Source organism: Roseovarius sp. MBR-6 (genome assembly GCF_040547525.1).
Classification (GTDB): Bacteria; Pseudomonadota; Alphaproteobacteria; order Rhodobacterales; family Rhodobacteraceae; genus Roseovarius.
Genome location: NZ_JBEPPW010000013.1, coordinates 1 through 57671 on the forward strand (window position 1 = coordinate 1; position 57671 = coordinate 57671).

Here is a 57671-nt window from a genome sequence, read left to right on the forward strand (position 1 = left end):
CTTGCTCATCTTCGCTCCATGAAGGCTACGATGAGCCGGAAACCCTCCGTTCCGCAATATGCCTAAACTGTCCCATGGGTGCTGACGTCAGACAGGAAAAAACTACGATGAAAATCCACTGCATATATGCCGCAGCTAAGAACGCTGTCCTGAGGATCGACAGAAACGCCAATCGTGCGGAATCGCGAATTTTGTCTTTCATCGTTTCTCTTTCAGGCATCATTTATAGCCCGGTTACCGGTTTCAATTTAATTTCCAAGAACATTATCCTCACCCCACCACCACCAGAAACTCCGCCTCGGCCGTCCTCAAACTTGCCTTTGGGTTTTCCTCCAGCCAAGCGATGATCCTGCCGATATCCTGATCGCCCAGCCGGGGCGGTGTCAATCCGGGGTCGTCGTCGTCGCTCATGCCCGCAAGGCCGCGCTGGCCAAGGGCGTCGACCTCGCCACAGGCGAACAGGTTCACCAGTTCCTCCTCGGCCTCGATCAGCATCAGGCGGAACAGGCCCGGGTCGCCCTGAACGATCAGCGAGTCGGTGCGGTCGCGCGGCAGGACCAGACGGCCCTTGCCGTCAGTGCCGGCCTCGACCAGCGTGTCGGGGTGGATCGCGCTGGGGGCCAGCGTCTCGATCAGATCGGGGCTGCCATGGACAAGCTGGATCACGGCGACATGGCGGCCCGCCTGGGCGGTGATGGACAGGCCGATTTGTTCGCCCGGGTGCAGTTTCATCATCGGGGGGGTTTGCGGCGGGCCATAGCCGATGCCGCGCCGCCCGGCCCCCCGTTGCAGGGTTATGCCCAACCCCTCCGTCACAAGGGCGCGGTTCAGCATCTGCACCAGCCGTCTGGCGCCGGCCTGGGCATAGACGCCGGCCCCGTGCTTGCGCAATTCGGCGCGGAACAGGACCGGGTCGCGCAGATCGAACAGCGAGGCGTCCAGCTGGTTCAGGTGCAGCTTGTAGCCCTTGATGATGGCGCTGGCCTCGGACGGTTTCAACTGCGCCGACCCGTTGCGCCGCTGCGTGATGCCTGCGGCAGAGCGCAGTTCCAGCATCTTTGCCACCGCGACATTCGACAGATCCTTTTGCGGGATCGTGCCGCCCAGCACTTCCCAGATCATGTTCAGTTGCCAGTCGAAATCGGCCATGCCTGTCGGGTCGGGGTCATGTTGCGTCGGGGTGGTCATCTGCGCCTCCTGTCGGTTTGGGGCAATTATGGCATGGCGTGGGGGGCATCGGCTTTCGTTTCCTTGCGCTGGCTTGCGCGGGGCATGGGGGATCAGCCGCGATAGCATTGAAAGGCGGCCCAGTGATGCGGCGCGCCGTAACGCGGATCGGTGCGCATCTGGTCTTGCGCCAGCGCCAGCGCCTCTGGCGGGGGCAGGCCGCGCGCAAGGGCGGCATGGGTGGCCACGGAAAGCGCCTGCGTGGCCAGATCATCCACCGGCCAGAGCGCCGCGATCACATGGCGCGCGCCAAGGGCGATCAGGTGGCTGGCAAAGCTGTCCATGCCCGACAGCCCGACGCTGTCACAGCCCGCCAGAAACACAAGATCGGTCGCGCCAAGGTCAAGCGACCGGTTGAAGATCTGGCGCAGCGCAATGGCCTCGCCGCCCGCGCCGATCAGTTCGGACGCCCCAAGGTCGTGTTCGACCATGCGGAAATGTGCGCCGATATGAAGGATGCGGGGGCGGTCGGCCAGAAGAGCCATCAGGCTGGCCCGGTTGAATTCGGCCAGCGGCCCGGGGTCTTGCGCATGCAGGGCCGCAATTTCCTGCGCCTCGGTGGCCGGGGCGGACAGGGCCTGATCGCGCGCGCCAAGCGCGAAAGCCACCCGAAGTGCGGTGCCCGGGCTGCGGTCTGAGGCCTCGGCCGGGGCGGGGCGGGTGCCCGCCCGGATCGTGACCGCGCGCCCGGCCCCCAGCGGCAGACCGTTGACGGGAAGCGCCGCGAAGGGCAGGGCCGCAACTGGGCCGAATGGGGCGATCTCGATCCCCGGGGCAGCCGCGATCCGGGTGGCTACAGGATCAAGCAGCACCGCCCCAAGGGCCGCGCGGCTTTCGGGCGCATCGCGTTTCTGCCGCATGGCCCGGTGCAGCCTTTGCGCGTGATCAGCGAGAACCGACAGCGGCATGGCCACGGCCGTTGCGGTGCACGCCGCACCTGTAAAGACCAGCCGCATCAACCGCCCGCCGTCCAGAAGGAAGCCAAGCCGCAAATCCGCCCGCGCCTGTCCGGGCGACACCGTGGCGGTTGCGATTTGGCCAAGCTCCTGCGCGCTGACGAAGGCGGCGAAGGCGTCCGCTGCCGCCTGTCCGGCGCGCGCGGCCGCCTGCATGCTGCGGGCGGTATCGGCGGCGCTGGCCAGCTCGGCCGATGGGGCCCAGTTGGCAAAGGCCCCTTTCGGCACCGCGCACCCATGAAGAAGCGATTGATGCAGGGCCGACAGATCCTCGGCGGCCCGCAGGTAGTTGGCGCTGACCAGAGCCCGTTGCAGCGCATCGAACACGCCGAGGATCGACTGGCGCTTTTGGTTCCCCACGCCGCGCCGTTGCGGCAGGGTTTCCACCATCGTATCCAGCGCACGCAGGAACAAGGTGGCCATGAGCGTGGCGGCCCCGACCCTGCCCTGCACGAACAGCGCCTGTGCCAGCGCCCCGCACAGCGCCCAGTCGTGTTCAGTGCTTTCGGGATGGCCCAAAAGCTGCAACCCGAGGTTCGCAAGCTCCGGCGCGACCCGGCCCGCCGCAAACTGCACCTGCAGGCGCACCAGCGTGTCGGGCACCTGTTCCGCGCGCAGATCGGTTGGCGACGGTTGCGCGGGCAGGGCGCTCAGCGCCCGGTCAAGATCGCCCAGTTGCAGCCAGGACAGCGCCGCGAACCGGCGGATGGCGGGCAGCATCGCCGGGCGCGTGGCCTGTGCCAGCCGTTCCACCTCGGGCAAGCCGCTGGCGAAAGCCCCGGCATCCCCGGAAAAAAGCGCCGGATAGAGGCGCGCGGCAGCCATGTCAAAGGCGATGTCGTCCGAGGGCGCAAACCGGTCGGCGATACGCCCGGCCTCGGCCAGAAGGCGGGCACCACGGCGGTCATCGCCCAGCTCATAAGCCGACTGGACGGCATTGGTAAGCACGGCAAACCGATGCGGGTGAGGGTCTTGCTGGCGCACGTAATGCTCACCCGCTTCGGCAAAGGCATCGCGGGCAGCATCCAGCGCGCCGCTGGCATCCAGGAGCATGCCGCGCAGGTTCAGCCAGCGCACCCGCTCGTCATCGCTGGCGGGGGGCAGGTCTTGCCGTGGCGGGTCTTGCATATCGGGCGGCCGGGATTGGGCCAGCAGCGACCGGGCAAGGCCCAGCATCCGCATGTCAATCGCCATCGAGCACAGATAGCGCCGCAATTCGCGCAGATCGTGATCGAGGCGGTCGGGCGCATCAATGGCCCCCGCCGTGTGCCGGCGCAGTCTGTCGTGCCACTCATGCACGCGCGCGGGCGTGAGTTCGCCGCGATTCCGCGCGCCCGCCATCTGGACAAGCAGGTCGTGGTGCAGCTCTGCCGCGAAAAGGGGCACGGTTTCCGTCACGGCGAAAGGCTCCGAAAGGGGGCGCAAGGGGCGGGGTCTGATCATCGGCGACACTGGAGCAAAGGAGATCGTCATGCCCCCAAGCCCCTGGAGTCGCCCCGCCACGATGCCCGAGCACTGCCGCGAAATCGAGGAAAAATCGCTGTTCGGGCAACTGAGCGATCATATTGCCAGCCTGTCGCACGATATCGTGATCACGCCCCCGCAGGTTGAACGGCTGCGCGCCACCACCCTGCCGATGGTCGACGGGCTGATCCTGCTGGAAGCCCTGATTGAAACGCCGGACGGCCCGGCGCTGGCAAGCTATCTTTGGCAGGATGCCAGGCTTGTCATCCTTGATCGGCATATCGAATTTCTGAGCCACCCGATGCAGGCCAGAATCATCGGGCGGGGCATGCCCCCCCTTGATGACCGGATCGACTTTGCGCGGGTGTTCTGTGCGACGCTGGCGACCGAAAGCTGGATCTTCTGGCCCTGCAACTCTGCGGCCGACCTTGGCTGCCTTTACAAACTTGGCGACGACCAGCGTCAGGCAGTCGAGCAGATCGACTTTGCAGTGCGCCCCGTTGACGGTGCATCCGACGGGCCTTTTGAAATCACGCTGGCCTACGGGCCGCAGTTGTTCCGGTCGATCCTGCAATTGTTGCCAACCGGCCGTTTCGAGATGATCGAGGATACCCCGATCTGCGACCTGCCGATGCCGCACCTGTTGCGCGGGCCGAACGGCTGGCTTTACCGGGCGGAGGGGCTGGGCGATGGTTGAGGCACGGCAGACAACCGGGCTGGATCTGGGCTGGGCCAGGCCGCTGCAAGATGTCGCGCCGGTCGGATTCGGTATGGACCACCGCCCGCAGCCCGATCAAAGCGTCGTGATGGGCCCCGAGGATCATGCTCTGACCTTTGCGCCCACCGGTGCCGGCAAGGGCACGACATCGATCATCCCGTTGCTGCTGAGCCATGAAGGCCCCGCCATCGTCTTTGACCCCAAGGGCGAGGCCGCCCATGTCACGGCAGACTGGCGGCGCGACCGCGGGCACCGGGTTTTCGTGATTGACCCGATGTCGGTGACGGGCCTGCCAACGGCCCGGTTCAACCCGTTTGACCTGATCGACCTGCAACGCGCCGATGCCCTTGACGAGGCGCGCGCGCTGGCCGATTGCCTGCTGATGGATCGCGGCGATCCCCGCAACGCCTTCTGGCTCAATCAGGCGCGGCAAGTTCTGAGTGCGGCCATCCTGCAAGCCGCCGCCAACGCAGGTGATACCGGGCGGGCCAGCGTTGCGGAACTGGTGGCGCTTTGTGATCGGCTGGCACCGGGGCAAGACACCTGGCTGCGCACCTCTGCCCTGCCAGAGGCGGCACAGGTTGCCGGGTTGATCGACCTTGGCGCGCCCGAGACGCTGGGCGGTCTGCTGCATTTCGTGATGGAGGCGGTCGACATCCTGCGCAGCAGGCCGGTGCAGGCGGCCCTTGGCCCCTCAAGCTTTGCGCTGGCCGATCTGGTCGAGGGGCGGCCGATGACCATCTACTTCGTGCTGCCGCCGCATATGTTGCGTAGCCACGGGCGCCTTGTGCGCCTCTGGTTTGGTGCGGCAATCCAGGCCATGACGCGGCGGGCAAGGGCACCGTCGCGCCCCACCTTGTTCGTGATCGACGAGGCGGCACAGCTTGGCAGGCTTGAGGCGCTGGTGACGCTGATGACCTTGATGCGCGGCTACGGGGTCCAATGCGCCAGCTTCTGGCAGGACCCGGCGCAGATGATCGCAACCTATCCCGACGATTGGCAAAGCCTGCGCAACAACGCCCGGCTGATCACCGCCTTCGGCCAGACCGGGCCCGCTGCAATGCGCGATCTGGAACGGTTTCTGGGACTGCGCGACGGCGATCTTGATCCCCTGGCCGGGCAGCGCCTGTGCCAGGCCGCCGGCGTCCTGATGCGCGCCCAGACCCGGGATTACCGCAGCGACCCCATCTTCAGGGCCCGCGCCAGACCGAACCCGTTCCACGCCGCGGGCGCAGGCCCGATCGAACGACCCGCGCCGAAACCCGCACCCTTGCCGCCCGCCCGGCCCCGCCGCAAACCTCATGCGGACGTGACGCCAGACCCCGAGGCGCTGAAACTGGACGAAGCCCTGCGCCGCCTTTTCGGGCCGGTGATCGAAACAGGCCCCGGGCCGGACGAACAGGTGCCGCTCTGAGCGGAATTCGAATGCGCCAGAAAGGCAGCGCAAGCGAGCGAAAGTGCCGGGCACGCGTCTTGGGGCAAAACAGTCACACGGAGCTCCGGCCTCTACCGGCCAAAGCCATCCTGATCCGGCAACCCCCGTTGCGGCCAATCGCGAAAGGAACGTCGCCTTGGGGCGGTTGCGCAATTGGCCCGCGTCTGGCCGGGACTGACTTGGAACTGACGTCAACGCTCGCTCAACAAAGGAACCCTCAAATGACCAGCCCTTCCTTCACCCCTGCGGTAAACCTGATGCCCGCCAAGATCATCTACGGCCTGATGGGCGCGGGATTCTTCATTCCTGTTCTGCCAACCCTTGCCGGTGTGATCTATGCCTATGTGGCACGGGGCACCGACGCAATCGCGGACAGCCATTTCAACTTTCAGATTCGAACCTTCTGGGTGGGTCTGGTCCTGAGCGTGATCTGCATTGTGGCCTCTGCGACCGTCGTCGGGATCATGATCGCTATCCCCGTGGGCCTACTTGCCCTGGTTTGGGTGCTGGTGCGGCTCATCTCCGGAATTATCCTCGCGTTGCGCGATGAGCCGATCACCAGCGTCGGTGCCATGGGCTTTGTGGCGCGCTGAGCAAGGACCGGCGCGAACCTGCCGGGCGCGGGAGAGTGTCAGGCCGGGATTGACGGCCTGCAATCTCCCGCGCGTTGCACAATGCGGGCGTTTGAACGAAACCGGGAGTATGGTCGACGACCCGGACCCGCCGCAGCCCTGACCTCCGGTTGTAACAAAAAGGTGATCCCTTGCCCCGCGCCCTCATTCTTGCCGATCTTCACTGGGACCACTGGCGCGCGGCGGGGATGGACCCTTTCGCCGGGGTGCCTGGCGATTTCTGGGCGGCGCTCGATCTGGTGATCCTTGCCGGTGATATCACCAACAAGGCCTCTGTCCGCTGGCCCCGGGTCTTTGACTGGTTCGCCCAAAAGCTGGAGCCGACCCGGCTGCATGTCTTTCCCGGCAACCACGACCCTTACAACGAAAAGATCGACCGCGAGGACAAGCTGATCGCGCTTTGTGCTGCGGCCGGTGTCCACTATGCCCAACGCGAGACGGTGATCTGTGGCGGGCACCGCCTGCTGTGTTGCACGCTCTGGACCGATATGAGGCTGGGCGGGGATTATCATGTCAACACGGCGCGGGCCGAGAACGTGATGAACGACTACAGGCTTGTCCGCGTGGCGCGCGGCGGGTTCCGCAAGCTGACACCGGCGGATACGGTGGCCTTGCATCGCGCGGATCTGGCATGGCTTGAAGCGGCGCTGGCCACGCCCTTTGCCGGGGAAACCATCGTCGTTACCCATCACGCCCCGATCCCCCCGTCGCCCGCGCAGGACATGGATGCCGCCTATGGCTCGGACCTGACGGCGACCATGTCCCGCCACAAGCCCAAGGCCTGGCTCTTTGGCCACACCCACCGCGAACAAACCGCCCGGATCGGCAGGACCGATGTGCGCAACGTCTCGCTCGGATACCCCAGCGAATGGGCCGGAAGAACCGATCAGATCGCCGGGCATCTGGCCGCGCTTGTCCTCGACCTGTGATGAGGCGAGGCGCGCTCTGAGGGAACTCCACGCGCTTGGACTTTCGCGACAGGGCCACAGATCGGGCAAGCGCAGTGATCCTGTCTGCAAGGGGAGCGTGAGTCTGTTCTTGGCTGGGTTAGAATAGGTGCAGCGTCGTGACATGTCTTGGGCCGGCGTTGAACGTTACAGATTGCGCAACTGGCCCAGGGCCGCGACCAAAGGCATTGCGCGCAGACCGTCACCTGCCGGAACCTCCCGTTCACCGGCATAGACCAGGATCTTCCGGTCCGCTTTGATGTCATCAACCGCCAGGTGGAAACCACGCGACACCTTGGGCGCAGTGGTGCGCTTGATCTCGATTGCCCAGATCTCGTCTCCAGGGATCCGCAGGACAAGGTCAAGCTCGGCCCCCGCCGCTGTCCGGTAGAAGTAGGGCTCGGTCCCCGTGGGCGCGGCGGCGATCAAGGTTTCGATGCAGAACCCTTCCCAGCTCCCTCCGACCACCGGGTGCCCCAGCAGACTTTCCGTTGAGCCGAGGCCAAGCAAGGCATGGACGAGGCCGCTGTCCCTAACAAAAACCTTTGGCGACTTGACGAGGCGCTTGCCCGCATTCTCGTGCCAGGGCTGCAGGCGCCGCACCAACATGAGATCGACGAGCAGGTCGAGGTAACGTCCCACCGTCTGGCCCGAGACGCCCAGACCTTCAGCCAGGGCACTCGCATTCAGCAGGCCGCCCTGTGCGTGCGCCAGCATCGTCCAGAAGCGGCGCAGCGTGGCCGCCGGGATGCGCGGCCCGAGGGCCGGGATATCGCGTTCGAGGTAAGTGCGCAGAAAATCTTCTCGCCAGGCTAGGCTGTCGCGGTCGCTGTCCGCCTGAAAGCTGTCCGGAAAACCGCCTCTCAGCCACAGGTCGTTCAACCTGTCCTCGCCGACCTCATCCAGCAGGAGAGGCGGCATCTCGATATAGCGAACACGTCCGGCAAGGGACTCGGCCGATTGATGCAGCAGCACATTCGATGCCGACCCCAGCAACAGGAACTGCCCCGTGCGGGCACCCTTGCGCCGCCGCATGTCGATCTGCCCACGGAGGTTCTTGAACAGGTCCGGCATCTGCTGAACCTCATCCAGGATAACGAGCTTGCCGACTTGCTCATCCAGATAAAGATCGGGCTCTGTCAGGACTTGCCGATCGGCGTCGCGTTCCAGATCGAGGTACACAGATGGGCGTTGTTCGGCTATCTCAAGGGCAAGTGTGGTCTTGCCAACCTGCCGGGGCCCCAAGAGGACAACAGCCGCTTGAGCGTCGAGCGCGGATTGCACGGTCTGTGTGGTCTGGCGTTGGTACATACCTTGCAATTACTCCATACCATGGAGGATTTGCAAGGTTATTGTGCTCAATCGAGTAACCCCAGTCTCTCGGCCCGCTCCGGCAGCATCCTTGCCGACGAGGTCCATGCAAGCGAAACCGACCCCGTGAGAATGGCAGCCTGATGTAAAACCCTGATCCACCTTAACCGGGATGCATTCTGGTCGAAAAAGCAGGACCACCTCTTACCACAGGGCCGCAGGACCCCCAAGTCTTGCCCGCTCCCTGCGTCAAAGCCGCGCAAGCACGCGCGCCCAGGAGCGGATGCCCTTGTGAAAGCTCGTCAGGCTGTATTTCTCGTTGGGGCTGTGAATACGGTCGTCCGACAGGGCGAAACCGGCCATGACGACATCCATGCCCAGCTTTTCCTTGATCATCGTGGTGACCGGGATCGAGCCGCCGCCGCCGACAAAGGCCGCGTCCTTGCCCCATTCGTCGCTCATGGCCTGCTGCGTCTGCTGGAAGGCGGGCGCGCCGACGTCGAAGGAGGCCGCGCGACCCGAGCCGAAATCGGAGAACTCGACCCGGCAATCGGCGGGCACGCGGGCCTTGACGAAGTCGCGGAACGCGGCGCGGATCTTGTGCGGATCCTGCTCGAACACAAGGCGGAAGCTGATCTTGGCCGAGGCGACGGCGGGAATGACGGTCTTGAACCCGTCGCCGGTATAGCCGCCATGCATCCCGTTGACCTCGCAGGTCGGGCGCGACCAGGTCTGTTCCAGAACGCTGCGGCCCTTTTCCCCTGCCGGGATCGCAAGGCCGACCTCGCCCAGAAATTCCTTTTCGGAAAACCCGAGCTTGTCCCAGCTTTTGCGCAACGCGTCGGGCAGTTCGGGCACGCCCTCGTAGAAGCCGGGGATCGTGATGCGGCCCTCGTCATCGCGCAGGTCGGCGAGGATGCGGGCAAGGATGTGGTTGGGATTGGCCGCCGCCGAGCCGTAGAAGCCCGAATGCAGGTCGCGGTCGGCGGCGTGGATGAAGATCTCCTCGGCGCAGAGGCCGCGCAGGCTGGTGGTAATGGCGGGCGTTTGCTTGTCCCACATGTTGGTGTCGCAGATCATCGCCACATCGGCCTGAAGCTCGTCCTTCGCGGCCTCGAGGAAGCCGGGCAGGTTCACGCCACCGGATTCCTCCTCGCCCTCGAGCAGGATGGTGATCGGGATGGGCAGGCTGCCGGTCACGGCCTGCCAGGCGCGGCACGCCTCGACAAAGGTCATGAGCTGCCCCTTGTCGTCCGAGGCCCCGCGTCCGCGGATTTCCTTGCTGCCATCGGGCAGGGTGGCGATGACCGGCTCGAACGGGTCACCCTCCCACAACTCCAGTGGATCGGCCGGTTGGACGTCGTAATGCCCGTAGAACAGGACCTTGGTGCCCTCTGCCGCGTGGTTCTTGGCCAGAACAATCGGGTGGCCCGGCGTCTCGCGCACCTCCGAGACGAAGCCCATCGAGGCGAGATCGTCGGAATGCCATTCGGCGCAGGCGCGGGTTTCCCCGGCATAGGCGGGATCGGTCGAGATGGATTTGAGCCGCACCGTCTGGAACAGCCGGTCGAGCGCATTGTCGAAATCGGCGTCGATATGGGCAAGGACTTTATCAAGATCGGACATGGCAGCACCTGTTCAGTTGAATTTCGATCGACCGGATGGTCGAGGCAGAAAACCGGCGCACGGGGATGCGCGCGCCGGGCAATCAGAACGGCCAGATGACCGGCACGAGAAACACCGAGATGATGAAAAACCAGATCATCATCGGCAGGCCGAGTTTCCAGTAATCACCAAACTTGTAGGCGCCCGGCTCCATCACCATCAGGTTCGTGGGGGTGGCAACCGGCGTTATGAAGGCCGCCGCACAGGCGATGCCCACGCACATCAGCACGGGTTGCACCGATATGCCCATCTGTTGCGCCGTCACCACCGAAATCGGGATGACGATCAGCGATGTGGCGGTGTTCGAGATCACTTGGCTCATCACGGCGGAAAACACGAACAGACCGGCCAGAAGGGCGTAGGGCCCCGCGTCGCCGACCACGTTGACCAGTTTCTCGGCCAACATGTTGGCCGCGCCGGTCTGCTGCATGGCGATGGAGAGCGGCGTGAGCGCGCCCACGAGGATGACGGTTGTCCAGTTGATCGCCTTGTAAACCCCGTCGACGGTCAACACCCCGGAAATCAGCACGATACCGGCGGCGATGAGGCCCGCGACGGCAGGCGGCACAAGCCCCGTTGCCAGCAGAAAAACCATGATGGCAAGTGCGGCGAGAACGGTTTTCGCACCCGCACCCATCGGCACCGCCTGACGGCGCACCAGATCGGGAGAGTTGACAACCAACACCTCGGCAGGGTTCAAACGGCGGTCAAGCGCGCTCCAGGTGCCTTGCAGCAGCATGGTATCGCCAGCCCCCAGCGGTTCGTTCGGCGGCAGGTCGGCCCCGCCACGCTGGATCGCCAGCACGATCAGGTCGCCGCTCTCGGTGACCATGCCGGGGAAGAAGCGTTGCCCGATCAGCGGCGAACGGGGCGGCACAAGCACTTCGGCAAGACCCGAGTCGCGGTTGAAAAGCTGGTCGCGCACGCCGCCCTCGGGCACGTCCTCGCGCAGGGCGAGGTCGTTCTCGGTCGCAAAGGCCGCGATGGATTCAGCGGAGCCCTTGAACACAAGAATATTGCCCGCCTCTACCGTGTTCGTCCGGATCGGTTGGCCGCCCGCGTCCTTGAGTGTCACGAAGCTGAGGCTGCCGTTTGTCGCTTGCCCCACATCATTGCGCGCGGTGCCCACAAGCGGCGAGCTTTCCCGCACCCGAAGCTGGTGAACCTCGCTTTCAAGGCGGAACTGTTCGACCAGCGTCATGGCGTGGCGGCTGAGATCGGGGGGCAATGTCTCGCTGGTGCGGTGCGGCAGCAGCTTTTCGCCAAAGAACACGACAATCGCGATACCGCCAATCGCCAGCGGAATGCCCGCCAGCGCAAACTCGAAATAACTGAAGCCGCGCTCTCCGGCATCGGCCGCCGCCTCGACGATCAGCACGTTGACCGGGCTACCCGTGAGCATCATCTTGGAGCCGGCATGCGCCCCGAAGACCAGCGGCATGAGCAGTTGCGACGGCGATTGCCCCAGCCGGATCGCCATCACGATCACCACGGGCAGAAGCGCGGCCACGGCCCCGTTGACGCTGATCAGGCCGGACAGAAGGCCGACAAAGCCCATCATCAGCATGATCAGCCGTGGCCGGCTTGTGCCCGCCTGCTTGATGAGGATCTGCCCCGCCCAGGCGGTCACGCCGGACACTTCAAGCCCGGCAGAGACCACGAACAGCGAGGCGATGAAAATCACCGCCGGGTCGCCAAAACCCGAAAGCGATTGATTTATCGTGAGGATCCCCGTCGCCCACAAGGCAAGCGCCGCGCCCACGCAGACGGCGATTACGGGAAGGCGATCCCAGATGAACAGGACGACAAGCGCCCCGATGATCGCAAAAACGATCCAGATGTCACTCATCTTTGGTCCCCAAGCCGCTCAGTCGGGCGCGGTCAATGAAATATGCAATTTTTGAAATAGACCGAATAAACGGTCTGATTCGTGGCTTAGAATAGTTGCTTGGAGACGCCAGTAAAGCACGAAATGTTGCCCTAACGTAAGCTCAAAAAGAGCGTCACTTTGTTCTTGAAAGCAACGGTTTCTGGTGTAAACCGGAAATGTAATGTTTGCATGGTTTGCGTGCGGAGACTGCTTCGCGTTTAAATTTTTTTCACTTGAAGCAATCCGGCTTTGCGTGAAGCGCTGATGTGCTCTTCGTTGTATGGTCAAGGCTCTATTTCCGGTAAATGCAACTACCGGGCAAGGTAATCTAACACGCCGATATTTTTCTGGAACGTAACGAGGGAAGGAATTGATCATGGCGGAAGCTCAAGGCATGTCCGGGTTTCTCGGGACGATCGAACGGTTCGGTAACAAGGTTCCGCATCCCGCGATCATCTTTTTCTGGCTCATCGGGCTTGTGATTTTTTTCTCGGCGATCTTCGGCGCTTTGGGAACATCCGTCACATACGAAGGCTATGACTACGCAACCAGCGATATCGTCGAGCAGACAACGACGGTGCGCAGCCTGCTGTCGCCTGACGGCATCCGCTTCATGCTCACGACGCCGGTGGCGAATTTTCTCGGTTTCGCCGGGGTGGGTGTCATTCTCGTCGCCATGATCGGCGTTGGCCTGGCCGAGGAATCCGGCCTCATCGCCACCATGGTGCGCAAGATCGTCGCGGTAGCGCCTGCGCGGCTGTTCACATTCATCATCGTGATGGTCGGCGTGATGTCGTCGATTGCGGCAGACGCGGGCTATCTGGTGCTCGTGCCGCTGGGGGCCGCGGCCTTTCACAGCATGGGTCGGCACCCGCTGGCGGGGCTCGCGGCGGCCTTCGCCGGGGTGGCTGCGGTCTTTCTGGTCAACGTCTTCGTTACGCCCACCGATGCGCTTCTGGTGGCTGTCACCAATGACGCCATTCAAACGGTCAATCCCAACGCGCGGATCTCGGATGTGGGCAACCTCTTCTTCATGATTGGCTCGTCCATTTTCATGGGGATCGTGGTCACGGTTCTGACCGAGCGGTTTGTCGAGCCGCGCCTCGGGCCCTACACCGGGGGCGTGCCGGTCGAGGGCGGGGTCGAGCTTTCCGCGATAGAATCGCGCGGGCTGAAATTCGCCGGCCGCGCCGCGCTCGGCTTTATCGTGGTAATTGCGCTGCTGACCGCGCCGCCGCTGCCGTTCAGCATCCTGCGAAATCAGGAGACCGGCGGGATCATGGCCGGATCGCCCTTCATGAGCGGCCTGATCGTGCTGATCAGCCTCTTTTTCCTCGTGGTCGGCTATGCCTATGGTCGTGGGGCCGGGACCATCGCCAGCGTGACCGCAGGTATCGGTCTTGTGGTCAAGACCTGGGGCAATCTCGCAGGGATGATCTTTCTGCTGTTCGTCATCGCGAATTTCATCGCCTTCTTCAACTTCACCAACCTTGCCACCATCATCGCGGTCAATCTGGCCGATCTGCTGAGCACGGCACCGCTCGGGGCGCATGCCTATATCGTCCTCTTCGTCGTGGTCGTGGCGATCATCGACATAATCCTGACTGGCGCGCTGGCGAAATGGGCGATCCTCGCGCCGGTCTTCATCCCGCTCTTCATGCGTCTTGGTGGTGATCCGGATCTTGTGCTTGCCACCTATCGTGTGGGCGACAGCCCGATGAACGTGATCACCCCGCTCAACGTCTATCTGGCGGTCATGGTCGGATTTGCACAGAAATACCAGAAAGACGCGGGCATGGGCACGATCATCGCGTTGATGCTGCCCTATACGGTGGTGCTCCTGGTGATCTGGACGCTGTTCCTGCTGGCATGGTATTCGTTCGGCATTCCGCTCGGCCCCTCCTGAACAGGGCGCGGCCATACGTTTTCTGATAACGCTGACCGAGACCACCCCTGAGACTGATCGGAGTGATGTTCGCATGTTACCGCTGCAAGAGACGCGTCGAGGTCGATACCTTGCGCCGGTTCGGTTGATGCTCGCCACGGCGGTGCTGATGGCGGTTACCGCCTGCCTGCCCGAGGAAGAGCAGACAGAGGCCGAGGTTTCGCCCCGCCCGGTGCGCACCGTGACGATCACGGAGCGCAGCTTTGGCGATACGGTAACGCTCGCGGGGGTGATCGAAAGCCAGGTGCAGGCCGATCTGGGCTTTCGCATCGGCGGGCGGGTCGAGGAGCGGCTGGTCGGTGTTGGCGATCATGTGGAGGCCGGACAGCTTGTCGCAAAGCTGGACCCGTCCGACGAGGAAAACGGATTGCGTGCGGCAGAGGCCAGCATGATTGCCGCCGAAGGTCAGGAAAACGAGGCACGGATCAATTTCGACCGCCAGCGCCAGCTTTATGACCGGGGCTTTGCCGCGCGTGCGGCCTTCGACCGCGCTGAGACGACGCTGACCAACGCCACCGCCCAGCTTGATGCCGCGCGGGCGCAGTATCTCATCGCCAAACGTCGGTTGAACGATACCCACCTGCTGGCCGACGCGCCGGGCGTTGTCACCGCCATCGGTGCCGAGCCGGGCGAGGTGGTGCAGCCGGGCCGCATGATCGTGCAGGTGGCGCGGGATGGTGGCATCGACGCCGTGTTCGACGTGCCCGCCGCCGTGCTGGAATCCTCGCCCGCCGATCCCGAGGTAACGGTGGCGCTGTCGCAATCCCCGACGGTGCGCGCGCAAGGCCGCGTGCGCGAGGTGTCCCCGCGCGCCGATGCGATGACCGGCACCTTTCGGGTGCGTGTCGGGCTGATCGACCCGCCCGCCGAGTTGCGGCTCGGCTCGACGGTGACGGGCACGGCGATATTCGGTGACGTGACCATGATCGAGGTGCCCGCCTCGGCCCTGACGCGCAGCGAAACCGGGCCGGCGGTCTGGGTGGTTGACCCCGCAACCCAGACGGTCAGCCTGCGCGATATCGTGGTCGGTCGCTTCCTGCCTGCCTCTGTTTCGGTGCTCGACGGGCTTGCGCCCGGTGATCTGGTGGTGACCGCCGGGGTTCAGGCCCTGCTGCCCGGTCAGGCCGTGCGGTTGCCGCAATGATCGGCCCGAACCTGTCGGAATGGGCGCTGAAGAACCGGCAACTGACCGTCTACATGATGATCGTGGCGGTGATCGCGGGTGCTTTTGCCTTCTTCAATCTCGGGCGCGACGAAGACCCGCCCTTCACCATCAAGACGATGCTGGTCACGGCGGTCTGGCCGGGCGCCACGATCGAGGAAACCCAGTCCCAGCTTACCGACCGGCTGGAGCGGCGGCTGGAGGAGACGACGGGCCTCGACTCGCTGCGGTCGATCACGCGGCCCGGTCTGACCACGGTCTTTGTCGATCTGACCAATGATTTCCCGCCCGACCGCGTGCCCGAGGTCTGGCAGGAGGTGCGCAACGGCATCGGCGATATTCGCCACACCCTGCCCGAAGGGGCGTTGGGGCCGTTCTTCAACGATGAATTCGGCGATGTGTTCGGCATCATCTATGCCTTTACCGCGGACGGGTTCAGCGAGCGCGACTTGCGCGACCATGTCGATAGTGTCCGCACGGGCCTCTTGCGGCAGGTGGACGGCATCAAGAAGATCGAATGGATCGGGGTGCAGGACGAGCGGATCATGCTTGAATTCCTGCCCGACCGCGTGGCCGCCATGGGGCTGGACTATAGCCAGATCTTCGGCGCGATTGCGGCGCAGAACGTGGTGCGTCCAGCCGGTGTGGTGACAACCGGCGAGGAAAACGTCGCCATCCGCGTTTCCGGCTCTTTCGAGACCGAGGCCGATCTGCTTGAGGTGTCGCTGGTTGCGAACGGGCGGATGCTCCGGCTGGGCGATATCGCCACTGTGCGGCGCACATTGGTCGATCCGCCACAGCCGATGCTGAGGGTCAACGGCAAGCCTGCCATCGCGCTGGCCATTTCGATGGCCGAAGGCGGCGACATCCTCGAGCTTGGCGCGCAGGTCACGCGGGCGATGGAGCGGATCGTCGTTGATCTGCCGCTCGGGATCGACGCGATCATGGTCTCCAATCAGGCAGAGGTCGTCGATCAGGCAATCGGAGAGTTCACCACATCGCTGGTTCAGGCCGTTTTGATCATCCTTGCGGTCAGCTTCGTGTCGCTGGGGGCGCGTCCCGGTGCCGTGGTGGCCATTGCGATTCCGCTGACGCTGGCCATCGTGTTCGTCGTCATGCAGGCGTTTTCCATCGACCTGCACCGCATCTCGCTTGGGGCGCTGATCATCGCGCTCGGGCTTCTGGTGGATGACGCGATGACTACCATAGACGCCATGCTGCGCCGCCTTGCGGCCGGCGATACGATCGAGAAGGCCGCGACATTCGCTTATGGCACCCTTGCCGCGCCGATGATGATCGGCACGCTTATCACGATTGCAGGGTTCGTGCCGGTGGGCTTTGCCCAGAGTTCGGCGGGCGAATACACGATCTCTCTGTTCTACGTGGTGGGGATCGCGCTGATTGCGTCGTGGTTCGTGGCGGTGCTCTTCGCGCCGTTGATCGGGGCCATTCTGCTCAAACCCCCCGCCGGATCGCAGGAAGAGGCCAAGCCCGGTGCCATCATGCGCACCTACGTGACCGTGGTGGGCGTGGCGATCCGTGCGCGATGGGTCACGCTGGCGATCACGGCGGCGCTGCTTGCCACGGCCTTTGTCGGTCTCGGCCGGGTGGATCGGCAGTTCTTTCCGGCCTCCGACCGGGGTGAGTTGATCGTCGATTTGCAACTGCCGCGCTCCAGCTCCATTTTTGCCAGCGAGGCAGCGGCAAAGCAGATCGAGGCCTTTATCGAGGCGACGGGCGACGCCGAGAGCATCACCTCCTATGTCGGGCGCAACGTCATCCGCTTCTATCTGCCGCTCGACATCCAGCCGCCCAGTGACAACCAGGCCCAGATCGTTGTCATGAGCAAGGACCTGGAGGCGCGCGCGCGGCTTGAAGTGTCGCTGAAGGTCTGGCTGACCGAAACCTTCCCCGAGGCGATCAGCCGGATCAGCCCGCTTGAGCTTGGCCCCCCCGTGGGCTGGCCGATCCAGTATCGGGTCAGCGGCCCCGACCTTGAGGCGGTGCGCGTCCGCGCGATGGAACTGGCCGGTGTGATCGCGGCAGACCCGGACACGCGTGATGTGCATTTCGACTGGATCGAGCCGGCCCGCCAGATCCGCATCGAGGTCGATCAGGACCGGGTGCGGCGGCTTGGCATGACCAGCGCGCAGGTGGCCTCGGTGCTCAACACGGCGGTGACGGGAACGCCCGTGTCGCAGTTGCGCGACGATATCTATCTCATTCCGATCGTGGCGCGCGCCGACGAGAGGGACCGCGTGTCGATCGACCGGCTGGCCACGTTGCAGGTGCCAGCCCCCGGCGGGCGCACGGTCGCCCTGGGACAGTTCGCCATCTTCTCCTATGATCAGGAACAGCCGCTCTTGTGGCGACGTGACCGCCTGCCCACGCTGACCGTTCTGGCCGATACCGCACCCGGCGTGTCGCCCGAAGCGGTGGTCGAGCGGCTGGGGGGCGAGATAGCGGCCTTCGATGCGCAACTCGCGCCGGGCTACGAGGTGATTGTTGCAGGCACGGTTGCCGAAAGCGCCGAAAGCCAGGCCTCGGTCTTTGCCGTGATCCCGGTCATGATCTTCTTGATGGTCACGCTCTTGATGATCCAGTTGCGCGATTTCCGCGACATGGGGTTGGTGATGATCCTGTTGCCATTGGGCTTGATCGGCGTCGTGGCGGCGCTCTTGCTCTTTGGGCGTCCACTCGGGTTTGTTGCCATATTGGGAATTCTGGCGCTGAATGGCATGATCGCCAAGAACGCGGTCATCCTGCTGACCCAGATCTCGGAAGAGCGGGCGCAGGGCACCCCGGTGCGCGAAGCGGTGGTCCGGGCCGCGTCCAACCGGTTCCGGCCGCTGCTTCTGACCGCGCTGTCGACGGTGCTGGGCCTGATGCCGATTGCACCGACCCTGTTCTGGGGGCCGATGGCCTTTGCCACCATGGGCGGCCTGCTGGTGGCAACGCTTCTGACGCTCGTCTTCCTGCCGACGGTCTACACCATGCTGCACCGCGACGCCGTGGCCGGGCGCGCGCCCGACGATGCCTGAGCTTGGCCCCGGTCCGGTCTACGACACCGGGGAGGAGCCCGGCATCGCCTGGACCGGGGTCAGCGACAAGCGCAGCTATTACCGGCTTTTCGCGGGCTATGTGCTGGCGCTGGTGGCGACCGGCGCTGCCACGGTCGCGCTGGCGCTGCTGGCGTTTGATCTCGCGGGGGACTATTCGGGGGCGGTGATCGGCACCGCGCTGTCGCTCAAGATGCTTGCCTATGTCCTTGCGGCCCCGGTCGTCACCGTGCTGCTGGAGCAGTTGCCGCGCAAGGCGGTGCTGATTGCGCTCGACCTGATCCGCGCGGCCTGTCTGCTGCTTCTGGTGCTGATCACCGAAATCTGGCATATCTACGCGCTGGTGTTCGTCTTTGCGCTGGCCTCGGGCACGTTCTCCTTCGTTTACATGGCCGTCGTGCCCTATCTCTTGGGCACCGAGGAGGATTATACCCGCTCGCTGTCGCGGTCCCGGATCGCCGCCGAACTGGAAGGACCGCTCAGCCCGCTCGTGGCGGCGGGGCTCTTGCTGGTGCTGGCCCCCAAGGCCGCCCTTGCGGTGACGGCGGCGGCCTTCCTCCTGTCGGCCCTTTTGATCAGGGCGGCCCATCTGCCGCCGCCCACCCCGCGTGACAACACGCACGAACGGGTGTTGCGCCGTGTGACACGCGGCCCGGCGCTTTTCTTCGCGGTGCCGCTCTTCCGCGCGGTGGTGGCGCTTGATCTGGCGGTCGCGTTTGCGGCGGCCATGGTGCAGGTGAACACGGTCGTTCTGGTTCAGGGAGATTTCGGGCTGGCGCGTGACGGCAGCGCGCTCGCCTTCGGTGCCTTCGGGCTTGGTGCCGTGTTGGCGGCGGTGGTGCTGCCCTTGCTGCACAAGCGCTACCGCGACCGCTCGATCATGCTGGCGGGGCTGGTGATCCTTTGTGTCGGGCTTGCCGCAGGGACCCTGCAATCAAGCCTTCCGGGGCTTCTTGTTCTCTGGGCGTTTCTGGGGGTCGGGGTATCGCTGGCCCTCACTCCGGCGATCTTCCTGATCCGCAGGCTGGCGCGCCCATCCGACCTTCTGGGGCTGATCGCGGCGCAGATGTCGATCGCAAGCGGCTGCCTGTTGGTGGCTTATTCTTTGGCGGGCTGGCTTGGTGCCGAGTTGGGCATGGGAGCGACATTCGCGATCCTTGCAGTGCTGTGCGCGGCGGCCACGCTCGCGTTCATCCGCCTCTGGCCCAGTCAATTGGCGCGCGAATGAGCGCGACATGCCTTTCCGGAGTTTCTGCACGAGAAACCCGTTATTCAAGTTCGAATTTGATTACGGTGATGAGATGGTGCGCCATAAAACAGCTTGGCACCCGCCCGAACCAAGGAGAAGACCATGACCAAAGATCGTCGCGTCGTCGATATCGCGCTGCAGGGGGGCGGCTCGCACGGGGCCTTTACTTGGGGCGTGCTTGACCGCCTGCTTGAGGAGGACAGTATCGAGATCGAGGGCATCTCGGGGACAAGTGCGGGGGCGATGAACGCGGTGGCGCTGGCGCAGGGGCTGGCGCAGGGCAGCCGCGAGGCCGCGCGCGAATGCCTCGACACCTACTGGACCACGGTCAGCGATGCGGCGCGCTTCAGCCCGATCCGCCGCAGCCTGTGGGACCGGATGGCGGGGCGCTGGTCGCTGGACGCCTCGCCCAGCTATGTGCTGTCGCAATATTTCACGCGGACCTTTTCGCCCTATCAATACAACCTCTTCGACATCAATCCGCTGAAGGATATCGTGTCGCGCTGCTTTGATTTCGACGCCATCAACGGCGCGGAGTGGCCGCGCCTGTTTCTTGGGGCCACAAATGTGCGCACGGGCCGCCCCAAGATCTTCCGCCAGCCGGAGATTACGGCGGATGCGGTCATGGCCTCGGCCTGCCTGCCGTTCATGTTCAAGGCCGTGGAGATCGACGGAGAGGCCTATTGGGATGGCGGCTACATGGGCAACCCGCCGCTGTTCCCGCTGATCGACGAAACCGGGGCGCGCGACATCATCCTTGTCCAGATCAACCCGTTCCACCGCGACACGGTGCCGACCACCGCCGCCGAAATCGAGAACCGCCTGAACGAGATCACCTTCAACGGCAGCCTGATCAAGGAGCTTCGCTCGGCCGCCTACCTGTGGGAATTGATCCATGCCGAGGGGCTTGACCGCGCGGCCTATCGCGATGCCCGCCTGCACATGATCGGTGCCGAAGAGGAGATGCAGACGCTTTCCGCCTCCAGCAAGCTGAACGCGGAACGCGCGTTCCTGCTGCATCTCAAGGAAATCGGCCGCAAGACCGCTGATGCGTGGCTGGCGGTCAATCTCGACAAGATCGGGTTTGAGAAGACATGGCGGCCCGATTTCCTGTTCGAGGAAAGCCTTGCCCCGGCGCATCTCAAGGAGGGGCAGCGCGCCGAGGGCCGGTCCTTCGTCAAGCCCTGAGCGGCATCATACCCTAGGCCGGGTTGCTGCGCCCGGTGAGGAGCGGGGGTGCTGGACAGGCGATCCGCTCTGCGTTCGGCCAAAAGGATTGGCCCCCATGACGGGGGCCAACCGGTGACATGACGGTTTCTTGCCCGCTCAGGACGGCAGGTCTGCCCGGTTGCCCAGCACCACGGCCAGGTCGGTGGGCTGGCCCGCGCGCAGGATCGAAAGGCGCAGCTCGGTTCCGGGGCGCGCGAGCGACACCAGACGCACCAGATCGCGCGGGCTGTCCACGGCGCTACCTGCGACTTGCGTCACCACATCGCCGCGCTTGAGGCCGGCCTTGGCGGCGGGGGTATCCTCGGACACGTCGGTGATCAGGGCGCCGCCGGGGCTCTCCATGCCGATGGCGGCGGCCATGTCGTCGGTCACCGGCGCGATCGACACGCCCAGCCAGCCGCGCGCGACCTGCCCGTCATCGGCGAGATCGGCGATCACCTCTTTCGCGGTCCGCGACGGCACGGCAAACCCGATCCCCACCGAGCCGCCGGTGGGCGAGATGATCGCGGTGTTGATCCCGACCACATGGCCTTCGGCGTCAAAGAGCGGTCCGCCCGAATTGCCCCGGTTGATCGCGGCATCGGTCTGGATGAAATCATCAAGCAGCACGGAGTTGATGTCGCGCCCCAGTGCCGAGACGATCCCCGAAGTCACGGTGCTGCCAAGGCCGAACGGATTGCCGATGGCGATCACCTCTTCGCCGACGCGCAGCGACGCGCTGTCGCCCCAGCCGACATGCGGCAGATCGACCTCGGATGTCACGCGGATCAGCGCGAGATCGGTGGTCGGGTCCGTGCCGACGATTTCGGCCTCAAGGCTGGTGCCATCGGCCAGTTTGACCGTCACCTTGTCGGCCCCCTCGACGACATGGGCATTGGTCACGATATCGCCCTCGGGCGAGATGATGAAGCCCGCGCCCACGCCCGACTGTTCCCGCTTCTGCCCATCGGGCATTCCGGGCATGTCGGGCATCGGGATCCCGAAGCGCCGAGCGAATTCCTCGGCGAAGGATTGCGGCATCTCTCCGGCAGCCCCGGCATCGCTCTGGTCGTGGGTCTTGGTCACCTCGACATAGACCACGGCGGGCGCGACACGCTCGACCAGATCGGCATAGCCGCCCGTCCTTGCGGTCGCGGCAAAAGCGGGCGAGACGCTTGCCGTGTCAAGCGCGGCGACCGACACGGCCCCCAGAGCGGCCGACATGAACAGCGCGGGCCAGAGGCGGTGTTTTGATTTTTCCTGCATGATCTCTCTCCTCGGAAAACCGGGTCCCGGCGTGCTGCCGGGAGCCTTGGCGTCAAGATCGGGTGCGATGATGGCAGGCAACTTGCGGCAAGATTACAAATGCGCAATGTTTCAAAGGCGCGTCTCCGGAGACCGCGAAGAAAGTGACAGCCGATCATGAAACTGCTCGTCGTGGAAGATGACCGCACCACCGCCGACTACATCCTCGGTGGGCTGCGTCAGGAGGGGCATGTCGTGGATCACATCGAGAATGGCCGCGAGGCGCTCACGCAGGCGATGGATGCGGTCTATGACGTGCTCGTGGTGGACCGGATGCTGCCCGGTCTCGACGGGCTGTCGCTGGTCCGGGCGCTGCGGGGGGCGCGGGTCACGACGCCGGTGATCTTCCTGACCACGCTTGGCGGCGTCGATGACCGCATCGAGGGTCTGAATGCCGGGGCGGATGACTACCTGATCAAGCCCTTCGCCTTCGGAGAGCTTTCGGCGCGCATCCACGCGCTGGCGCGGCGCCCGCAGATCCGGGCCGAGGAAACCGTGCTCTCGGCGGGCGATCTGAGCGTCGATCTGATCCGCCGCAGGGTCACGCGCGCGGGCACCGAAATCGACCTTTTGCCGCGCGAATTTGCCCTGCTCGAACATCTGCTGCGCCGCAAGGGCCGCGTGCAGACCCGCACCATGCTGCTCGAGGCGGTCTGGGATATCGGCTTTGATCCGCAGACCAATGTCGTGGAGACCCATATCAGCCGATTGCGCGCCAAGGTGGACAAGCCGTTCGGGCGCGATCTCATCCGCACGGTGCGCGGTGCGGGCTACATGATCGATGGCTGAGACGCGCCGCATCTCGGGCCTGCTGCATCTGCTGCGTTCCTCGCCGGTGCGGCTGGCGGTCGGCCTCGTGATCCTCTTCGCGCTGGTGAACCTGCTCAGCCTCGGGCTTGCCTGGCTCAAGATCCGCGGCAATGTCGAGGCCCAGATCGCCGCCAATCTCGACCAGCAGATCGCCGGGTTCCGCGTCACCCGCGACCCCCGCACGCTGGCCACACTGGTGGAGGCGGAGGCGGCCGCCGTCGATCCAGCGAACCGGATCCTTGTCTTCGTGTCTCCGGGCGGCGTGTCCTATGGCAATGCCATAGCCGAGATACGCGGCCGCGAAATCAGCCTCTCGCAGCGCGAGGAGGGGCGCGCGCTGTCGAAAGTCGGCTACGAATATCGCACCCGCGCGATGGCGCAAGGCTTGCTCGTCGTGGCCGAAAGCCGCCGCGCGCTCCGCGAGACCGAGGAGATTTTCGTCGCGGTGCTGATCTTCAGCATCCTGCCCACGGTGCTGATCTCTCTGGGGGTGGGCACATGGATCGCCATTGCCTCGGCGCGCCGGGTGGGCCGGATCGAGAGCGCCCTGCGCCTGCTCGAGGAGGGAAATTTCGCCGCGCGCGTGGCCGAGCAGGGCCGCCGGGATGACCTTGCCCGGATCGGGGCCGGGATCGACCGGATGGCGCAGGCACAGGAGGCGGCCATCTCTGCCTTGCGGCAGGTTTCGGCGGATATCGCGCACGACCTCAAGACGCCGATCCAGCGCATCTCGGTGATCCTTGCCGATCTCGGGGAGCGCCTTGCAGACGGCTCGACGGAGGCGGAGATGGCCGCGCGCGCCGCCGCCGAGGCCGAGCGCGCGGCGGCCGTGTTCCAGTCGCTCCTGCTCATCGCGCAGCTCGAGGGAGGCGGCGGAAAATCGCAATTTCGCGAGGTCGATCTGGCCGAGGTGCTGCGGACCATGACCGAGATCTACGCCCCGAGTGCCGAAGACAGCGGTCATATCCTCGTTCTCGAGGACCTGCCCGACAGGCCGGTGAGGGTGCACGGGGATCGGGGCCTGATCGGCCAGCTTGTTGCCAATCTCATTGAGAACGGGCTCCGGCACACGCCGCCCGGCTCGCGCATCACACTGGCGCTCGAAGGCACACCGCGCGAGGCGCTCGTCACCGTCAGCGACACCGGACCCGGCATCCCCGAGGCAGAGCGCGCACCCGTGTTCCGGCGTCTCTACCGGCTGGAAGGGTCACGCACGACACCGGGCAACGGCCTTGGCCTTTCGCTGGTTCAGGCCATCGCCGATCTGCATGGCGCGCACCTCAGTCTTGGCGACAATCATCCCGGCCTGCGCGTGGCCATCCGCTTTGTGATCGCGCGCCCCTAATTCCCGCCGCTCGTTGCGTTGCGCAGGATCCGGATCGGCGAGACCGTGAGGATCTGGTCAAGCAGCGGCGTGTTGTCATCGTCGAAGCGGCCCGCCGTGTTGAGCCCCGCGCCGATCAGTTGAACCACTTCCGGGGAGCCTGCGAACTTGGAATGGGTCCCAGAGGTGGAATCATTGATCGCGGACAGGTCAATGATCGTCAGTCCGAATTCCTCGAGTTCTTCCAGCGGCGTCGCCCCCAGGCGCGGCACACCCCCGGCGAGGCGGGCCGAGACGCGCAGCGCCTGGTCGCGTTCCGATATCAACACGAAGAGTGAGCTGCGCGTTTCGGGAGACAACTGGTCGAGATGAGTCCGGAAAAGATCTATATCGATATCCGGGGCGGCCAGCATGACGGTATCGAGCCTGCCACGACCGCGCGCGCCGATGCGTTCGCGCTCGACCAGTCCCTCCATGACAAGAAGGCTGCCCATCGAGTGCGCAAAGACATCGACATTATGCGCCTGAGTCTGCAAAAGGATATCCCCGATCTGCGGCAGCATCTCGCGCGCGATGAGCGCGCTGTTGAGGTCGTAGACATAGCGCAGCGTGCGCGCCGCCGAGGCCCAGGTCAGCAAAACAGGCACGCCCTTGAAACCGCTATCCTCGACGAATTGCCCGAGCCGCAGCAGCGCATCGGTGGGCGTGTTGTTGAAACCATGGACGAAAAGAAGAAGCGTGCGGTCCTCTGGGGGCCGCGTGGCAAGTTCCCTGTCGATGGCGGCGATGAAAGCCCGGTCGCTCTCGTATCGGACAGGGGTCACGACCGTGAAATGCCGGGTGGGATCGGGCGGCAGTTGCCTTGGCCTTTCAAGCTGCGCAAGCTGATGCATGGGAGGAATGGTAACCTCCACCGATCCAAGGCCAAGCGCGCGCGCGCGGTCGGACGTCAAAAAGACACCGGGCGCGTCCGATGGGGTGCGCGTTGTCGTGATGAAGATACGGTGCCGGGTGATGCCCTCAACCGCCTCTGCGGGCATGTCCGGGTTTTCAATCCCGATCAGCTCGGGAGGGCGCGTGCAGGCCGCAAGGCCCATTGCGGCCGCCAGCAGGGTTATGCTCAACAACCGCTGGGGTGTTCGGAAAATGCGCATTGGGCCTATCGTCTTTCGGGAATACCCGACTCGTAACAGGATCCCCCTGCCCCGACAAGCTGTGCCGGGTTGCGCCACTGCAATACCGCCGCCGCGCGATTTGGGCTTGGATTGTGCCGCGCAACCATGGAATGAAGGCTTGGCCAAGCGCGCAAAGGACCACTCGGACATGAGAACCAGCAGAAATCCGGCCTCTGCGGCACGCGCAGTCTTCGGGACGCTCTCGCCCATCGGGGTTCTGATCGGGTCGGTGTTTTTTGCGCTGTCGCTGACGCCGTCGATGGTCCCGCGCGACCCCGCGCTTCAGGGCGCGCTTGGCGGCGTTTTGGTCGCGCTTGGCTACGGGGGCTGGTATCTGGCCGGATCGGCTGTGCGCTGGCTTGGCTTCAGGGAGGTCAGACTGCATCCGGCGTTGCAGAAGATGGCTTTGGCCGCAGCGCTGGCGATCTGCATTTTTGGTCTTTGGAAAGGGGCGGACTGGCAGAACGCAATCCGCGCGGCGTGGAGCCTGCCTGAAATCGACAGCGCCGCGCCCTACAAGGTTGCCGCGATCACTGCGGCCTTGTTCGCGGTCCTGCTGTTGGCCGGACGCCTGTTTCTGCTTGTCTCGGCACGCTGGGACCGGCGCACCGCGCGCTTTTTGCCGCCACGCGTGGCGCGGGCCACGGGGTTGATCCTCGCGGCGGGTCTCTTCTGGACGGTGATCGACGGTGTTGCCTTCCGCATGGTGTTGCGCAGCATCGACAGCGCGTCGCGGATCGCCGATCTGGTGATCCCGCCGGAGATCGCGCCGCCGACCGACGCCCTGGTGCCCGGCAGTCCCGCCTCGCTTGTCGCCTGGGAGGATCTTGGCCGCTGGGGGCGCGGATACGTGACCTCTGGCCCTGACCGGGACGAGATCGCGGCGTTCTGGGGCGCGCCCGCGCAACAGCCGATCCGCGTCTTTGTCGGGCTCACCGCCGCCGGCTCTGCCGAGGACCGCGCGCGGCTCGCGCTCGAAGAATTCAAGCGGGTCGGCGGATTTGAGCGGAAATATCTGGTCATCGCCACGCCGACCGGTTCCGGCTGGCTCGATCCCGGCGGGGTCGACACGATGGAATATATCACGCGGGGCGACGTGGCCACGATTGCCCTCCAGTATTCCTATCTGACCAGCGTCATGTCGGTGATCGTCGATCCCGAGCACGGGATCGAGGAATCGCGCGCGCTGTTTCATCTGGTCTACGATCATTGGGCGCAGATGCCGCCGGATGCGCGACCGGCGCTTTATCTGCACGGGCTCAGCCTCGGGGCGTTCCTGTCGCAGGAAACCTTGCCGCTGCTCGACGTGCTGGGCAATCCGTTCCAGGGCGCGCTCTGGACGGGCTCTCCGTTCCTGAGCGATTTCTGGCGGATGGTGCAGGACCGCCGCAGGCCAGACAGCCCGGCATGGCGGCCGCAATTCGGCAACGGCTCTCTCATCCGCTCGGCCAATCAATACGGCGGGCTGGCCCGGTTCGATGCCGATTGGGGCCCGATCCGTCTGGTGTTCCTGCAATATGGCAGCGATCCGATCGTGTTCTTCGACTATTCCCTCGCCTGGCGACGCCCCGTATGGCTGGGCCCTGACCGCGCGCCCGATCTGGCCCCCGAGATGCGCTGGATCCCGCTGGTGACGATGTTCCAGGTGGGGTTTGATATGGCCGTTTCGGTGGGCACGCTGGGATATGGCCACGATTATGCCGCGCGCCACTATATCTCCGCCTGGGCCGAGACGCTTGCCCCGGAGGACTGGTCGCCCGAGACCGAAGCGCGGCTGATCGACCACCTCAAAGACCTGTCACCACGCTGAACGGCAATGCCATGTGGTCCCCATATTTCATACACTCGCTGAGCGAGTGGGAAACCAGACTGGCGTCGCGTAGCCCTTAATTGGGCTCATCCACAATTTGTGTGGTGGAGAGGTAGCATTCGCGCCCGCAACAATTCTGGACCCGCCCTGCCTTACATTGTGCACTTTCGGTCTGGTGGCGTTTCGAATTGACGCCATTTCGCGACGCTACGCCGGGGTCACGTCCGTCAAGGTGGTGTAAATTCCCGGATGGCCTGAGGTCATGGGCGGCCTCCTCAGGCGGCGTTGCAGGTCAGGTGCGGGGCGATCCAGCCCTTCACGGTGCGCGGATCGTCTGGCAGTTCTACCGCCAATCCGGCGGCGAAGGCGTGAAAGGCAGGGCAGTTGAGGGTGTTGACCCCCACCAGAACCGGCACGCCACGTTCCAGCGCCGCGACGATCACCGGATGAAAGCCGTGGCCGGTGGCCTCTTGCTTGCCAAAGCGGTTGAGGATGAGCAGATCGGCGGGTGCGGTCGCAAGTCCCTGCGCCACCACCATCGCCGCCGCCTCGATGGCGGCGCTGTCCAGACGGCAGCCGGTAGAGTGCCGTCCCAGTTTCTGCGCGATATGGAGCCGCGCGCCGGTGGCAAGGTCGATCAGGTCCATGTCGCAGGGGTGGTGGTCGGGAGCGGTGCAGGGCTCTGGCAGGACACCGGCGAGGCGGCGGCCGCCTGCCTTGAGGTCCTTGGCGACCGCGCGCAGCGTATCGTCAACAGCACCGCGAGACGTGGCCGGGATGAAAGCAAGGTGCATGGGCAGGCTCTTTCTCTAGCAATGGGGCCTGCCGCCGGGCATCCCCGGCGGCAGGCGGGCGATCAGCCGATGGGGCGCGGTTTGAGCGACATTTCCAGGAAGTTGTGCTTGTAGGCGCTTTCGCCCACCTTGCGCAGCACGCCGCGCCCCAGCTTGAACCGGTAGTTGCCTGTCACCGGATCGGGCACCGCGTGGCAGACCGAGTTGGCCATGGAGCCGGGATAGTTGAACGCCGCCTTGGCCACGCCGGGGCGGATTTCGTCCGAGACGATGGCGACGGCGACGAATTGCCCGGTGGTGGTCTTGATATGGCCGTTCGCCATCAGGCTGGCAAAGCTCAGATCGCCGTCCTTGACGCCCACCGGCTCGCCCGTCTGGACATAGACCGTGTCGTTGAACCCTTCGACCAGATCGCCGGATTCGATGCCGTGGGGTGCGGCGTCATCGGGGTGGATCACGATATGCGGCCAGGGCCAGCGCTTTGCCAGATAAGGCTTGCGCAGATCGTCGAACCCCGATTGCCAGACCTCGTTGACGCGGCCATTGGTAATCCAGACCTCGCCCTTTTCCGCGCGCGGCTTGACCGCCTCGTAGAAATCCGACCAGCTGTCGTTTTCCCACGGCGTCTTGAGGATGTTGGCCTTGCCGGTATGGGTCGAGAAGGCATAAAGCCATTTCTGGTCCTTGGTATCGCCCTCGACCTCGCCCCAGTCATTTTCGGGGTCATGCAGCCGCCCGGTGCCGATCATTTCGCCCTTTACCATGCGGATAGGGGTCTGGATGCCCGTGGTGCCCAGTTCGCGCAGCTTTTCATGGCCCTTCTTTCCCTCTTTCTGCGCCTCCTTGACCAGCACGTTATAGCTGAGCACGCCATTGCGCGAGAAACGCGCGGCCTCCTCGAACACGTCGTTGCTCTCGGTCCACTCGAACCCCTTGAGGCCCATCTTCTGCGCGAATTGACCGATGGCCCACCAATCCGGCTTGGCCTCGCCCGGTGCATCGTTGAACTTGGCGTAAAGCCGCAGGCGGCGTTCGGCGTTGCAGCGCGCGAAATCCACCTCGCCCCAGCCCGCCGCAGGCAGCACGATATCGGCATATTGGGTATTGAGCGGCTCGACGGGGTAGATGTTGCTGTCGACCAGCATCATGCCGCCCGAATCCACCCGCGCCTTGAACACCTCGATCAGGTGATCGCGGTCGACCGAACGCGGCTGGTTGGGGTTGCGCATCGTGAGATCCGCCACCCGGCTTGCCAGTTCCTGACTGGCCAGCATGGCGGGAAACCAGGTGATGCCCATGGTCCACATGAAGCGCACCTTGCCATCCATCACCCAGCGATCGACATTAAGCGGCTTCTTGCGCCGCCCCGGGTGTTTCTCGGGGCTGAGCCAGCCCTTGCCGGGGCCCGCGCCCATGCCGCCGCGCTGGTGCCCGCCACCCCGGCTGATCACCTGACCGGGGCGGTTGCCCGCGCCGCAGATCAGGCCCACGGTGGCAAGCGAGGCGGTGTTCATGTAGTTGTTGGACCAGTAATTGCCCTTTTCCAGCATGAAGGATGTCTTGGGCCGCGAGCCGTCCGCGTTCGGCTTGGCGATCATCTCGGCGCAGCGCTGGATATCCTCGGCCGGCAGGCCGGTGATGCGCGCGGCCTCTTCCAACTGGGCGGCGGGTTCATTGGCGATGAATTTCTGGAAATCCTCCCAATCCGATTGCCAGCGGCCCCATGTGGTGCGCCATTGCCAGCCGGTGTTGCGGGTGCCGCGACCGTAGCCCGATTCCAGCTCCCACTTGTTGTTCACCCAAGTGTCGATGAACGTCTGATCCTGCCAGCCATTGTCGATGATGATCTTGGCCAGTGCCAGATGCAGCACGGTATCGGTGCCCGGAATGACCGGCAGCCACAGCCCGCCGTTCCTGATGCCGTATTCCACGCCCATGGTGCGGTGCGGGGTGACGAAAATCATCTTCTTGCCGGGATTGTCGCCGCCCATCATCCATGAGGTAAAGAGCACGGTCTTGGTCTCGTAGGGGTCAACGCCCGAGAGGAACGCCACGTCGCATTTGCCCCAATCCTCGTAGGTGGCGGCAAAGGAATTGAGCCCTGCATCGTCCAGACCCGTGGCATCCGGCCCGCGCATCGGCTTGTCATGCCAGGCGTGAACGGGCGTGCCGATGGCACGATCCACCAGTTTGCGGATGGCATAGGTATTCTCGAAATACTCGTAGGAGAAGGTTTTCATGCCCCAGGCGTGCTCGCCATATTTCGACAGCACGTATTGCGAGACCTCCGCCATCACATCGGTCACCAGATCCCAGCTCACGGGCGTCAGGATGCCGCCAATGCGCACCATCGGATTTTTGAGCCGGTCGCGGGTGGGCGTGTCGGGGTTGTAGATCTTTTGCGCCAGCGTGCCGCCGCGCACCGAATAGTTGCCACCGGGATTGACCGTCTCGGCATCGGCGTCGGCGATGACCACGAAGTGGTGCGGGATACCCTCGTGCATGCCGATATTGTGCTGGCTGCGGGCGATCCAGGGCGCGCCGAAGGTGGGGAACTCCACCCCGAAAGCGTTCTGGTCGGCCTGCGTGCCGCCCTCGCGGCCCACCGGCCAGCGATAGACCTTGTAGGAACACGCCACGATGCAATAGCTGCAGGCGGTGGTCAGAATCTCTGCATCCGGCGGCGGCAGGGGGACGAATTCGCGGTTTCTGAGAGTTGTGTCAGCCATTTTTCTGGTCCTTTCTCACGCGCCGGTCGGGTTCTGGCTGTAGCCGTAGAACAGCCCCATCACCCCGGTCGCGACAATGTCGTCGCCGTCGATCTCGAGCACGATCTGCGGCAGGCTTTCGACCGCGTGGCCCGAGACGATCATGCCATGCTTGGTCAGATCGAATGTCGAGAGATGCAGCGGACAGGGCCCGAGCACCGAATGCGGGCGCTTGAAATCCGCCTCGCCCATATAGCCGCCCTGATGCGGGCAGATGGTGTTGAAGGCCACGATATTGCGCCCTTCGCCCACGCCGCCGCCGGCCTCTTCATCGAGCATCACAAGGATGTTCTCGATGTCAGCGGTGGGATAGCTGAACGTGGTGGCCACGCCCTGCTCCAGTTCCGACACCTTGCCGACGACCTGCCGGACATAGGAGGAGGAAACCAGATCCTGCGCGCTGGCCCCGCCGCCATAGGTGGCCAGAACCGTGACAGAGGCGCCGCCGAGGATCAGGAAATTGCGGCGGCTGAAGGACGTGCAGTCATGCGCCTTGGCTGGTGTCTTCGTGGCTTGGGTCATTTCAGAAACTCCGACCATGTTGCGGTTGCGGGCAGTTCGGGGGCCTCGGCCAGCATCGGCTCGTCCATCGACATCGCCTCAAGAAAGGCCACCAGATCGGCCTTTTCATCCGCGCTCAGCCCCAGCGGTTGCAGCCCGGCGGTTTGCCCCTCGCCACCACCGGCGTTGTAGAACTCAACGACATCGGCCAGCGACCACAGCGCGCCGTTGTGCATGTAAGGCTCGGTCCAGCGCAGTTCGCGCAAGCTCGGCGTGCGGAACTTGTGCTTGTCGCCGGGGCGTTTGGTGACGTGGTAAAGCCCCAGATCATCGTCGCCCTTGCGATAGACCTCTTCGGTCACGCCCTTCTGGTAAAGCTCCCATCTGAGCGTGATCTGATAGAGCGGGTCGATCCCGAATTCTTCCGCCGCCGGCACGCCGGTCCGGTAGAATTTCTGGTCCGAGGCCAGCGCGCCATTGTGGCACGAAATGCAGCCCGCCTTGCCGTTGTAGATCTCCATGCCGCGCTTGGCCGCGTCGCTCATGGCGCCGGTGTCACCGGCAAGATAGCGATCAAACGGCACCTTGGTGGCGTCGGTGACGATGGTGCGCTGAAAGGCGGCGATGGCGTCCCAGGCATTGGCCACATGCGGCCAGTCGGTGCCGAACACCTCGCGGAACGCCGCGACATATTCGGGCACGAAGCGCAGCCGCATCTCCATCATCGAGCCGTCGCCATTGCCCGCGACCGCGCCGCCTGCGGCGGCAGGGGCCTGCGCTTCCAGCGATGTGGCGCTGCCCTCCCAGAAGAGCTTGTTGTAATAGGCCGAATTCAGGATGGTCTGGCTGTTGCGCCAGTGCTGCGTGCCGGGATAGCCAAAGCTGATGGCCCCCCCGGTGCCCCATCCGAGATCCGGCAGGTGGCAAGCCGAGCAGGGCATCGACCCGTTGCCCGACAACCGCCCGTCCCAAAAGAGCTTTTCGCCAAGGGCGACCTTTTCCGGGGTCATGGGATTGTCATCTGGGATAGGCGGGGGCGGCAGACTGGCCAGCGGCGACGTGCCCTCTGCCAGAGCGGGCAGGCCCAGCAGCGCCGAGAGCGCCGCGCTGCCCAGGATGCGGGTGATGGGACGTTTCATATCTCGAACCTCCTCAGTTCTTGCCAACGTCGCGCAGATCGTAATCCGGCAGTTCAGGTGGGGTTATGGCAGGCGCGTCGCCGGTTAGGCTTTCGAGAAACGCGACGATATCCGCCGCCTCGTTAGGGCTAAGCCCGAGCGGCGCGATCCGGTCATTGCCTGCGTTGTAAAAGGCCACCACATCGGCCAAGGTCTCGAATACGCCCGAATGCATGTAGGGCGCGGTCTGGCCCAGATCCCACAGCGACGGCGTGGTGAACTTGCCGATATCGGCCTCGTCCTTGGTCACGACATAGTGGCCCACATCGGCGCGCAGGTTCATGTAATTGGGCGTGCCCATCGTGGCGTAGTGGCGCAACAGGGTGATCTGGCGCGCGGCGGTCGCATCGGCCGGGGCCGCAGCACTGTGGCCCTTATGCTCTGCGGCCTGACCGGGTGCATCCCCCACAAGCGCCAGGTGATCCGGCGCGCCTGTTGCGTGCAGCCCGCCATCCGACAGCATCGCGCCCGAATGACAGGAAATACAGCCCGCCTTGCCCTCGAATAGCGCCAGCCCGCGCTTGGCCGCATCCGAAATCGCATCCTCTTGGCCACGCAAATAGGCATCGAAGGGCGCGTTCTCGGTGCGAATGGTCTTCAGGAATTCAGCGATTGCCCCATAGATGCGCCCGCCATAGGGCTCGGCCCCATAGGCCGCCTCGAACATCGCCATATATTGCGGCACCTGTTTCAGGCGTTCCTGCGCCAGACGGCTGTCCATATTCATGGTATGCGCCTCCGTCAGCATGTCGCGCACGAGCGTGCCAAGGTCAGAGCCATCAAGCCGCCCGTCCCACATGAAGAAATTGCGGCCCGCCACGTTGAAGAGACCCGGCGCATTGCGGAAATAGAGCAGGTCTCCATAGCCATGCGACATGGCCTCTCCGGTCCCCCAACCCTTTTCGGGATCATGGCAAGAGGCGCAGGAATGCCCCGTGTCGCCAGACAGGCGATTGTCGAAAAACAGCATCTTGCCCAGATCGGCGCGCGCGGCGTTGATCTCACCCGGTTCGGGCAGAGGGGCGAGCGCCGCCGCCTCCTGCGCACCGGCCATGGGCGCAGCAAAGGTCAATGCCAAGGCGGAAATTCCGGCGGCAAGGGCCGCGCGCCGCGATGGTCGTGTTGATCGTGTCATCTGATCCTCCGGTCCAGTGTTGTGCCGGGGCACGCCGTGACCGTGTGACACGGCCAGAACGCGCGATTGGCTTTGGCCAGAGGATAGGCGTGGGCACCCGCACGTTTGTTGCGGGCACTGTGACGATTTGCGAAGAGTTGTGACGATATGTGACGGAGGCGTCCAGCCCGATCAGGCGGCGCGCCGCGCATCGAGCATGCGCCGCACATGGCGCGCCAGCTCCACCGGATCGAGCGGCTTGGCCAGCACCTCGGTCGGCCCGCCCGGTAGTGCCACCTCCGTAGGATTGAAGCCGGTGCAAAAGATCACCGGCAGGTCCGGGCGCAAGCGGCGCATGGCACGGGCCATCTCGATTCCGTTCATCTCTGGCATGACCACGTCCGAGACCAGCAGGTTGTGCCGCAAGGGTGCCTTCTCGAACCGCTCCAACGCGATGCGCGGCGAGGTATAGGCCTCGACCTGATAGCCCATGCGCATGAGGCCGCGACGCAACGTTGCCGCCACTTCGGTCTGGTCATCCACGATGAGCAGGCTTTCATATCCGCGCTCTGGCGCTTGGGGTCGGGTGTCCGGGGTCGCGTTCGCCGCAGCACCGGGAAAGAAGAGGCGAAACAGCGCGCCCTTGCCCGGAGCGGTTTCAACCGCGATACGCCCGCCCATGTCCTGCACCAGCCCCTGCACCACCGACAGGCCCAGCCCGGTGCCTTTGCCAAGCGGCTTGGTGGTGTAGAAGGCATCGAAAATGCGCGCCGCTGTTTCCTCGGACATGCCCGGCCCATCATCCTCGACCACCAGTTCAACCCAGCCCTCGGCACGTGCCGGCAGGCCCTCGGGCGCATCATCAAAGGCGCGCGCGGAAATGCGGATGTGCCCGCTTGCATCGCCAATGGCCTCGGAGGCATTGGCGCAGAGGTTCATCAATATCTGGTGCAAATGGGTCGGATCAGCCAGCACGGTGACAGGCGTGCAGTCGCGCACCCCCTCGATCCGGACTGTAGGAGGAGTGGCGGCGCGCATCAGGCGGTTGACCTCGGACACCGCCGCGCAAAGATCGGTCGCCTCGGGGGTGCCCGGCTCGCGCCGGGCAAACCCCAGAAGTTGGCGCACCAATGCCTGCGCACGCCGTGCGGCGATATCGATCTGCTCCACCTCTTCAGCCAGATCGCTGCCGGGGCTGGCATCGAGCGCCGCGAGATGGGCCGAACCCAGGATCGCCGTCAGGATATTGTTGAAATCATGCGCGATACCGCCCGCCAAAAGGCCCACCGCTTCGATCTTTTGCGCGCGCACCACCTGCTCGCGGGCCTGACGCTTTTCAGTGATATCCTCGCCAATGCCCAGATAGCTGTGGATCGTGCCATCCTCGGCCCGCAGCGGCAGAATGGTGCTATCGACCCAATAGCTGCCGCCGCCACGGTTGAGGTTGCGCAGGACGCCGCGCCAGACCTCGCCCCGGTCTAGCGTGGCGCGCAGATCGGTATAGGTCTCATCAAGGGCGTCTCCCGATTGCAGGAATTTGGGTGTGTGCCCGATGATCTCGCTGCGTGCCCAACCCGACAGCGCCTCGAAACGCCGGTTGGCGTATTGGATGTGGCCCTCTGTATCGGTGATCAGGATCGTGGCCGGGCTTTGCTCGACCGCCTGCGCCAGCCGCTGTTCAGAGCGTTGCAGCGCGCGCCGCCGCTCAAGCTCCTCTGTCAGCCGCGCATTGGTGACGCGCATGTCGCGGATCAACAGGGCAATCAGAAAGGCAATACTGAGCGTGGCCGTGACCAGCAGAACCATCGCGAGAAAGCCGTAACCGATCAGCGTCTCGCCGCGCATCACCGCCGCAATGATCCGTTCGGTGCTGCGCGCGCGGCTGTCCATCCACAACGTTTCCAGATTGCGCAGCGCCAGAATCGCCTCGGTGTCATCCACTTTGACCAACCGGTCGGTGCGCTCGGCGGGCCAATTGCCTGCCACCGCGCGTTCGGCGATGTCGAGCCGCGCGCGATATTGCTCGATGGTGGCGACGATCGTCTCGAGCGCGCGGCGTTCCGCATCGGGGAGCGGTTCGGCCAGATAGCTGGCCATCACTGCATCGAATTGCGTGAGCTGATCCATCATCCGCACGCGATAGCTGTCATCCTTGCGAATGACATAGTTCTTGAAATTGTGGATGATCCCGCCATAGCCAAGATAACCGCGCAGGGAGCTGATCCAGACGCCCTTTTTCTCGGGGTCTTCGGCGTAATCCGTCCAGCTTTCGGCGATGTCGGTAAACTGCGCGCGGGTCTGCGCACCGAGATAAAGACCGGTCACGACCGTGACCAGCACCAGAAGTGCTGCGGCCATCGCAAGATTGTAGGTGCGTTTGATCGAGGTCATATCTGGCCTTTCGGACTTCCGCTACAATCGCGCCGTTGTCAGACACTGGCAAGATAGTGTGCGGGGACCCATCTGATATGACCGAGCGAATTCTTGTCGTGGATGACGACCGTCAGATGACGGGGTTTCTCGACCGCTTTTTGAGCAAGCAAGGCTTTGACGTGCATTGCGTCGGATCGGCCACCCGCATGGGGCTGGCAATGGAACATGCCAGCTTTGATCTTGTGCTGCTCGACGTGGGTCTGCCCGATATCGACGGGTTCGAGGTCACGCGCGAATTGCGCCGGTCCTCGCGCCTGCCGATCATCCTGTTGACGGCGCGCGAGGATGTGTTCGACAAGATCATCGGGCTGGAGTTGGGTGCGGATGACTATGTCTCCAAACCGTTCGAGCCGCGCGAATTGCTTGCACGGGTGCGCTCTGTGCTGCGCCGGTCCAAGGTCATGGGCATGCCGCATGACGCTTTGCCTGAAGTGCGCGTCTTGCGGTTCATGGGTTTTGTGCTCGACCTGCCGCGGCGACAACTGTCAGACCCGGACGCGCGACAGGTGTCCTTGACCGGAATGGAGTTCAACCTGCTCCGGGTGTTGGCCGAAAACGCCGGCGATGTGGTCAGTCGTGACCGGATCATGCAGACGATCTATGGCCATGCTGTCACGGTGACCGACCGCGCCATCGACGCCCATATCGCCCGGCTGCGAAAGAAGATCACGGTGCAGAGCGGCGCAGAGTCACTGATCCGCACCGTGCATGGCGCAGGCTACAGCCTTGCCGCAGAAGTGTGTGCTGAGTAGTCGACGTGCGATGCTCAAAAGGCCGGTTTGGCGACGCGGCAGCCTGAATCACAGCGCCGCGATCACTTGAGTCGTGTGCTCACTCAATCGCGGCGGGGCCTCCGGCTCGCGCAGGGGTGTTTCGGAAAACCGAAGCGGTGATCGCACGAGCCTGATTTGGCCGTGCACCTCGTCAGGCACGCTGACGACCAGACCGCGCTCGAGGACGTCTTGCGCTGTAAAGACGTCCGCCACCGAGCGTACCGATCCCGCTGGCACCTTGGCACCCCGCAATAGGCTGATCCATTCCTCTGCTCCACGCGCGCGGAAGGTCCTTTGCAGTTCGGGGATGAGGCTTTCGCGATGCTCGACCCGGTCCCGGTTGCGCACGAAACGCACATCCGCCGCGAGGTCCTCCCGTCCCAGAACCTTGCACAACGCCTGGAACTGACCGTCATTACCGCACGCCAAGGCGAGAGACCTGTCAGCCGTATCGAAGAGCTGATAGGGCACTACTGTCGCGTGGGCGTTGCCATGGCGCTGCGGTTCGCAACCGGTTTGCAGATAGCCCGAAGCGACATTTGCCAGAAGCGCCACGGCACTGTCGAACAAGGCGAGATCAAGATGCTGGCCACGGCCAGTGCGTTCTCGCGCAAATAAGGCCGCGAGGATGGCCTGAACGGCATTCATTCCAGTTGCGAGATCGGTGATCGCCACGCCCAGCTTCATCGGGCTTCCCTCGGGGTCACCGGTGATCGCCATCAGACCGCTTTCGGCCTGGATCGTGAAGTCATAACCACCCTCGGAAGCGCGCGGGCCGGTGCGCCCATAGCCCGAGATCGAGCAGTATATCAGACGTGTATTCTGCTTGATGAGCGTGGGGTAATCAAGCCCGAACGCGTCCAGCGCACCGAGACGGAAATTTTCTACCAGAACGTCGGCCTTGCGTGCGAGCGCCTGCACCTTTGCGCGCCCGTCCTCGCTTTTCAGGTCGAGCGCCACTGATTTCTTGGATCGGTTGCAGCACATGAAATAGGTGGATTCCCCGGCCACTTCCGGGGGCATCCAGCCGCGCGTGTCGTCGCCCCTGTCGGGCGGTTCGATCTTCCAGACCTCGGCCCCGAGGTCCGCAAGAGTCTGCGTGCAGCTCGGCCCTGCCAGAACACGGCTGAGGTCGAGAACCTTGATGCCATCAAGAGGTGTCGTCATCACGCCGCCCCGATCATGTGAAGCCCCGCACCGATATGCGCGCCGCCGTCGATCTGAATGAGTTGGCCCGTCATCAGCTTGCCGGCCGGGCTTGCGAGAAAGGCCGTCAGTTCCGCCACTTCCTGGGGGCTGGTTTCGCGATGCATGGGGGTGGCCTCCAGCAGACCATCCAGCAGGCTCCGCGCCGCTTCGTCGGACAATCCGGACGTGACCACTGTGCCCGGTCCAAGGCAGTTCAGGCGGATGCCGTCTGTGGCCCATTCCAGCGCGAGGGACCGTGTCAGCCCCAGAACGCCGGCACGCGCAGCGATCGAGTGCGCCAAGCCCATTGACCCGCGCTCGACGCCTGAAAGTGACATGTTCACGACAGCGCCACCGCAGAGCTTGAGAAAGGGATAAGCTGCCTGAGTCGCAGTGAAGATCGCCGAAAGGTTGAGGTCGATCACCGCATCCCAGCCGCGACGGCTGATCTTGGTCGCCGGAGCAAAGAACTGGCCCCCAGCGTTGTTGACCAGAAGGTCGATGCCGTGTGCGTCGCCGGCTGCAACGATGGCGGCCTCCAGTGCCGCAGTGTCACGCACGTTGCAAGGCGTGTATCGAAAGGTCCCTGCCATACCGCTAACGGCCGTGGCGGTTTCCGCCAGCATCTCTTCGCGGCGACCCAGACCGGTAACATTCATGCCAAGTTCGACAAGGCGCGTGGAAATCGCCCGGCCAATGCCGGTCCCCGCACCGCTGACAACAGCGCCCTGCCCTGCAAATATCCCGTCTTTCAATACCGACACCGCTGTTTGCAGATCGCCAATCGTCATGTTTCATCCCCTTGTGCCTTGTTCGTTTGCTGCGCGGGTTTCTCCAATCCGGGCGCAACGCGTCTTCCAATGCGAGCACCGTTGAAAATGGCTGGATAGGCAGGGATCATCTGTCCATCCCCAACCTCGGTCACCCCGGCACCAAAGCGCAGCGCACGGATGCGTTCGAGGCCTTCGCCGGGTTTGCGCACCGCACCCGCCGGGACGCGAAGCCGCGCCATTGTTTCAAGCACAAGGGCGACGCTGCGCGGCCTGGTCCAGTCCTCGACATAGCGATCGTATTCCTCGGCCCGCTCCAGACGCTCGGCGGCACTTGCATGCGGGGCCTCAATCACGTTGCCCATCGAGGACCAGTAGCAATCAAGCCCGCCATAAATATAGACATGCCCGTCGGCACATTCGTAGATGCCGGACGGGGCCGAGGCTCTATCGCGATTGCCCGAGGGCTTGCCCAGAACGTCGCCTTCCGCGGCGAGTATGGCCGCCGGTCCGAGCAACATCGCCGAGGCCACTTCCATCATCGAAAGGTCGATGATCATCCCGCCATCACGCTTGGGGTCGAGCAGTGCCATGGCGGTGGACATCGCCGCATAATGCCCCGAATAGAAATCCACCGGCCAAGAGGCAGAAACACGGGGCGTCCCGTCGGAATTGCCATTCATCCACGCAAATCCGCTTTCACATTGGGCGATCGTGTCCATGCATGACCGGTCATCATCCTGTCCGAAACCCGAGATCAGCGTCACGACCAGATCGGGGAAATCGCGCCTCAGGCTTTCGGGACCGAGACCGAGCTTGCGCAGCGCGCGCGGCGACACGTTGCAGACCAGCGCGTGAGCATCGGACAAAAGCGCGGAGAAGGCGGCGCGCCCGGCGGTGCTGCGCATGTCGATCACCCGGCTTTGCTTGCCGGTGTTGAAGCATCGGTAGTAGGCCGATCCGTGCGCGCCGCCAGGCAAGGCGCGGGAGCCATCCCCTTGGGGGGGCTCCACTTTCACAACCTCAGCCCCGAAGTCTGCGAGCATCTGCGCTGCCGTCGGTCCGGCAATGAACTGCGCGAATTCAACGACGCGTTTTCCCGCAAGGGGTCGAGGTGGGCTGCCAATCATTCCCGTAACAGCCTTTTTGCCTTGTGCACGGTACGCGGCAGCGTGCCGGGGGCCAATACCTCGATGTCAAAGCGCACGTTGAGCTTGGTTCGCAGGGCCGCGCCGAGGTCTTCGGCCAGCCCGTCATCGCCGATATCGGCCCGCTCGACCCGAAGCAGCACGCGTTTGAGAAACCCGGTTTCGGGGTCTTTCATGTCATCCGTGATCACAAGCGCGTATTCGTTGGTCGTGCCGCGATGCGCGCGCACGACATCCTCTACCGCGGAGGGGAAAAGGTTCACACCCCGTACGATGAGCATATCATCCGCACGGCCCAGCACGCCGCCGACAAGGCGGGCATGGGTGCGGCCATCAGGGGCCACCGTGCTGTCCCGCACCACGACATCGCCAGTCCACCAGCGCACCAGCGGGGAGGCTTGCTTGTCGAGATGGGTCAACACCAGCACCCCCGGTTGTCCATCAGGGACCGGCTCGTCCGTTTCTGCGTCCAGTATTTCGACGTGGATGAAATCTTCAGCCAGCGTCGGCCCCAGTTGCAGCGCGGTATCCCAGCCGATTGGTTGACATTCGAGCGCCCCGTAGCAGTCGAACATCTTCGCGCCCCACTGCGCTTCGATCCTTTTACGAGTGCCGGGGATGGACGCCCCAGGCTCGCCACCCACGCAAACCATATCGACACTGCTTTCGCGTAAATCGATGCTCCGCGCATAGGCAGCCTCTGCGATATGCGCCATGAAGGACGGCGTGCCAATCACGCAACGCGGTCGGTATTCGAGGATGGTGTCAATCTGTCGTTCGGTATCAACGGACCCGCCCGGAATGACGAGCGCGCCCAGATGTTCCGCCGCCCGCGTCGCACCGAGCCCCCCAACAAACCACGAATAACCAAACATGCAATGGAACACGTCCGAGGCCCGCAGCCCTTGCGCATAGAGAAACCGCGCATAAAGATCGGCCCAGCGATCAAGATCGTCATGGCTCCACAGAACGGGCGCGGGTCTGGAGGTGGTGCCGGAAGAGAAATGAACCCGAGCGGCCTCGGTAGCGGTCACGGCGCGAAACGTGCCGAAGGGCGGGTCTTCGGCCAGTCCGCGCACGTAATCCTGCTTTCTCGTGAGCGGGAGCTGGCGGATGTCATCGAGGCTCTTGATATCCGCCGGTTCGAAGTCGAGCGTGTCAAACAGCTTTTGATAATGGGCGCTGGTGCCTGCCACATACGCGAGTTGCTTTTGCAGCGCATCGGTCTGAAACGCTTCGATCCGGTCGCGAGACCATATCTCGACCTCGTCCCAGATTGTCTCGGAAAAGGGTGTTCTGGCCGCAGTCCTCATGAAGCTCCTCCATTGGGGTCACGCAACCCGCGCATGGCGTACTCGACAAGCGCAGAGCAGATCGAATTGATGTCTTCGTCCGACTGGATACGCCGGGGCCGATACCAGACCGTGACCCAGTTCATCGTGCCGAAGAACGGTTTCGTCAGCAGGCGCGGCGAGTCGTTCACGAAGACGCCCGTCCGGGCTCCGGCGTCGATCACCTCGGCGAACATCTGTTCATAGTCGTCGCGCAGCGCGTTTATTTCGGCAAGCGTCTTGGAGTGGCGAAACCCCTCGGCTTCAAAGAGGTATTTCTCAAGTCCCTGCACGGCGACCTTCTGGATAGGCATCTCCCGCAACATAAGCGAGAGATGAGCCCAGGCCATGCGCCGTAGCCTGTCTTCCGGCGGACCGCTTTCGCGTGCAATGGGTTCGACCGCGCGGAACAGGTTGGTCATCGCGGTGCGCTGGATGTCGAAGAATATCTGCGCCTTGCTGCGATAATAGTGATAGATACGGCCCTTCGTCGCGCCCATCTTCTCGGCGATGGCGTCGATACTGGTGGCGGTATAACCGTAATCCATGAAAAGATCGGCCGCTGCGCGCACAATCTCGGCTTTCGCATCCTTCGCGGCGTCTGGATGTGCTTGATCTGTGGCCGCATTGTCCATGGTTGTGTCGCTCATTTCATGCCCCGGTTCGCCGGGTCCGCCGCAGCAGCCTCGACACTGTTTTTAACCGAACGGGCAAGGACCAGTCTCTGTATTTCCGATGTCCCTTCATAGATTTCCAGGATGCGCTGATCACGGTAGAGACGTTCGGCCAGGTTAGGCTTGCAATATCCATACCCGCCCCAGATCTGCATGGCCGTATCGGCGGCTTTGTGCGACACCTCCGAGGTGTAGAGCTTGGCCATCGCGCCGAGCACCTGGACGTCTTCGCCAGCATCATAGGCGCGCGCGGCCTCGTAGAGCATCATCCGCGCGGCGGAAAGTTCAGTCGCCACGTCGGCCAGTTTGTAACCGATGCCTTGGTTGTCAATGATTGCCTTGCCGAAGGCCTGCCGCTCTACCGCCCGTTCGGCGGCGGTGCGATAGGCGGCCAACGCCAGTCCGGTGGATTGCGCCGACACCATTATCCGTCCGACATTCAGCGTCTTCAACGCGAGGCGAAGCGCCTTGCCCTCCTCACCCACCATTGCTTCCTTAGGAACCCAGGTATCAAGCTTGAGGTTCGAGGTCTGCGTGCCGCGAATGCCCATCTTGTCGCATACCTCGTCGATGATGACGCCGTCGTCCTCCTTATCGACCATGAAGGCAGAGATGCCTCGCCCGCCCGCCTCCGGGTCGGTCTTGGCAAAGACCACGTAATAGCGTGACACCCCGCCATTGCCGATCCAGTACTTCTCACCCCGGATGCGCCACCCATCCCCTTCGCGCACCGCGTTTGCGGTAATGGCGGCGGCATCGGAGCCGGTCGCGCGTTCTGACAGGGCGAAACTGGTTCCGGTCCCGTTGGCCATTTCGCCCAGATACTTGTCCTTCTGTTCCTTCGTTCCCCCCAACAGCACAGGGAACGCACCCAATTGGCAGGCACAAAGGATAGCGGCGGTCGTGGCGCAGCCGGTGGCCACCTCTTCCACGACGGCGATGGTCGAAGACAATGCCGCGCCCTGCCCCCCATGCTCCTTGGGGATGAAAACGCCCGCGAGGCCGGACTTCACCAGCACATCGATACTCTCCCACGGGTAGCGCTGCTCACGGTCGAGCTCCTCCGCGAGCGGCGCGAATTTCTCTTTCGTCAAGACCGCAGCGGTATCGAACCATGCCTGCGCGTTGGCATCGAGTTTCGGGGACCAGATGATGGACATAACTGCCTCCTAGTTTTCTTGCTGCTGTTTCAGCGATTGATTTTTTGGACGGCGTAGAGCCGCAATGGCGTCCGGCACCAACCCGTATAGGCCACGTGGCAGAAATGAGAGTGCGACGATCAGAAGCGTCCCCAATATGATACGGTCGATATAGGCACCGTAGGACAGGAACCGTTCCTGCAGGATGATGAGAGCAACTCCCGCCAAAGGTGCCAGCAGGATGCGGCGCCCCACCAGAACAACGGCGGTCAGCATCAGGATCAGGAAATAGGGACTGAGCACATCAGCGCTGATATAGGCGCGCTGATAGGCATAAAGCCAACCTGCCGCCGCACTGATCGGAGCCGAGACCAGAAACACCTTCATCCGCACCAGTTCGGGGCTGATACCCGACATCCTCGCCAGCGCCGGGTTGAGATGCACCGTCATTGCCGCATGGCCGAGGCGCGATCTACGGAAAGCTGAGACAAGGTAGAGGGTGACGACCAAAAGGCCCCATGCGATTGGCCAGAGATGCTTGTCGGTCAGGGCACGGTAACCGAGAAGCTCGAAAGCCGGGATGCCGGTCACCCCGTCGGAGCCTCCAAGAAACGCCCAGTTGGCCGCAACGGTCATGGCCACCACCGAAACAGCATAGGTAACGAGGGAAAAGACAAATTCGCGCAGGCGCAAGGTCACGAAGGCGATGACCGCCGCAAGTGCCACAACAATGAGAATTGACAGGACGAGAGTCGTCAGCGGGTCAAGCCCTGCCCGCGACGACGCGATTGCCGTGACATAGGCACCGGTCGCGAAAAACACCGGGTGCGCCAGACTGACCTCGCCCAGATCGGAGACGATGACATCCAGCCCGTAGGACATGACCGCGAAGATAGCGATGATGACGCAGGCCGAGAAAATCACGTTGGCTCCGCCGCTGAGCCAGGGCAGGGCAAGAAAGGCGAGGCCGAACAGGGGCAATGCGATCTTGCGGAACTGTGCGCTGTGCATCTCAATGCCCTCCCATCTTTTGCGTCATGCCGCCCGGCCGCAGGACCAGCACCGCGATCAGCACCACGAACATCGCCGCCGTGGCATAGGCCGAGGACACGTAGGCACCGAAGAATGCAGTGAAGAGACCCAAGCCCAGCCCCGCCAGATAACTGCCCGTAACCGAGCCGATCCCGCCCAGCACCACCACGACGAAGGTGATGATCACCTCCTCGAACCCCATCGAGGTGAGGATCGGCGTGCGCGGGGCCACCATTGCCGCCGCCAGCGCCACCGCAGCCCCCTCGAAGGCGAAGACCCCCAGATAGACACGCTTGATGGAGATGCCGGCGAGCTGCGCGAGCTTGGGGTCTTCGGCCACCATGCGCACCTTGCGGCCTACCGGGCTTTGCTCAACCACGTATTTCAGAGAAATGAACACGACGATCGTCACGATCACGATGGCCAAGTCCTGCCACGTCAGCCAGATATCGCCCCAGTAGATGTCTTTTTGCGAAAGCGGCGTGTCGAGGATCTGTCCAGTCGACCCGAAGGTGAGCGCGGCAGCGCCTTCGATCACGTAGCCGAAACCGAGCGTCACAATCATGACCGAAACAAGATCCTGCCGGATGGTGAGGCTCAGCATTGTGCGCTGCATCATGTAGCCCACGCCCACGCCCACGATCATCGCCAGCGGAATGGCCGCCAGATAGGGCAGATTGAGCCCGGTCATGGCGAACCACGTGACGAAGGCCCCCAGCATGTACATCTGACCATGGCCGAAATTGACCAGCCGCGCCACGCCAAGAAGCACCGTCCACCCGATGGCGATGAGGGCATAGGCATGGCCGAGTACCAGCCCGTTTATAACCTGTTCGGTGAAGTTCATCTGGTCTGCACCCCCAAATACGATTCCGCAATGCGCGGGTCGTCGCGCATCTCGGCGGCCGAGCCCTCGGCCAGGATGCGACCACGCTCGATCAACGTCATTCTGTCCACCACTTCGATGGCCGCCTTCACGTTCTGCTCGATAAGCAACACGGCGAGGCCATTATCTGCCAGTTGCCGGATCGTCGTCAGCACGGTCGAGACAAGCTTCGGCGCAAGACCGATCGAGGGTTCATCGAGCAGCAGTACCCGCGGTGCGAGCCGGAGCGCTCGGGCGATACCCAGCATCTGACGCTCACCGCCCGAAAGCTGTGCGCCTAGGTGCGCGCGCCGCTCCGCGAGATTGGGGAAAAGGTCGTATATATCGTCAAGCGAGTAGATGTGTCGCCCGCCCGCGTCCGCCTCACTGGCATGATGCGCAAGGTTTTCGGCCACGCTCATGGAGTGAAAGATGAGCTGGCTTTCGGGGATCAGCAGCAAGCCCTTCTTGACGCGCTGCGTGGTGTCGAGACGGCTCAGATCCTCGCCATCGAGCACCACCCGGCCAGATACGCGCGGCGCGCCGCGCGACCAGTTGAGAATGGCACCCACCAGTGTGGACTTGCCCGCGCCGTTGGCCCCGACAACGCCCAGAAGCTGTTGCTCGTAGAGCGCGAGATGATCGATGTCCAGCGCGCGGTTGCCATTGTAATCGGCGGTCAGGCCCTCGATTTCGAGAATGGGTGAGCTTGCAGTATCCATCATTCCGCGCGCCCCAGGTAAGCCTCGAGAACCGCAGGTGACTTGCGGATTTCAGCGGGCGTGCCGCTGGCGATCATGCGTCCCTGATCGAGCACGACGATATGATCGGTAACGCTCATTATCAGGTCCATGTGATGTTCGATGACGACGAGCGCGACGCCCTTGTCCCTGAGCGTGATCATGAGGTCGACAAGGTTTTTCATGTCTTCCCCACCCAGCCCCGCGGCGGGCTCATCCAGAAGCAGGATGTCTGCACCAGTGGCGTTCGCGAGCGCGATCGAAAGCGAGCGTTGCGTGCCATAAGGAATCTGCGTGGGAAAGCTGGCGTGGAATTCTTCCGGGATTCCCATCAATACCAGCGCCTCATGCGCCGCCTCACGAGCGGCTGTCGCGCGCCGCGCCGACGCGATGGGACGAAAGATCGTCTGCCCCAGGGATGAGCCGAATGCGTGCTGCATCACCGCAATCATGTTGTCGAGAACGGAGATATTGGAAAAGAACGCATTCTGCTGGAACGCCCGGCGCAGACCTAGCGCGGCGAGGTCATGGGCGGGCACTTCGGTCACGTCACGGTCACCGATCAGCACCCGGCCCTGTCGGGTCACCATATTCGTGGTGGCGTTGTAGCAGGTGCTCTTGCCGGCACCGTTCGGGCCGATGATGCCCAGGATTTCGCCGGGCCTCGCGGTGAACGAGACCCCGTCGAGGGCGACGAGCGCACCGAAGTTCACCCGAAGCCCCTCGACGGTGAGCGACCGCCCCATATTTGCCCGTTCCGTCATTTGGCGATCGCCCCGCTGTTCAGCCGTCGGTGCGGACGACGATCTCGCCGTCGACCACGTCGAAGAGGTAGTGGTTCGAGTTGAGTTGCCCGTTCTCGCCGAAGGTGATGTCACCGAGGATCGTGCCCGCGAAACTGCCGCCGCGAATGCGCGTAGCGACGTCTTTCTTGTCGAAGCTGCCGGTCTCCTCGACCGCCATTGCCCAGACCTGGAGAGCCGCCGCGCCGAGCGCCATGAACTTGTCGGGAGTGTAGTCATGCATCTCTTCCGTTTTGGCAACAAAAGCCTGATTTGCCGCGTTGGAGGAGAAGGGCTCCACCGCCGGAAAGTAGATGTCTGCCCCGATCAGCCCGTTCGCGGCATCACCGGCCACCCCGATGACACTGGGTGCCACGGTTCCCACGGCCGCCATCAACTGCCCCGGAACGCGCGACCTCGAATGCTGCCGGATCAACGCCGGCATGCCGAGACCTTCATTCGCATTGATCGCGATGGTCACGTCAGGCTCTGCCGCTTTCACGTTGGACAGCGACACCCGGAAATCGGCTTGATCGAAGGGGAAATTTTCTTCCGCGACCACTTCATATTCATGACCCATGGCCTCAAGCGCCGCCTGAATTGAGGCTTGCGCACCGTTACCGTAGGCATCGTTTTGCGTCATGAAGGCGACGCGGGTGAAACCGTTGTCGGCGATGTATCTTGCGACCACCTCACCATCCTGCGCGTTGGAACTGTTGAAGCGCACGGCGAGCGGATTTCCCTCCCCGGACAGAATCGGATCCGCCTTTGAGATAGCGGTCAGGTCAAGAATGTCGGCGCGGTTGATCACTGGCTGCATGGCCAGGGTTACAGGGCTGTTCCAACCCTCGATGATCACTTCCACGCCTTCGGCGATCAACTCGTTAGCACGTGAGACGCCCACGGCAGGGGTCGACTCGTCATCGCGCATCAGAAGTTCGATCTGACGCCCGCGGACGCCGCCTTTCTCGTTGATCAGCGCCGCCATCGATTCGATGGCCCAGCTTACGTGATTGCCCTGCGGGCCCGCGCCGCCACTGAAGGGGAAAATCACCCCTACCTTGACAGGTCCGTCCTGCGCGAACGCAGTGCCTGCCACCAGGCCGAAACCCAGTGCGACGCCTGCAATTGTCTTGATGAGTTTGTGCATGTCTAGTCCTCCCTAACACCGAAAGCATACTATTTGGTATGTTGTGGCGTCAACCCGTTCAAAATCACACCCGAACAGAAGGGGCGAGGCGCACCCATCCCGTCAGGACGGCCCGACGCATTACACATCGAAGCATTCACTACCTATTTGATCGCCAAAATACCCTTGTTTACAAGGCTATTATGTAAAATCTGCGGCCTTGATTCTGGTAGAATCTCAAAGTTGCCTCCGCGTTCTTCTCGCATGCCTGAGCGACCACAGCATCATCTGACCTCAGTGCATCATCACGATCTGGACAAAAATCTCTCGATTTCACTTGCCAGCATACCACTGGGTATGTCAGCTTCTCGGCGAGAAGGGAGCATGACTGATGGCGATCGAAAGTGTCATTCATACGAGCCGCGAAGCCGGAGTTACGACCATAACCATCACCCGGCCCGAGGTCCGCAACGCTCTCAACGTGGCGGTGCTCGCCGGCATGGCCGATGCCGTGGAGGCCGCCGGTTCGGACGGTGAAACGCGGGTCATCGTTCTGACCGGCGGTGCCGAGACCTTCTCGGTCGGGGCTGATATCGACATGCTGTCAGGACAAACAGCCGCCAGTTACGTGCACTCGCCCAATCGCTTCGGGTTCGAGCGAATTCGTGAGACACGACTGCCCGTGATTGCCGCGGTGTCCGGCTTTTGTCTCGGTGGGGGGTGCGAGATCGCGCTGGCCGCCGACATCGTGATCGCGTCCGATACAGCCATTTTCGGCCAGCCGGAGATCAATCTGGGTATCATCCCCGGCGCAGGCGGCACCCAACTCTGGGCGGAACGTGCCGGGCGCGGAGCGCAGGCCGAGGCGGCTATGGGCGGGCGCTTCATCAAGGCCTACACCGCCCGTCGCATCGGGCTGGTTGACCGGATCGTACCAAAAGAAGCTCTTTTGTCCTACGTGGCCGCCGAAGCGGTGCAATTGTCATGCCAGGCACCCTTGGCCGTGCGCGCCGTAAAGTCGGCGATGCGCGCCCGTTGGTGCATGTCAGCGGGCGCGGCCCTCGATCACGAGGTGACACTGATGGCCAACCTGCTCGCCTCCTCTGACGCGCGGGAAGGTATCGACGCATTCCTCGGCAAGCGCAAAGCCACCTTCACGGGAACCTGAACCATGACAGTTCTCATGATTTCCAACGACATGAACGATGCCGACCTCGCCAAGGCGATGGACAAGGCTTTGAGAGCAGGAGATGCGCTCATCATGGATGGTGCGGTGGGGCGCGCGCTTCAGACCGGAGCGCAGGCCTGGATAGGGACCCTTGCGCGTGCCCGTTCGCCGGTCACCGTCACGCTTTCCGGTGAGGTCGGGCCACGCGGCCTGGCGCTTGCCCTGCTGGCCGACGCGGTAACACTTTCGAACGCGTCGGCTCAGGAAGCTGCCCACCGCGTCCCGCTGCTCGCGGTTTTGGCGGCAACGCGGCTCGGACAGGTCGCCGCGCGCGCTTTTCTAGCCGAACCCGCTCCGCTCCGGGCGCTGAAACGGGCGGGCGTCCTGCACGGCGCAAAGGCCGACGTGGTGGCAGCGCACAAGACGGCTCTTGTGGCCGCCGCCGAGCTTCCGTTCGAAGAAGCCGTGAGTTTCGCGGCCCTGATCCATCTCAACCAGGAACAAAACTGAATGACCACCACGGACCCGAGATTCGATGGCCCTGGGCCAGAGGCCCGATGGACCGAGATGCTGAAGCGCGGCGTTTTTGCCGTCCAGCACTGCATCCCGTGTGATACCGCTCAGTTCCCGCCCGTAACGACCTGCCGGACTTGCGGTGCGCCGGACCCTGTCCTGATCCCGGCTAAGGGTATCGGGACGGTGTATGCCACGACCACGGTACGGACCCGCGAGGCGGCCTATGACGTGTCGATCATCGAACTGGCCGAAGGGCCGCGCATGATGAGCCGGGTTGAGGGTGTCGAAGCAGAGAATGTCCGTATCGGTCAACCCGTCAGGGCACGGATCAACACGGATGGTGAGATGCCACTTGTGGTGTTCGATGTTGCGGGGGATCTGGCATGAGCGATCTGCGCGGAGCCATTTCCGTGGCCGGAATAGGCAATACCCAACGGTGGAACGCCCCCGGCCGGACCGCCTTCGATCAGTTGCAGGAGGCCGCCTTCCTCGCGCTTGAAGATGCGGGCCTTGGCATGGGCGATGTGGATGCCCTTTATTGCGCCCATTCGACCAGCGGGCTTCCCGTGCTCAACGTGGCGGAACGGCTCGGCATTGCCGCGCAGTTGCGTCATGCCGACGGCACGATGGTGGGCGGGGCGTCCTTTCTGTTCCATCTGCGTTCGGCCATGTCGGCGCTGGCCACCGGACAATGTGACGTGGCGCTCGTGTGCTACGGTTCCAACCAGCGCAGTGCCGGCGGCAAGCTCACGCCCATGCCGGACCCGCAACCTTTCGAGGCCCCCTACAAGGCGCTTTACCCGATTTCAAGCTATGCACTGGCCGCCGCACGGCACATGTACGAGTACGGCACCACTCGCGAACAGCTTGCCAACGTGGCCGTTGCGGCCCGGAAATGGGCGCAGAAAAATCCAGCCGCCCATGAACAGGCTGACCTTTCCGTGCAGGACGTCCTATCGGCACGCATGATCAGTGATCCGCTGACCAAGGCCGATTGCTGTCTCGTGACCGATGGCGGTGCCGCCGTCGTGCTGACCCGGACCGAGCGGGCGCGTGATCTGCAACAACCGCTTGTACCGGTGCTGGGTTGCAGCGTGGCCGTGAGTCACCGACAGATCGCCGCGATGCCCTCGCTTACGGAAACGGCGGCAAAGCGGTCCGGTGCGGCGGCAATGGCAGAGGCCGGCGTGAACATCGGCGATATTGACCATGTGATGCTTTACGATGCGTTTACCATCTGCACCTTGATGTTCCTCGAAGACCTGGGCTTCTGCCCCAAGGGCGAAGGCGGCGCTTTCGTGGCCTCTGGAGCGATCGCGCCGGGTGGGCATCTGGCAGTCAATACGAACGGCGGCGGGCTAAGCTGCAATCACCCCGGCATGTACGGGCTTTTCACGCTGATCGAATCCGTAATCCAGCTACGTGGAGCAGCCGGCGAGCGCCAGATCGAGGGGGCGGAAATCTCCCTCGCCCATGCGAATGGCGGGGTCCTGTCAAGCCAGGCCACCGCGATCCTCGGAACGGGAACCACGCTATGACCGGGCTGTAAACAGAAGGAGACAGTATTGTCAGGTATTCTTGAAGGAAAGACAGCTATCGTCACCGGTGCCGGCCAAGGCATCGGCAAAGCCATCGCAGAGGGCCTCGCCAAGGAAGGTGCCAACGTGGTGGTCAACGATATCGGCGTCACGCTCACGGGCGAGTCCGAGAACGTCCACGCAGCGGATGAGGTGGCAGCAGGCATCTGTGATGTCGGGGGACAGGCCGTGGCATCCACTGAGTCGGTCACCGAATGGGACGGCGTTCAAAAGATGGTTCAAGCAGCCATGGACAGTTTCGGTGGCCTCGATCTCGTGGTGAACAATGCCGGTATCCTGCGGGACGCTATTTTTCACAAGATGGACGCCGACCAGTTTCGTGCGGTCATCGACGTGCACCTGATGGGCAGCTTCAATCTCAGCCGCGCCGCCGCAGCCGTGTTCCGCAACCGGGAGACTGGCTCACTGGTGCACATGACCTCGACCGCCGGTTTGATCGGAAATTTCGGGCAGGCCAATTACATGGCTGCCAAGATGGGCATCGTCGGGCTGTCCCGGGCAATCGCCATGGACATGAAGCGCTATGGCGTGCGCTCCAACTGCATCGCACCTTTCGCATGGTCACGCATGGTCAGTTCGATCCCTACCGAAACGGATGCCGACAGGGACCGGGTCGCTAAGCTCAAGCGCATGACACCCGAGAAGATCGCGCCGCTGGTGGCCTTTCTCGGCTCGGATGCATCGACGCATATTTCGGGGCAGATATTCTCGGTGCGCAATAACGAAATCTATCTCTTTTCACAACCGCGTCCGGTGCGCAGCCTTCACAGGAGCGAAGGATGGACTGCCGAGAGCATCGCCGAGATGGCCTCGGCTTTCGGCCCGCACCTCACTCCACTCGAGCGCTCAGCCGATGTCATATCGTGGGATCCTATCTGATGCCCCTGAACCCGGATTACCTGCTGACGCTTGACCGCGAGGAGATCGTGCAGGCCTGGACGTGGAAGGACGCGGCAATTTACGCGTTGGGACTGGGCTACGGCGATGACCCTCTCGACAGGCGACAACTCCGGTTTCTCGACAAAACGCAGCAGATGCAGGCCATGCCCGCCATGGTCAACGTGCTGGGATATGACGGTACCTGGCTGCGCGACGAAGAAAACACCGGCGTGAATTACCTCAAAGTTGTGCATGGCGAGCAGGCGATGCGGCTGCACAACCCCTTACCCGTCGAAGGACGTATTCGGGCCAGGACCCGCATCACCGAACTGGTGGACAAAGGCCCCGGCAAAGGGGCACTGATCGTCACGGAACGCCAGATCCATCATGCCGAAACAGGCACGCCGATCGCGACCATCAATCACAACATTTTTTGTCGGGGCGCGGGCGGCTTCGGCGGCAGCCCGACGCAGAGCAAGACATTGTCCGGCCCGCCCGAGCGCGCGCCCGACGGCTCTCTGGATATCCCGACGCCGCCGCAACTGGCTCTTATCTATCGCCTGTCAGGTGATTTAAATCCGCTCCATGCCGATCCCGACGTGGCGCAAAAGGCCGGATTCGAGCGTCCCATCCTGCACGGACTTTCCACGTTCGGCATCGCCTGCCGGGGACTGATGGCAACACATTGCGGCGCGGACGGGACGCGCGTGAAATACATGGCGGGGCGCTTCTCGGCCCCGATCTTTCCCGGCGAGACCCTGAGCATCGACTATTGGACAGAACGCCCGGGGCGCATCGCCTTCGAGCTTCGCGTCCGGGATCGGGAAGCGATCATTCTGGAAAACGGTCAATTCGACTATAGCACGGAGACGTGAGCGCCATGAATTTTGACCTGACAGACGACCAAAAGGCTTTGCAGGAGGCGGCGCGCAAATTCGCCCGGGCCGAATTGCCTGACCTCGCGAGGGAGGTCGAGGAAACCGCCGAGCCTGTGACCCATGACTGGCTGAAACGCTTTGCGGAGATGGGTTTTCTCGGCGTGAATACCCGCGAAGACCATGGCGGTCTCGGCCTGCCGCATCTCGATGCGTTCCTGGTGATGGAAGAGTTTGCCAAGATCTCGGTCGGCGTTGCCTTCCCCGTTTTTGAGTGCTGCGCCGGGCCGGTCCGCATTGTCGAGGCATTGGGCCATCCTGACCTTGCCAGCAGGGTCGTCCCCAAGGCGGTGGCCGGAGAAATGCTCGTGGCCATCTGCATGTCCGAACCCGATGCCGGAACCGCCCTCACCGATCTGCGCACGACGGCCCGCATCGTCGGCGATGAGATCGTGATCAACGGCACCAAGCGCTGGTGCTCGGGCGCGGGGCATTCCGGCGGTTACGTCGTATTCTGCAGATTCGACGGGACGAAAGGGGCAAAAGGCATTGGTGCAGTCTTTGTCGACCGCGACACCGAGGGCCTGAGCTTTGGCCCGCAAGAGCGGCTGATGGGGTTTCGCGGTGTGCCTTCGGCGGACATGAATTTTGACAATGTGCGGGTGCCGCGCGAACACCTGATTGTCGAAGCCGGAGGGTTCGGCAAGCTCATGGGCCTTTTCAACCTCGAACGGCTGGGCAATGCGACCATGGCGCTCGGCACCGCCTCGGGTGCACTGGAGGCAGTGATGCACTACGTGCAGGAACGCCGACAGTTCGGCAAGCCAATCGTCGATTTTCAGGCTGTTCAACTGCGCCTTGCGGAAATGGCTGTAAAGGTGGAAGCTGCGCGCCTGATGATCCATCGCGCAGCCGCGCGGGCCGGGTCCGGTCTGCCCGAAAGCCAGGATGCCGCAATGGCAAAGTGCATGTCCAATGAAATGACCCGCGAGGTGACCACCACCGCGATGCAGTTGATGGGCGGTTACGGCTACGCGAGGGAATACGGCATGGAACGCAGGGTGCGCGACAGTTTCGGCTGGGGCATTGCGGGCGGGTCGATCGACATCCAGAAGGTCAATATCGCGGCTGGGCTGATCGGTCGTCGCTTCAACCAAAGGGGGTGAGATGGCACAACCGCATGTTCTGATTGCGGGGGCGTCTGGCGTTATAGGTCGGGCCGCCGTCACGCGCTTCGCCAATGCTGGCTGGAAAGTCAGCGCGCTTTCGCGGCGCGACCCGGCACTTGAATGTCCCTATGAACATCTGCCGATCGACCTGACCGACGCGACCGCCTGCGCGGTGGCCTTGGCCGGGCTCTCTCCGGTGACGCATCTGGTCTACGCGGCTGTTTATGAGGAGCCCGATCTTGTCAGCGGCTGGCGCTCGGACACGCAGATGAAAATCAACCGCGCCATGATGGAGAATGTGGTCGCGCCGCTGGCCGCTACAGGCCATCTGACCCATGTCTCGGCGTTTCAGGGCACCAAGGCCTACGGTGTGCATATTCGCCCTTTCCCCGTTCCCGCGCGGGAGAGCTGGCCACGTCACGACCACGCGAATTTCTACTGGTTGCAAGAAGACCTTTTGCGCGACGCGGCTCGCAAGGCCGGGTTCGACTTTACCATCTGGCGGCCCCAGGTGGTGTTCGGCGACGCCATCGGTGCCGTTATGAACGTGCTCCCTGTGATCGGGGCCTTCGCCGCACTCGAAGCCGCCGAAGGCCGCCAGTTTTCATGGCCCGGCGGACCGGATTACGTGTTGGAGGCCGTGGACGCCCGCCTGATCGCCGATGCATTGCTGTGGGCGACAAGCGCCGCCACCGCGCGTAACGAGACCTTCAACATCACAAATGGCGATGTCTATACTTGGCGCAATGTCTGGCCTGTCATCGCCGAGGCACTCGGTGCCGCGCCGGGCCCTGAGGTGCCGCAGCGGCTTGTCGATACCATGCCGCCCCGCGCCAAGGCGTGGCAAAGCCTTGCCCAGGCGGAAGGGCTTGCCTGCCAGGATCTGGGGGCCCTCATGGGGCGCTCGCACCATTATGCCGATTTCACGTTTGCCACCGGTGCCAAACGCCCGCCCGCGCCAGTGATCGTATCGACCATCAAGCTGCGCCAGGCGGGATTCGGCGGCTGCGTGGACACAGAGGACATGTTCCGAAGCCTCATCACCCAATTGCAGGAGCGCAAGGTGTTGCCGCCGTCTGAACGCGTCAAGTCACTGAACAAGGAGAAAAGGCCATGACGGAAAAACGCTGGCAGCATCGACCCGAGGGGTCGAACTGGGGGGATTTCGGGCCAGATGATCAGATCGGTCGCATGAACCTTCTCACCCCCGAAGCGCGGCTGCGTGGCGCACGGGAAATTCGCGAGGGCCGTTCGTTCTGCCTGTCCTTGCCGCTCGACTATCCCGGCGGCAACGTGCTCTTCGCGTTGCGCAAGGAGCCGGTCTTTCATCACGAGAGACGCGGCGACGGGCACAATTTCAACTTCGACATGTCCAACCTGTCATCATGTTTTTGCGATGTGGTCTCGGATGATGCGGTCACGCTTTACACGCAGTATTCAACCCAATGGGATGCGCTTTCGCATGTCGGTATGCGCTTTGACGCTGACGGTGATGGCGAGGCCGAGAAGGTCTACTACAACGGTTATCGCGGCGGCAGCGACATTGTCGGGCCGGATGACGGGGATAACCACGGCGCGGCGGCCCTTGGCATCGAGAATCTCGCAACCTGCGGGGTTCAGGGCCGCGGGGTCATGGTCGATCTGGAACGTTGCTACGGGCGCGCGCGCAAACTGGTCGATTATGATGCGCTCATGCAAGCGATGGACGGTATGGATGTCGAGGTGACGTCAGGCGACTTCCTTTGCCTCAATACCGGATTTGCAGACCTGATCCTGTCGATGAAGAAGAAACCGGATGGCGACGTTCTTGCCAATTCCTGCGCGGTGCTGGACGGGCGGGATGACCGGCTGCTGAACTGGATCACCGACAGCGAGATCGTCGCGATCTGCGCGGACAACTTTGCCGTGGAAGCTTATCCGTCGCGCACGCCGGACGGCGAGAAATTCTCCGCCTTGCCCCTGCACAATCATTGTCTCTTCAAGCTCGGTATCCACTTGGGCGAATTGTGGCATTTCGGGGGTCTTGCCAAGTGGTTGCGGGAAAACGGGCGCTCGGCTTTCTTTCTCACCGCGCCACCGCTGCGTTTGCCGGGTGCCGTTGGATCGCCCGTGACCCCGATCGCGATAGTTTAGCGGGTGTGAACGGGCAAAATCTGAGGATGCTCGCCTATGCTGGCGGGGGGTCTCACGGTAAGTCGCGCAGTCAGCAAATTGTGATGCCGATGTTACATCAAGCGGCACTCGCTGCGGATGTCCACGCTTCAAATGCTTCGAGCCGATCGGGGAGATTATCCCGGGACGTGGTATCGGAACTGGCGTTCACCTGCCTCTGGGTTGCCCCAAGTCTTGCCCACTTCGTTAACAACCGACGAACAATTTAGAGATGCCGTCAGAACAGTTATCCTCACCCGACCCGCCCGCCGCCGTCGGTGATACACGCGGCGATAACCTCGGAAAATTCCTGGGCAAGCCGCGAGGCGGGTCGATCGAGCGGGCGCAACATGTAGACGGTTTGCCAGATAGAGGGCGCGAAGTCGAAGATGTCGAGCTCGCTCTTGTAGCGCCGCGCCGTCATCGCATCCACCACCCCGACCCCAAAGCCACGACGCACGAAACCGCACACGGACTCGAAGGTTTGCGTTTCCACCGTCGCGCCGGGATAAGACAGGCCGTGTTGCTCGAACCGCTCGGAAAGCTGGATCGAGGTGGGATGGGTCGAACTCACACAGACCAGCCGTTCGGTGAGTAAATCCTCTGGTTGCAGCGTGGTCCGGCCCGCGGGTCCGTGCCCGCGCGGAAACACGATCACGCAGGGTATCATGAATTCGCGGACATCCAGCGCGCACCCCTCGGCCAGCCGGGTGGACATGGCAAGATCGAAGTCGTGGGTTTGGAGAAGGCCGGTCATCATCTCCGAGCGCCGCGCCTGAAGATGCACCCGGATCGATGGCCTGTCCTTCAGGAATGCGCTCAGCGCCCCGGGCAGGACGTCGATGGCAATATCGGGAAAGGACACGATCGTCAGATCACCACGCCGGTTGTCTCGGATCTGCCGGGCACGGTGTTCGGTCAGTTCCACGCTCTCCAGCGTCCGGTCCACGTCGGGCATCAGAAACCGCGCCTCGGGCGTCGGCACCAGCCGCCCCTTGACCCGTTCGAACAGGCAAAACCCCAGCGCATGTTCCAGATTGGCGATCAGGCTGCTGGCCGATGGCTGCGCAATGCCCAGCATCGCCGCCGCCTGCGTCATGTTTCCGCACCGCATGATGGCACGCAGACACTGCAACTGGCGAAGATTGATCACGGCAAACCTCATAGCCTATGTCTATGAACATAGCAGTATTTAGTATTATCTTCTATTCATAGGCTTGTCTACGCTCCATGCAGCCACCGCGCCTCGCGAGTCGCCAAGGCCCAGAACGCACAAGGACCCGAGAATGCCAGCACTGTCGGACATCACGCAGGCCACCCGCTTCGCGCTCGCGCCCGATATCCTCCTGACGCCACGCGGCGCAGAGCCGGACATGGTAATCGCCGTCACCGAGGGGGCCATTTCCTTCGTCGGCCCACGCCGCGAGTTCGAGGCGCAATCGCCTGCCGCCACGATCACCGAGCTTCCCGACCGCGCCGTGGTGCCCGGCTTCATCGACGCGCATACCCACCTCGGGCAAGCCTTCGGCAAGGCGATCACGGGCGGAGAGCCGGCACAGATATGGCGGCGCATCTGGATCCCGATGGAAACCAGCTACGACGCCGAAACGGTCCATGTCTCGGCCAAGTGGATGTTTCTCGAGGCGCTGCGCGGCGGCTTTACCGGCATCGTCAATTTTGCTG

General features: G+C 63.5%; 48 protein-coding genes (1 of these 48 running past the window's edge). 23 read left to right on the top strand and 25 right to left on the bottom strand.

The features are described 5' to 3' along the window. Positions 1–270 precede the first annotated feature (270 nt). The gene (locus ABIE57_RS14715) at positions 271–1188 is read right to left on the bottom strand and encodes a hypothetical protein (RefSeq protein WP_354539791.1); all 918 of its coding nucleotides are present in this window, start codon (positions 1186–1188) and stop codon (positions 271–273) included. A gap of 92 nt (positions 1189–1280) precedes the next feature. Next, positions 1281–3626, bottom strand: a complete 2346-nt coding sequence (locus ABIE57_RS14720) for a CHAT domain-containing protein (protein ID WP_354539792.1) — start codon at positions 3624–3626, stop codon at positions 1281–1283. A 28-nt stretch (positions 3627–3654) separates the two neighbouring features. Between ABIE57_RS14720 and ABIE57_RS14725 the strand changes: the two genes are divergently transcribed. The 4 genes from ABIE57_RS14725 to ABIE57_RS14740 all read left to right on the top strand — a co-directional run bounded on the left by ABIE57_RS14725 (position 3655) and on the right by ABIE57_RS14740 (position 7361). Beyond that, positions 3655–4344 (top strand): hypothetical protein, encoded by a 690-nt coding sequence (locus tag ABIE57_RS14725; RefSeq protein WP_354539793.1) that lies wholly within the window; start codon positions 3655–3657, stop codon positions 4342–4344. Continuing rightward, positions 4337–5779 carry a type IV secretory system conjugative DNA transfer family protein gene (locus tag ABIE57_RS14730; protein WP_354539794.1) on the top strand — a complete coding sequence of 481 codons (1443 nt, stop codon included), beginning with the start codon at positions 4337–4339 and terminating at the stop codon, positions 5777–5779. The genes ABIE57_RS14725 and ABIE57_RS14730 overlap by 8 nt, the downstream gene beginning before the upstream one ends. A gap of 242 nt (positions 5780–6021) precedes the next feature. Then, entirely contained in the window at positions 6022–6393 is a 372-nt protein-coding gene (locus tag ABIE57_RS14735) for a DUF4870 family protein (protein WP_354539795.1), read from the top strand. 170 nt (positions 6394–6563) lie between these two features. Continuing rightward, entirely contained in the window at positions 6564–7361 is a 798-nt protein-coding gene (locus ABIE57_RS14740) for a metallophosphoesterase (RefSeq protein WP_354539796.1), read from the top strand. Between the two features lie 165 nt (positions 7362–7526). On the opposite strand, the gene ABIE57_RS14745 is transcribed toward ABIE57_RS14740, so the two are convergent. The 3 genes from ABIE57_RS14745 to ABIE57_RS14755 all read right to left on the bottom strand — a co-directional run bounded on the left by ABIE57_RS14745 (position 7527) and on the right by ABIE57_RS14755 (position 12204). Beyond that, positions 7527–8690, bottom strand: a complete 1164-nt coding sequence (locus tag ABIE57_RS14745) for an ATP-binding protein (RefSeq protein ID WP_354539797.1) — start codon at positions 8688–8690, stop codon at positions 7527–7529. Between the two features lie 249 nt (positions 8691–8939). After that, entirely contained in the window at positions 8940–10316 is a 1377-nt protein-coding gene (locus ABIE57_RS14750) for a M20/M25/M40 family metallo-hydrolase (protein ID WP_354539798.1), read from the bottom strand. A gap of 82 nt (positions 10317–10398) precedes the next feature. Next, positions 10399–12204 carry an SLC13 family permease gene (locus ABIE57_RS14755; protein ID WP_354539799.1) on the bottom strand — a complete coding sequence of 602 codons (1806 nt, stop codon included), beginning with the start codon at positions 12202–12204 and terminating at the stop codon, positions 10399–10401. Between the two features lie 397 nt (positions 12205–12601). Here ABIE57_RS14755 and ABIE57_RS14760 point away from each other — a divergent pair, with 397 nt between their 5' ends. From ABIE57_RS14760 to ABIE57_RS14780, 5 genes are all read left to right on the top strand, one after another. Next, a complete protein-coding gene (locus ABIE57_RS14760; RefSeq protein ID WP_354539800.1) occupies positions 12602–14131 on the top strand; it encodes an AbgT family transporter in 1530 nt (509 codons plus the stop codon). Between the two features lie 73 nt (positions 14132–14204). Then, on the top strand, positions 14205–15314 hold the full coding sequence (locus tag ABIE57_RS14765) for an efflux RND transporter periplasmic adaptor subunit (protein ID WP_354539801.1): 1110 nt from the start codon (positions 14205–14207) through the stop codon (positions 15312–15314). Next, the gene (locus ABIE57_RS14770; RefSeq protein ID WP_354539802.1) at positions 15311–18373 is read left to right on the top strand and encodes an efflux RND transporter permease subunit; all 3063 of its coding nucleotides are present in this window, start codon (positions 15311–15313) and stop codon (positions 18371–18373) included. Before ABIE57_RS14765 ends, ABIE57_RS14770 begins: the two co-directional genes overlap by 4 nt. Further along, complete coding sequence (locus ABIE57_RS14775; RefSeq protein WP_354539803.1) at positions 18366–19619, top strand: MFS transporter; 1254 nt, start codon at positions 18366–18368, stop codon at positions 19617–19619. Before ABIE57_RS14770 ends, ABIE57_RS14775 begins: the two co-directional genes overlap by 8 nt. A 123-nt stretch (positions 19620–19742) precedes the next feature. After that, positions 19743–20828: a patatin-like phospholipase family protein gene (locus tag ABIE57_RS14780; RefSeq protein WP_354539804.1), complete on the top strand. Its 1086-nt coding sequence runs from the start codon at positions 19743–19745 to the stop codon at positions 20826–20828. A gap of 138 nt (positions 20829–20966) precedes the next feature. Here the strand turns inward: ABIE57_RS14780 and ABIE57_RS14785 are convergent, their stop codons facing one another. Further along, complete coding sequence (locus ABIE57_RS14785) at positions 20967–22115, bottom strand: Do family serine endopeptidase (RefSeq protein WP_354539805.1); 1149 nt, start codon at positions 22113–22115, stop codon at positions 20967–20969. Positions 22116–22271: 156 nt separating this feature from the next. Here ABIE57_RS14785 and ABIE57_RS14790 point away from each other — a divergent pair, with 156 nt between their 5' ends. Then, the gene (locus ABIE57_RS14790; RefSeq protein ID WP_354539806.1) at positions 22272–22943 is read left to right on the top strand and encodes a winged helix-turn-helix domain-containing protein; all 672 of its coding nucleotides are present in this window, start codon (positions 22272–22274) and stop codon (positions 22941–22943) included. Further along, entirely contained in the window at positions 22936–24309 is a 1374-nt protein-coding gene (locus ABIE57_RS14795; protein ID WP_354539807.1) for a sensor histidine kinase, read from the top strand. The genes ABIE57_RS14790 and ABIE57_RS14795 overlap by 8 nt, the downstream gene beginning before the upstream one ends. On the opposite strand, the gene ABIE57_RS14800 is transcribed toward ABIE57_RS14795, so the two are convergent. Beyond that, on the bottom strand, positions 24306–25412 hold the full coding sequence (locus ABIE57_RS14800) for an alpha/beta hydrolase (protein ID WP_354539808.1): 1107 nt from the start codon (positions 25410–25412) through the stop codon (positions 24306–24308). The genes ABIE57_RS14795 and ABIE57_RS14800 overlap by 4 nt on opposite strands. Positions 25413–25611: 199 nt before the next feature. Between ABIE57_RS14800 and ABIE57_RS14805 the strand changes: the two genes are divergently transcribed. Continuing rightward, positions 25612–27273 (top strand): alpha/beta hydrolase, encoded by a 1662-nt coding sequence (locus tag ABIE57_RS14805; protein ID WP_354539809.1) that lies wholly within the window; start codon positions 25612–25614, stop codon positions 27271–27273. A 275-nt stretch (positions 27274–27548) separates the two neighbouring features. Here the strand turns inward: ABIE57_RS14805 and ABIE57_RS14810 are convergent, their stop codons facing one another. The 6 genes from ABIE57_RS14810 to ABIE57_RS14835 form a co-directional block, all read right to left on the bottom strand. Beyond that, a complete protein-coding gene (locus ABIE57_RS14810) occupies positions 27549–28067 on the bottom strand; it encodes a DUF2478 domain-containing protein (RefSeq protein ID WP_354539810.1) in 519 nt (172 codons plus the stop codon). Between the two features lie 62 nt (positions 28068–28129). After that, positions 28130–30796, bottom strand: a complete 2667-nt coding sequence (locus ABIE57_RS14815) for an arsenate reductase (azurin) large subunit (protein WP_354539811.1) — start codon at positions 30794–30796, stop codon at positions 28130–28132. Between the two features lie 15 nt (positions 30797–30811). Continuing rightward, positions 30812–31357, bottom strand: a complete 546-nt coding sequence (locus ABIE57_RS14820; RefSeq protein WP_354539812.1) for a Rieske 2Fe-2S domain-containing protein — start codon at positions 31355–31357, stop codon at positions 30812–30814. Then, on the bottom strand, positions 31354–32475 hold the full coding sequence (locus ABIE57_RS14825) for a cytochrome-c peroxidase (protein ID WP_354539813.1): 1122 nt from the start codon (positions 32473–32475) through the stop codon (positions 31354–31356). The genes ABIE57_RS14820 and ABIE57_RS14825 overlap by 4 nt, the downstream gene beginning before the upstream one ends. Positions 32476–32488: 13 nt before the next feature. After that, the gene (locus tag ABIE57_RS14830) at positions 32489–33649 is read right to left on the bottom strand and encodes a cytochrome-c peroxidase (RefSeq protein WP_354539814.1); all 1161 of its coding nucleotides are present in this window, start codon (positions 33647–33649) and stop codon (positions 32489–32491) included. A gap of 171 nt (positions 33650–33820) precedes the next feature. Beyond that, positions 33821–36019, bottom strand: coding sequence for a hybrid sensor histidine kinase/response regulator (locus tag ABIE57_RS14835; RefSeq protein ID WP_354539815.1), 2199 nt, complete (start codon positions 36017–36019; stop codon positions 33821–33823). A 77-nt stretch (positions 36020–36096) separates the two neighbouring features. Here ABIE57_RS14835 and ABIE57_RS14840 point away from each other — a divergent pair, with 77 nt between their 5' ends. Continuing rightward, the gene (locus tag ABIE57_RS14840; protein WP_354539816.1) at positions 36097–36813 is read left to right on the top strand and encodes a response regulator transcription factor; all 717 of its coding nucleotides are present in this window, start codon (positions 36097–36099) and stop codon (positions 36811–36813) included. 48 nt (positions 36814–36861) lie between these two features. Here ABIE57_RS14840 and ABIE57_RS14845 read toward each other — a convergent pair whose 3' ends face one another. The 11 genes from ABIE57_RS14845 to ABIE57_RS14895 are packed head-to-tail and all read right to left on the bottom strand — an operon-like array spanning position 36862 to position 47653. Further along, complete coding sequence (locus ABIE57_RS14845) at positions 36862–38001, bottom strand: CaiB/BaiF CoA transferase family protein (RefSeq protein WP_354539817.1); 1140 nt, start codon at positions 37999–38001, stop codon at positions 36862–36864. Continuing rightward, positions 38001–38813: an SDR family oxidoreductase gene (locus tag ABIE57_RS14850; RefSeq protein WP_354539818.1), complete on the bottom strand. Its 813-nt coding sequence runs from the start codon at positions 38811–38813 to the stop codon at positions 38001–38003. Before ABIE57_RS14850 ends, ABIE57_RS14845 begins: the two co-directional genes overlap by 1 nt. After that, positions 38810–39922, bottom strand: a complete 1113-nt coding sequence (locus tag ABIE57_RS14855; RefSeq protein ID WP_354539819.1) for a CaiB/BaiF CoA transferase family protein — start codon at positions 39920–39922, stop codon at positions 38810–38812. The genes ABIE57_RS14850 and ABIE57_RS14855 overlap by 4 nt, the downstream gene beginning before the upstream one ends. Further along, complete coding sequence (locus ABIE57_RS14860; protein WP_354539820.1) at positions 39919–41253, bottom strand: phenylacetate--CoA ligase family protein; 1335 nt, start codon at positions 41251–41253, stop codon at positions 39919–39921. The genes ABIE57_RS14855 and ABIE57_RS14860 overlap by 4 nt, the downstream gene beginning before the upstream one ends. Continuing rightward, positions 41250–41921 (bottom strand): TetR-type transcription factor C-terminal domain-containing protein, encoded by a 672-nt coding sequence (locus ABIE57_RS14865; protein ID WP_354539821.1) that lies wholly within the window; start codon positions 41919–41921, stop codon positions 41250–41252. The genes ABIE57_RS14860 and ABIE57_RS14865 overlap by 4 nt, the downstream gene beginning before the upstream one ends. Continuing rightward, positions 41918–43105 (bottom strand): acyl-CoA dehydrogenase family protein, encoded by a 1188-nt coding sequence (locus tag ABIE57_RS14870; protein WP_354539822.1) that lies wholly within the window; start codon positions 43103–43105, stop codon positions 41918–41920. Before ABIE57_RS14870 ends, ABIE57_RS14865 begins: the two co-directional genes overlap by 4 nt. Positions 43106–43114: 9 nt before the next feature. Next, entirely contained in the window at positions 43115–44095 is a 981-nt protein-coding gene (locus tag ABIE57_RS14875) for a branched-chain amino acid ABC transporter permease (protein WP_354539823.1), read from the bottom strand. 1 nt (position 44096) lies between these two features. After that, positions 44097–44963 carry a branched-chain amino acid ABC transporter permease gene (locus ABIE57_RS14880; protein WP_354539824.1) on the bottom strand — a complete coding sequence of 289 codons (867 nt, stop codon included), beginning with the start codon at positions 44961–44963 and terminating at the stop codon, positions 44097–44099. Then, positions 44960–45706 carry an ABC transporter ATP-binding protein gene (locus tag ABIE57_RS14885; protein WP_354539825.1) on the bottom strand — a complete coding sequence of 249 codons (747 nt, stop codon included), beginning with the start codon at positions 45704–45706 and terminating at the stop codon, positions 44960–44962. Before ABIE57_RS14885 ends, ABIE57_RS14880 begins: the two co-directional genes overlap by 4 nt. Next, a complete protein-coding gene (locus tag ABIE57_RS14890; RefSeq protein ID WP_354539826.1) occupies positions 45703–46485 on the bottom strand; it encodes an ABC transporter ATP-binding protein in 783 nt (260 codons plus the stop codon). The genes ABIE57_RS14885 and ABIE57_RS14890 overlap by 4 nt, the downstream gene beginning before the upstream one ends. Positions 46486–46504: 19 nt before the next feature. Then, positions 46505–47653: an ABC transporter substrate-binding protein gene (locus ABIE57_RS14895; protein ID WP_354539827.1), complete on the bottom strand. Its 1149-nt coding sequence runs from the start codon at positions 47651–47653 to the stop codon at positions 46505–46507. A 370-nt stretch (positions 47654–48023) separates the two neighbouring features. Between ABIE57_RS14895 and ABIE57_RS14900 the strand changes: the two genes are divergently transcribed. The 9 genes from ABIE57_RS14900 to ABIE57_RS14940 are packed head-to-tail and all read left to right on the top strand — an operon-like array spanning position 48024 to position 55970. Next, entirely contained in the window at positions 48024–48800 is a 777-nt protein-coding gene (locus ABIE57_RS14900; protein ID WP_354539828.1) for an enoyl-CoA hydratase/isomerase family protein, read from the top strand. Between the two features lie 3 nt (positions 48801–48803). Beyond that, on the top strand, positions 48804–49310 hold the full coding sequence (locus tag ABIE57_RS14905) for a hypothetical protein (protein WP_354539829.1): 507 nt from the start codon (positions 48804–48806) through the stop codon (positions 49308–49310). A gap of 57 nt (positions 49311–49367) precedes the next feature. Then, complete coding sequence (locus ABIE57_RS14910) at positions 49368–49703, top strand: Zn-ribbon domain-containing OB-fold protein (RefSeq protein WP_354539891.1); 336 nt, start codon at positions 49368–49370, stop codon at positions 49701–49703. Next, entirely contained in the window at positions 49700–50854 is a 1155-nt protein-coding gene (locus ABIE57_RS14915) for an acetyl-CoA acetyltransferase (protein WP_354539830.1), read from the top strand. The genes ABIE57_RS14910 and ABIE57_RS14915 overlap by 4 nt, the downstream gene beginning before the upstream one ends. Before the next feature lie 27 nt (positions 50855–50881). Continuing rightward, the gene (locus tag ABIE57_RS14920) at positions 50882–51793 is read left to right on the top strand and encodes an SDR family oxidoreductase (protein ID WP_354539831.1); all 912 of its coding nucleotides are present in this window, start codon (positions 50882–50884) and stop codon (positions 51791–51793) included. Then, entirely contained in the window at positions 51793–52668 is an 876-nt protein-coding gene (locus ABIE57_RS14925) for a MaoC/PaaZ C-terminal domain-containing protein (protein ID WP_354539832.1), read from the top strand. Before ABIE57_RS14920 ends, ABIE57_RS14925 begins: the two co-directional genes overlap by 1 nt. A 5-nt stretch (positions 52669–52673) precedes the next feature. Next, positions 52674–53834, top strand: coding sequence for an acyl-CoA dehydrogenase family protein (locus ABIE57_RS14930; RefSeq protein ID WP_354539892.1), 1161 nt, complete (start codon positions 52674–52676; stop codon positions 53832–53834). Between the two features lies 1 nt (position 53835). Then, positions 53836–54954, top strand: coding sequence for an NAD-dependent epimerase/dehydratase family protein (locus tag ABIE57_RS14935; protein WP_354539833.1), 1119 nt, complete (start codon positions 53836–53838; stop codon positions 54952–54954). Further along, positions 54951–55970 carry a cyclase family protein gene (locus ABIE57_RS14940; protein ID WP_354539834.1) on the top strand — a complete coding sequence of 340 codons (1020 nt, stop codon included), beginning with the start codon at positions 54951–54953 and terminating at the stop codon, positions 55968–55970. The genes ABIE57_RS14935 and ABIE57_RS14940 overlap by 4 nt, the downstream gene beginning before the upstream one ends. 271 nt (positions 55971–56241) lie before the next feature. On the opposite strand, the gene ABIE57_RS14945 is transcribed toward ABIE57_RS14940, so the two are convergent. Further along, complete coding sequence (locus ABIE57_RS14945) at positions 56242–57153, bottom strand: LysR substrate-binding domain-containing protein (protein ID WP_354539835.1); 912 nt, start codon at positions 57151–57153, stop codon at positions 56242–56244. A gap of 121 nt (positions 57154–57274) precedes the next feature. Between ABIE57_RS14945 and ABIE57_RS14950 the strand changes: the two genes are divergently transcribed. After that, positions 57275–57671: the 5' end (the start) of an amidohydrolase family protein gene (locus ABIE57_RS14950; protein WP_354539836.1), read on the top strand. The gene runs 1010 nt beyond the window's last position; 397 of the gene's 1407 nt are visible here — the first part of the coding sequence; its start codon is at positions 57275–57277; its stop codon lies off the right edge, out of view.

What these genes read in the sequence shown, in the direction of transcription:
- ABIE57_RS14715 (WP_354539791.1), bottom strand. Translation starts at nt 1,188, where the DNA reads ATGACCACCCCGACGCAACATGACCCCGACCCGACAGGCATGGCCGAT.
- ABIE57_RS14720 (WP_354539792.1), bottom strand. Translation starts at nt 3,626, where the DNA reads ATGATCAGACCCCGCCCCTTGCGCCCCCTTTCGGAGCCTTTCGCCGTG.
- ABIE57_RS14725 (WP_354539793.1), top strand. Translation starts at nt 3,655, where the DNA reads ATGCCCCCAAGCCCCTGGAGTCGCCCCGCCACGATGCCCGAGCACTGC.
- ABIE57_RS14730 (WP_354539794.1), top strand. Translation starts at nt 4,337, where the DNA reads ATGGTTGAGGCACGGCAGACAACCGGGCTGGATCTGGGCTGGGCCAGG.
- ABIE57_RS14735 (WP_354539795.1), top strand. Translation starts at nt 6,022, where the DNA reads ATGACCAGCCCTTCCTTCACCCCTGCGGTAAACCTGATGCCCGCCAAG.
- ABIE57_RS14745 (WP_354539797.1), bottom strand. Translation starts at nt 8,690, where the DNA reads ATGTACCAACGCCAGACCACACAGACCGTGCAATCCGCGCTCGACGCT.
- ABIE57_RS14750 (WP_354539798.1), bottom strand. Translation starts at nt 10,316, where the DNA reads ATGTCCGATCTTGATAAAGTCCTTGCCCATATCGACGCCGATTTCGAC.
- ABIE57_RS14755 (WP_354539799.1), bottom strand. Translation starts at nt 12,204, where the DNA reads ATGAGTGACATCTGGATCGTTTTTGCGATCATCGGGGCGCTTGTCGTC.
- ABIE57_RS14760 (WP_354539800.1), top strand. Translation starts at nt 12,602, where the DNA reads ATGGCGGAAGCTCAAGGCATGTCCGGGTTTCTCGGGACGATCGAACGG.
- ABIE57_RS14765 (WP_354539801.1), top strand. Translation starts at nt 14,205, where the DNA reads ATGTTACCGCTGCAAGAGACGCGTCGAGGTCGATACCTTGCGCCGGTT.
- ABIE57_RS14770 (WP_354539802.1), top strand. Translation starts at nt 15,311, where the DNA reads ATGATCGGCCCGAACCTGTCGGAATGGGCGCTGAAGAACCGGCAACTG.
- ABIE57_RS14775 (WP_354539803.1), top strand. Translation starts at nt 18,366, where the DNA reads ATGCCTGAGCTTGGCCCCGGTCCGGTCTACGACACCGGGGAGGAGCCC.
- ABIE57_RS14780 (WP_354539804.1), top strand. Translation starts at nt 19,743, where the DNA reads ATGACCAAAGATCGTCGCGTCGTCGATATCGCGCTGCAGGGGGGCGGC.
- ABIE57_RS14785 (WP_354539805.1), bottom strand. Translation starts at nt 22,115, where the DNA reads ATGCAGGAAAAATCAAAACACCGCCTCTGGCCCGCGCTGTTCATGTCG.
- ABIE57_RS14790 (WP_354539806.1), top strand. Translation starts at nt 22,272, where the DNA reads ATGAAACTGCTCGTCGTGGAAGATGACCGCACCACCGCCGACTACATC.
- ABIE57_RS14795 (WP_354539807.1), top strand. Translation starts at nt 22,936, where the DNA reads ATGGCTGAGACGCGCCGCATCTCGGGCCTGCTGCATCTGCTGCGTTCC.
- ABIE57_RS14805 (WP_354539809.1), top strand. Translation starts at nt 25,612, where the DNA reads ATGAGAACCAGCAGAAATCCGGCCTCTGCGGCACGCGCAGTCTTCGGG.
- ABIE57_RS14810 (WP_354539810.1), bottom strand. Translation starts at nt 28,067, where the DNA reads ATGCACCTTGCTTTCATCCCGGCCACGTCTCGCGGTGCTGTTGACGAT.
- ABIE57_RS14815 (WP_354539811.1), bottom strand. Translation starts at nt 30,796, where the DNA reads ATGGCTGACACAACTCTCAGAAACCGCGAATTCGTCCCCCTGCCGCCG.
- ABIE57_RS14820 (WP_354539812.1), bottom strand. Translation starts at nt 31,357, where the DNA reads ATGACCCAAGCCACGAAGACACCAGCCAAGGCGCATGACTGCACGTCC.
- ABIE57_RS14825 (WP_354539813.1), bottom strand. Translation starts at nt 32,475, where the DNA reads ATGAAACGTCCCATCACCCGCATCCTGGGCAGCGCGGCGCTCTCGGCG.
- ABIE57_RS14830 (WP_354539814.1), bottom strand. Translation starts at nt 33,649, where the DNA reads ATGACACGATCAACACGACCATCGCGGCGCGCGGCCCTTGCCGCCGGA.
- ABIE57_RS14835 (WP_354539815.1), bottom strand. Translation starts at nt 36,019, where the DNA reads ATGACCTCGATCAAACGCACCTACAATCTTGCGATGGCCGCAGCACTT.
- ABIE57_RS14840 (WP_354539816.1), top strand. Translation starts at nt 36,097, where the DNA reads ATGACCGAGCGAATTCTTGTCGTGGATGACGACCGTCAGATGACGGGG.
- ABIE57_RS14845 (WP_354539817.1), bottom strand. Translation starts at nt 38,001, where the DNA reads ATGACGACACCTCTTGATGGCATCAAGGTTCTCGACCTCAGCCGTGTT.
- ABIE57_RS14850 (WP_354539818.1), bottom strand. Translation starts at nt 38,813, where the DNA reads ATGACGATTGGCGATCTGCAAACAGCGGTGTCGGTATTGAAAGACGGG.
- ABIE57_RS14855 (WP_354539819.1), bottom strand. Translation starts at nt 39,922, where the DNA reads ATGATTGGCAGCCCACCTCGACCCCTTGCGGGAAAACGCGTCGTTGAA.
- ABIE57_RS14860 (WP_354539820.1), bottom strand. Translation starts at nt 41,253, where the DNA reads ATGAGGACTGCGGCCAGAACACCCTTTTCCGAGACAATCTGGGACGAG.
- ABIE57_RS14865 (WP_354539821.1), bottom strand. Translation starts at nt 41,921, where the DNA reads ATGAGCGACACAACCATGGACAATGCGGCCACAGATCAAGCACATCCA.
- ABIE57_RS14870 (WP_354539822.1), bottom strand. Translation starts at nt 43,105, where the DNA reads ATGTCCATCATCTGGTCCCCGAAACTCGATGCCAACGCGCAGGCATGG.
- ABIE57_RS14875 (WP_354539823.1), bottom strand. Translation starts at nt 44,095, where the DNA reads ATGCACAGCGCACAGTTCCGCAAGATCGCATTGCCCCTGTTCGGCCTC.
- ABIE57_RS14880 (WP_354539824.1), bottom strand. Translation starts at nt 44,963, where the DNA reads ATGAACTTCACCGAACAGGTTATAAACGGGCTGGTACTCGGCCATGCC.
- ABIE57_RS14885 (WP_354539825.1), bottom strand. Translation starts at nt 45,706, where the DNA reads ATGATGGATACTGCAAGCTCACCCATTCTCGAAATCGAGGGCCTGACC.
- ABIE57_RS14890 (WP_354539826.1), bottom strand. Translation starts at nt 46,485, where the DNA reads ATGACGGAACGGGCAAATATGGGGCGGTCGCTCACCGTCGAGGGGCTT.
- ABIE57_RS14895 (WP_354539827.1), bottom strand. Translation starts at nt 47,653, where the DNA reads ATGCACAAACTCATCAAGACAATTGCAGGCGTCGCACTGGGTTTCGGC.
- ABIE57_RS14900 (WP_354539828.1), top strand. Translation starts at nt 48,024, where the DNA reads ATGGCGATCGAAAGTGTCATTCATACGAGCCGCGAAGCCGGAGTTACG.
- ABIE57_RS14905 (WP_354539829.1), top strand. Translation starts at nt 48,804, where the DNA reads ATGACAGTTCTCATGATTTCCAACGACATGAACGATGCCGACCTCGCC.
- ABIE57_RS14910 (WP_354539891.1), top strand. Translation starts at nt 49,368, where the DNA reads ATGCTGAAGCGCGGCGTTTTTGCCGTCCAGCACTGCATCCCGTGTGAT.
- ABIE57_RS14915 (WP_354539830.1), top strand. Translation starts at nt 49,700, where the DNA reads ATGAGCGATCTGCGCGGAGCCATTTCCGTGGCCGGAATAGGCAATACC.
- ABIE57_RS14925 (WP_354539832.1), top strand. Translation starts at nt 51,793, where the DNA reads ATGCCCCTGAACCCGGATTACCTGCTGACGCTTGACCGCGAGGAGATC.
- ABIE57_RS14930 (WP_354539892.1), top strand. Translation starts at nt 52,674, where the DNA reads ATGAATTTTGACCTGACAGACGACCAAAAGGCTTTGCAGGAGGCGGCG.
- ABIE57_RS14935 (WP_354539833.1), top strand. Translation starts at nt 53,836, where the DNA reads ATGGCACAACCGCATGTTCTGATTGCGGGGGCGTCTGGCGTTATAGGT.
- ABIE57_RS14940 (WP_354539834.1), top strand. Translation starts at nt 54,951, where the DNA reads ATGACGGAAAAACGCTGGCAGCATCGACCCGAGGGGTCGAACTGGGGG.
- ABIE57_RS14945 (WP_354539835.1), bottom strand. Translation starts at nt 57,153, where the DNA reads ATGAGGTTTGCCGTGATCAATCTTCGCCAGTTGCAGTGTCTGCGTGCC.